Below are 48,570 nucleotides of genomic sequence, written 5' to 3'. Positions count from 1 at the left end.
GAGTCAATAAGAGAATGTCTCTGATCTGATCGTACGATTCTGATTTAGTTCACTCGATTTACGCAACAAAGCCGGATAAAGATACGGATCACTTAGTGAATTTCTTTGGTGAATACAGTCAACTAGAAAGTGGTTGGGTACCGTTTGCGGAAGTTGGATTTGTTACCCATGACAAAAATAATAATGGAGTTAAAGATGACCACTCTCTTCGCTATCGCGTTGGTGTTAAATACAACTTTTGATCAAACTCAATCATTGATAAATAGTTGAAGGGAATGATTCATTTATTAACAGGGTGCGACGCTATGCGCTCTGGTTTTGTTTTAGTCTTTGAAATTGATAATGAATCGGAGTTTCTTAAAAATATCGACCGAATAAGTGTGATCTACGTCAACGAACCTTAAGTTATTTACAATAATAAACCGACGTTTCGATTTTGGTCACGGATAATTGAGGTATATAAACCTATACTTCAATCAAATTAAAACACTGTTTCGGAAATGATACTATGGAATACGATTACCTTGTCATAGCTGGCTACTTTGCTCTTATGGTAGCAATCAGTTTATTGTTCAAAAAAATGGCAAATAACAGCGCGAGTGACTACTTTCGTGGAGGTGGTAAAATGCTTTGGTGGATGGTGGGTTCGACCGCTTTCATGACCCAGTTTTCTGCTTTTACTTTTACAGGTGCTGCGGGGAAGGCGTTCAATGATGGCTTTGCTGTTTTGGGTGTCTTTTTAGGTAATTTTATGGCGTATGTTTTTGCCTATTTTTATTTTGCTAAACGCTTTCGTCAAATGCGTGTTGATACTCCAACCGAAGGTGTGAGACGTCGCTTTGACTCAACAAATGAACAATTCTTCACTTGGATGATCATTCCTCTTAGTGTCATCGTGGCGGCGGTTTGGTTGAATGGTTTAGGTGTTTTTGCTTCTGCTGTATTTAATGCTGACATTTCTACCACAATTTGGGTTACAGGCATTATTGTACTTATAATTTCCTTGCTGAGTGGTGCATGGGGAGTTGTTGCATCTGATTTTATTCAAACATTGGTTATTGCAGTTATCTCTATTGCTTGTGCCATTGTTGCGATAATTAAAGTTGGCGGGCCAGGTGAGATTGTCACCAATTTCCCTTCAGGTTTTTGGATTGGCCCAGATATGAACTATCCGTTACTGATGGTCTGTTCGTTTTTGTTCTTTGTTGTTAAGCAATTACAAAGTTTAAATAACATGCAGGACTCTTACCGTTTTCTTAATGCGAAAGACTCCGATAATGCGTCGAAAGCAGCCTTGTTCGCAGGTATTATGATGCTAGCTGGCTGTGTCATTTGGTTCGTACCACCTTGGGCATCAGCAATCCTTTACCCAGACGCTGCGGCACAGTATTCAGAGCTAGGAGCAAAAGCGAGTGATGCGGTATACCTAGTCTTTGCACGTGAAGCCATGCCTGTTGGTACCGTGGGATTACTTATGGCAGGTTTGTTCGCAGCAACTATGTCATCGATGGACTCTGCTCTAAATCGAAATTCAGGAATTTTTGTTCGTAGCTTTTACGCAAACATTATGCGTAAAGGCAAAGCGACGGATAAAGAACTACTCCGCGCAGGCCAACTCGCCTGTATTGTGAATGGGGTTCTTGTTATTTTAATGGCTCAGTTCTTCTTGTCACTGAAAGAACTCAGTTTGTTTGATTTAATGATGCAAGTAACGACGCTGTTACAAGGTCCAATCTTAGTACCACTGTGCTTCGGTATGATTATTCGTAAAACGCCAAAATGGGCACCGTGGACAACGGTTGTGTTTGGCGGTTTAGTTTCTTGGTCTGTGATCAATATTTTCACTCCTCAGGTAGTTGGCGCTTGGTTTGGCATGGAAAACCTAACAGGTCGCGAAATTTCTGAAATGAGAACTGTCATCACCATCGTTGCTCATTTATTCCTAACGGCTGGATTCTTCTGGGCTACAACACTGTTTTATAGTGAAGATAAAGATCTGAACAAGCAGAGTACAGATGAGTTCTTTACTGACCTTCAAACAGAAGTAGTCGCTGCTGATGATCAAGACACCTTCGATAGAATGCAGCGTAATAAGCTGGGTACATTGGTGATGGTAATGGCTACTGGACTTGTACTGATGGTATTGATTCCAAACCCAATGTGGGGACGGATGGTATTTCTTTGCTGTGCCGCTGCCATCTTTGTAGTAGGTTATGCATTGAAAAGAAGTGCACGAGTTGAAGAAAGCATTGAAGCTAATCAACGAAGTTATTCTTAAGGGCCAAAAAGTAGGCTAACATTTACTTAAATGGATTATTTTAGGTTCATCGCGGATTAGCGGGAACTAAAAACAAAAACGGTAGTAAGTGATATGGTTTAGTCGCCAAACAAAAATCATACACAAACTACCGTTTTCATGCCGAATCATACTTTCCTATCTTCATTCTGGGAAGGCTTTCAAATAGTAAAGTCTCACCAGACAGTATCACTTATTACCCTGACTCTTAAACCTAATTCTGAGGCTAAATGCCTTTGTGGTCTTGAAGCCGAAGCCATCCATGAGTATCAATGGCGCCATGTGAAAGAGGCCATGTTACTCGGTGTTCCTGTTGAACTTTCCGTTCAAACACGAAGGATTAAGTGTCGTAACTGCGGTATAAAAACAGAGTCGCTATCTTGGTTAGAGCCTTATGCTCGTATAACGAAGCGCCTAAAAAGCTATATAGAACAACTTTTACCCCTTCTTCCCATTAAGCATATTTCTCAGCTAACTAGCGTTCATTGGCACACGATTAAAGAGATAGATAAACGCCGACTTAAACAAGTGGTACCGTCAGTGAAATGGGAAGAACTAAGGCAACTCGTCATGGACGAGTTTGCCATCTTTAAAGGGCATCGGTATGCCACTGTCATCGCTGACGCTAAGACTCACCAAGTCATTTGGATAGGGTTAGGCCGTAGCCGCAAGGACATACGACCATTCTTCGAGCTGTTAGGTAAGCATGGCAGCAATATCGAAGCGGTCGCGATGGACATGAATACGGCTTTTGACCTTGAAGTTCAAGCGCACTGCCCGAACGCAAAAATCGTTTACGACTTATTCCACGTTGTTGCTAAGTTCGGTCGTGAAGTGATGGATAGAGTCAGAGTCGACCAAGCCAACAAACTCAAGCAAGATAAAAAAGCGAGGCAATGGGTCAAGCGCTCACGCTGGGTGTTGTTGAAAAATAGAGGCAACTTAAATACTCGGCAAGACAGCTACCTTACCGAAATATTGAATATCAATAAGGATTTGATGACCACTTATATACTCGGAGCCCAACTCAAAGAGCTTTGGTATTGTGAGTCAGAAAGGCACGCTAAGGGGCTCTGGGGTGCGGGTATGAACAGGTACAAGAGAGTGGAATTAAGCCATTGAAAGAGTTTGCACGAAAACTGAGTCCTTTAAAATCCATTTCTTTGACCAAAGATTAAATCGTCTGTAAACGGTACTCCACTCTCCGAACTCAGAGGGTAGATCTCGCCAAGGAATACCTGTCCTCATTCGATAAAGTATTCCTTCAAATGTCATTCGATGTTCAGCTTTATCGTAAATACGACCTGTACTTTTCATAACTTGGAGTAGCAGTTCCCATCGAATATCAATTAGCATTGTTCTTGGCATGGTATTGGTTATGGTTTTACTTTTGGCGAAGCAAATTATAACCCTTTACCATGCTGTTCAAAAAGCACTCATGAAAGTTCAACACGCCTTAGTTAATAGCATCTGTAGTTTATCTCTGAGTGTCTCAATATGAGTTCTCTCTGGCGTTTGCTCTTGGCAGTGTTCCAGTATGAAGTCAATCGAGCTTAATACCGTGCGCCAGCGAGGCGTTTTAGGTAGGGTTTCTGCACGCAGATACTTGTCTAGCGTCCGAGTTTGTAGCGTACTTCTGTCTAGGTAGACGCGCCATAGTCCGCTCTTTTCAGCGAAAGCAAACTTGGTTTCTCCGGTCACCGACTCCCAGTAGGTGATGGCATTGGTCATCACCTCGACCAAGACTTCTCTCATTAACTCTTGCTTGTTTTTCCCCTCACCGGTTGCTTTATCCGCAAGGCGAGTAAACTCTCCGCCAAGTTCTTTTAGCTGTTGCAACTTATCTTTGTCGCCTTCAAAGGCATAGCTTGAAAGTGCCTCTACGGCTGTCTCAAGGTTGTTGATTCGGTTTGAGTTAACACCACCTCCGACATTAAAGATGTACATGGTGTCGAGCCCAGCCCCTTCCGGCAGCTTAAGGATATCACTTGGTATGCGCTGACGGGTATCATCAATATAGATATCAATATCACCACAGTAGTGAGCCTGTTCAACATTCAGGTATTTGGGTGCGATGATTTCATCGGCCATTGAGCGCTTGAGTTGCTCTTGACTGCGTCTAAAGAGCTTAGCAGCCGCTTCGTTGGCAAAGCGAATTCGTTGGTCATCACGAATACAGATGATAGCTTCTGGTGCTGACTCTAATTGTTCTAGGAGGCGTCCTTGTGTTTCTAGCAGGTTAGCCTCAACCATCGCTCGATGTTTGAGCTCAAGTTGCAGTTGGTCATTTTCAATGCGTCTTTGCTCTGCTTTACTGGCCGTTAAGTGCGCTGTGATTCGAGCCGCCAGCTCTTGCTTGTTAAACGGTTTTGATAAGTAGTCATTGGCCCCAGCTTCGAAACCTCGGACACGGTCTTGTGCTTGGTTAAGTGCGGTCAGCATGATGATTGGTAACTGAGCGTGGTCATAGTGTTTGCGCAAAGCTTCGCACACCTGATAACCACTCATGCCGGGCATCATGATGTCGAGCAGAAGCAGCTCTGGTTTTTCTTTTTCAATTAACTCAATGGTCTCTGGTCCGTCACATGCGGTGCGAACTCGATAGCCCTCTAATTTTAAGAAGCTGTCGAGTATGCGTAGGTTCACTGGTTCATCATCGGCAATAACCAGTAATGGGCCATCTGGGTTTTCAAGGATAGCACTGCTTTGCTGCTGGCTATTATCAATCCGCTCTGGTGTTTGGAAGTGTGAGTAATGGCTAGATTCATTGTAACTATTGAGCTCTTCTTGGCTCGCCAAAGGCAAGGTAAAGCTGAACGTGGTGCCGAGCATCGGTTGACTGCTGACGTACAATGAGCCTCCCATCAGCTCGATCAGTTGACGGCTAATGGATAATCCAAGCCCTGCACCTTGGCGATAGTTGCTGGCATCTGGACCCGCTTGAATCAGGGGCTCAAAGATGTGTTCAAGATACTCTGCAGGTATGCCTTGACCGGTATCGACCACTTGCACACGAATGTTGTCGTCGATCGCGCTGGCTGAGATAACAATTTTGCCTTCCGAGGTGTACTTGATGGCATTACCGACCAAGTTATACATCACTTGTTCCAGTCGTTGAGGATCGGATGAAACCAGTCCTAAATCACTCGGTACCTGGTTAATAATGCGGATCGGCTTGTTCCCCAACAGGTGATGGGAAAGTTCGAGCACCAAGCTGGTGGCTGCAGACAAATCCACCGCCGATTTCTTAATATCTAAGCTGCCATAGCGCATCTTGTGGTAGTCGAGTAGATCATCAACCAAGGTCGTCAATCTTTGGCCGCTATTGATGATGATATCGAGTTGGTACTTTTGGTTAGCCGGAATAGGACCATTGGCTCCAGAAATGAGCGCTTCGGCGATGCCAACCATGCCATGAAGTGGGGTTCTGAGTTCGTGTGAGGTGGTGGCTAAGAACTCATCTTTGAGTTTGTTCGCCAGTTGCAACTCTTGATTCTGTTTTTGAATGGTTTTTAGGTTGTCTTCAAGAGCATCATTTTGATTTTTTATCAGCTGCAGTTTGTCGCGAATCGAGCGTTGCATTCGCTCAAAGCTGACAGCTAAACGGCCTATCTCATCTTTGCGTTGGGTGTTGATCATGGTTTCATCCAGATCACCCGCCGAGACTTTCTCTGCGGCCCAAGTGAGCTTAAGTAGAGGCGACGTGATGAAATTAGATAGGTAGTGAGAGGCGACAACTACCAGAATTATCGCAGTAAACATCACAATCACGAAGATCTTTTCTAGCTGGTGAACCCGTGCGAATGCCTCTTTTTCTGGAAGCTCAACTACCAGCGCCCAAGTTATATGCTTAAGTGCAATTGGCGTATAGGCGGCGATAATTGCCTGATCTTGAGCATTATTGAAGGTACCAACCGCTGTTTCGCCCGCTAATGCTTTGTTAATCACGTTGAAGCTCAAGTCGATCGATGCTTGTGAGTGCGCAAGGCTGCGAGTGAGGTAATCACTGCCGACCAACAAGGTTTGGATGTTAGAGCTTTTGTTTAGATCAGCGATAAGCTTAGTGATGCCATTCATTGGCAGTCTGAACATGGCATAACTGTGTAGATAGCCCTGTTGTACGATAGGGGCGCCGAGCCATGCGGTCTGCTTGCCGTTCTCGTCTTTAAAGTCAGAAACGATAACCGGCGTGTAATCTTCGTTAGATTTGCGTCGGTCGGTTACGTCTTTCGCTAGTCGTTGAAAGGTAATACCTAGGTTGGAGTCCTTGTATTTTCCAGTCAGCAGGTTGGTGCCGTAATCATCATTTTTAAAGACGGAATAAGCGACGTTACCGTTGATATCAACCAATAAAATATCGTCAAAATCAGAGCGTTTAAGCAGCTCTAGGTAAGCATTATGGTAGCGCTTGTGAAGTAGTCGATAACGCTCGCTGCCAATAAAGCTACTGGACTCTGGAAGAATCGACGTTTTGATTTGATCGCCAGATCCCTGAATGTAGCGCTGCTGAGCATTGTTGCGAGCCTCGTCAATATCTAACCCCAATCGTTGGAAAGCATTGATCAAACCATAAAATCGCCCGCCACTGGCATTGGCTAACTCTGAGCGTACAAAGCCGATGACTTGAGACTCTTGAGCTTCTAGATAATCAACAATTTGCTGCTGTTTGGTATCACGCACAGAAACAAGGTGCGAGGTGCTTTGTTCCTGAAGATCTTGACTGTGCGATTGGAGGAAAAATATCGCGATAAGAGTCACTGGGGTAATACTGAGGGCTAGAAACGCCAACATTAGGGTACTTTGAAGGCGCTGAAACTTCTGCTTTCGATAGAATCTAAACATAAATTGGGTACTACTTTCCTTTGATGTACTGCTAACCGAATAAAACAAGGGCAGAGAATAGAGTGACAGGTTCCAATTTAACGAAATTAACGAGTTTTTTCACTTTGACAAGTTAGTGGTATTTAAAGCGTGTGCAAAAGCTCACTTTTATGATTTTTTGCTAATAATATGAACAGACAGCGCAGAAAGTAACCCTGCGCTGTGTAAGAAGGGCTATTTATTTGCGTGGTAGATCGCGAATTTGGTGGTCTTATTTAGAGTCGCGCATTTTCCAAACGCTTGTTCAATAATTGGAATGTATTTTAAGAAGCTGTTGGCTACGATGATCATCTCACCCGAGCGCTTTAAGTGTTGCGGTGCCTGTGCCAGTAAGGTTTCAGTAGCGCTGTAGCTGGTATCTAAACCGGAGTGAAATGGCGGGTTACTGATGATGAATTGGTAGTCTTGTGATGTATCAGAATAGACATCTGAGGCAAAGACTTTACCCGTCAGACCATTTGCAGCTAACGTTGCTTGGCTTGATGCCACGGCAAATGCGCTGATGTCGCACATTTCGAGCTCTATATCAGGGTGACGAGAGACCATTACCGCGCCTAGCACGCCAGCTCCACAACCAAAGTCCAACACTTTGCCTTTAAGCTTTGGTAGGGTATCCAGCAGAAGTTGGCTACCGGCATCGAATTCACCGTGACTGAAGACTCCAGGAAGACTTTTTACGATCAAAGGTTGCTCATCAATGTTAACCGTGTAGGTTTTAAACCAGTCTTGCAGGTTGAATGCTGGTGGCTGTTCGAAGCATTGACCCCAGTAGAAAGAACAACGACGTGCTGAATCGTATTTAACGACTTTTCCGTAAGGGGCAAACATTTTCTCGATGCTTTTCACGCCTGAACGGTTCTCACCAACCACAACGATCTCAGTCTCTTTGCCTAGATTGGCAAACAGCATCGCTAATAAAAACTCGGCCTCCGCTTTTGCCTTTGGCCAATACAGCATCACCAGATCGGCTTTGGTCTGTTGGGTAAACTCAGCGCCATAGAAACGCTGAATGCTATTGTGACCTTCAAGCTGGCGGTAGTAACTGTAGTTTGAGGTAAACACAGAAACTGATTCACAATGCTTGGCTAATTCAACTGGGAATAAGTCTTCTGCCTCACCAGCAACTAAAACATGTTTGCCTTCAAAGTAGGCGAGTTGACGTTGGGCAATTTGGCTTGGGGCAATATAGGCGGACATAGGACACTCTATTGAATCGTTAGCAAAAAATGAGGGCGGATTTTCGCATAATCCGCCCAAAGCTTGAAGTGTTTAATACTCGTTCAGTCACCAAGTCGTTGATGAGTTGATTAACTGTTGTCTTGTTGGTCTAAAAAGTCCTTAAACTCTTCATCGTAAATGTTGAACAGGACGATAGTGATCGCGAAAATCAGTGGTCCGTAGATAAGACCAATTAAGCCAAATAGCTGAATACCACCCAATAACGAGAAGAAGATCATCAGGGTGTTCATGCCAGCACTGCCTTGCATCAGTAGCGGGCGTAGCAAATTATCGATTGACCCGACAATGATCGCACAGTAAGCGGTGAGGAAGATGGCCCACGTGGTATCACCAGTCAGGAACAAGTAGGCGGCTGCTGGGATCCAAATGAGTGCGGTTCCCACCACAGGAATAAAGGACGCAAACCCCATCATGGTTCCCCAGAATAACCCCGGGAAGCCTGCTAGCCACATACCAAACCCGCCAGCAAAGCCTTGCGCAATGGCGGTTAAGAATGACCCCATGACTGCCGATTTAGAAACTTGTTCAATTTCTGCTAGAAGCTTGTCTTCTTGGCTACGAGACAGAGGCAGAATATGACGAGTGACAGTGATGATTTTGTCGTGATCTCTTAATAAGAAAAACAGAACAAACAGCATCAAGAAAAAATCCATTAAGAAGCTAGTCGCATCACCTAAAATCTTGGCACTGATCCCCACCAGTTTTGAACCAAAGCTAGTCGCGAACTCACCGACTTTCTGCGCAATGGTTTGAGGTTCAATGTTGTCAAAAGGCAGGTAGTTATTAATGAAAGACATGGCTTTAACGACGATAGGGTGCTCGAATAAGGTTTGAATGCCGCCGTGTGTCACCCATTGATAGGTGTTTTGAGAAAACAGAGAGCCTTGCTGCACAATCGCGGCAAAGACTGCCAATAAAGGGATCACGATAATAAAGGTTAAGATCACACAAGAAAGCAGAGAGACGGTATTTTTTCTATCCGGCATCTTCTTTTCAAGCCAGTCATGGACCGGGAACATCAATAGTGAAATGATAAAGGCCATTACGATTGAGTTCACATAGGGTTCAATGAGCAAGTAACAGGCGTAAGCAGCCGCGAGTAGGGCGATGATGATCACCCAGTGGCTGGAATTGATTTTTATTTTTTCTGGCACGGTAAATGGTCTCTATATTAGCGTTCTGACTTTATAATGGCTGCAAAACAGAGAGTTAGCAATGAGGAGTTATGATTATGGAATGTTGCGGTAAAGACAAGCAATGCTAAGAAAAAGTACTGAAAAAAGCCGCTATATTTGTGACGTAAGAAAACAATATATAAAAAGGGCTGCATCCAATGCAGCCCTAAATTCAATCGACTAGCAATTTTAAAGTGCTTTCGATTATTTGCTTTCAGCCGCAATGATCGCAAGAGATCGATCTGCTGCTTCTAGTGTCGCATCAAGTTCTTTTGAACCATGCGCAAGGGAAGTAAAGCTGGCTTCGAATGCTGAAGGTGCTAGGTAAACACCGTGATCCAACATTAGGTGGAAGAAGCGCTTAAAGCGTTCTACATCACACTTAGTTACATCTTCGTAGCACGTCACCGTTTCTTGATCGGTGAAGAAGAAACCAAACATACCGCCAACTTGGTGTACTAGCATTGGGATGCCGTGCTTGTCAGCAAGTTGCTTGAAGCCATTCGCCAGCTGCTTGGTTTTTGAAGCTAGGCGTTTTTCGTTGCCTTCTTCTCTTAGAAGCTGCAAACATGCGTAACCAGCAGCCATCGCAACTGGGTTGCCTGAAAGTGTACCTGCTTGGTAAACAGGGCCGGTTGGTGCGATGTATTGCATCACTTCTTTACGACCACCAAAAGCACCCACAGGCATGCCGCCGCCGATTACTTTACCTAGGCACGTTAGGTCTGGTTTGATGTTGTAGTAAGCCTGAGCGCAACCTTCAGCTACGCGAAAGCCCGTCATGACTTCATCAAAGATCAGTAATGCACCTTCTTGGTCACAGATTTCACGTAGACCTTCGTGGAAGCCTTCTACCGGTGGGATACAGTTCATGTTGCCCGCAACTGGCTCAACGATGATGCACGAGATCTCGCCTTTGTTCGCTGCGAATAGCTCACGTACTGAATCTAGGTTGTTGAAGGTTGCAGTCAGCGTGTGCTTAGCAAAATCAGCTGGAACGCCTGGGGAGCTTGGTTGACCTAAAGTCAGTGCACCAGAACCTGCTTTTACAAGTAGGCTGTCTGCGTGGCCGTGGTAGCAGCCTTCAAACTTAAGAATTTTGTCACGACCAGTGAAGCCACGAGCAAGACGAATCGCACTCATTGTTGCTTCTGTACCTGAGCTCACCATACGTAGCTGTTCCATTGATGGAACCATCTCAGATACAAGCTCAGCCATTTTGATTTCAGTTTCGGTTGGCGCACCGAAGCTAAGACCGCGTTGAGCTGCTTCAATAACGGCATCACGGATAACAACGTGGTTGTGACCAAGGATCATTGGACCCCAAGAGCCAACGTAATCGATATATGCTTTACCATCAGCATCAAAAATAAGTGGGCCATCAGCGCGTTCAACGAAGATTGGCGAACCACCTACGCCATTGAATGCACGAACTGGAGAGTTTACGCCACCAGGAATAGTTTGCTGTGCTTTTTCGTACAGCTCTGCTGATTTGGTCATTGATATATCCTCTTTTGACTGTCGGACCAATTGGCACGCATTGTACCTATCCCGAATCCAACTAGGAATGCTTTCGCCCAGATAATCGCCCGAATCTGGTTGTTTTGTGCCGTCGCACGCCTTCACTGACTGGTATTGCCCCATTTTCCGCGCTAAAAGTAAGGATCCTGTGGTGAATACTTGAACGTTTCAGTCAGGTATTGGATAATCATCGGAATATAAATAAATACTCAACAGCTATGGTCTCGAATTAGATTTGTATCATGTTGTTTTTGAGATAGGTAAGAGAGGTTGTCGTGAGCGAAGTAAATATCCCATTGTCTTTTTCTGATGCGGCTGCGATTCGTGTAAAAACGTTGATTGCAGAAGAAGAGAACCCAGAACTAAAACTGCGTGTATACATTACCGGTGGCGGTTGTAGTGGTTTCCAGTACGGCTTCACATTTGATGAAAAAGTAAATGATGGCGACACTACGATTGTTAACAGCGGGGTAACGCTGGTTGTCGATCCTATGAGCCTGCAATACCTAGTGGGTGGTATGGTGGATTACACCGAAGGCCTAGAAGGTGCGCGTTTCTTTGTTAATAATCCGAATGCAACCACGACATGCGGCTGTGGTGCCTCGTTTAGCGTTTAGTTTCCCGTAAATCGAGATAAAAAACCGTATCAATGCCGAACTTACTGTTCGGCATTTTTGTTTTTAGTGTTAGCTAAGTTATTGCTTTTAAATGTAAACCGCTTTTTGTGAAACGAAATTTTCAAACTGTCGCTAACGTCTAACATCGTTGGACGCTGGTCTGTTAAGGTTGTCTCTGTGCATAAGGAAATGGCACCTACTGTATTCAGCCCATTTGTGTGACTTCGTCACATCAGACAAAAGGATTTGTTATGCCCACTCTATTTTCTCGCTCACCACTGTTTAAGAAGTTGCAGCAGCCGTGGTTGGTTTCTTTGATTTTAGTGATGCTGCTGTCTATCTGGCTAGGTCTAGGGGCGGGGCAAGCGCAAGAGTCGCCTGAAAAAAAAGCGACTGAAACCCCGTTGGCTAAGGTTTCCTTCCAAACCTTCACCTCATCACCGACCTTTAAAACCATTGATCTCTATGGCCAAACCGCGCCCGATAGGCATGCTCGTTTAGGGGCGGAAGTCGCGGGTAAGATTGTCCGATTGAACGTTGCTAAAGGCGATACGGTAAAGGCAGGGCAGGCCATTGCCCAGATCGATAAGGGGGATCTAGAGATCCAGTTTGAGCGTGCTTCGGCTCTGTATCGTTTGAAACAGAAAGAGTTTAAGGCGGCACAGTCATTGAAGCAAAGAGGGCTGCAAGGGGAGATTGCTTATACCACCGCAGAGGCGTTGTTAACGGAAGCAAAAGCCATGCAGCGCAATGCCGAATTGGCTTTGAAGAACACACTGATCACCGCGCCGTTCTCAGGGGTGGTTCAAGACTTAATGGTGGAGCTTGGTGACTTCGTTGGCGTTGGCGATCCGGTCGCAGGCTTGATTGATCTCGATCCTCTGGTCATCGAGGCCGACGTGAGTGAGCGCCATATTCAGCATCTGTTCGTTGATCAGTCCGCTGTGGTTCGTTTGTTAGCAAGAGAAGAAGTTGAAGGTCGCCTGCGTTATGTTTCTCGAATATCTTCTGCCTCTACTAATACCTTTCCAATCGAGATTGAAATCGATAACTCCGACGGCTTACTGCCTGCCGGTGTCAGTGCCGAAGTTAAGCTCAACCTAGAGACAAGAGACGCGGTTAAGGTGACACCAGCCATGTTGGCATTGGATGAAGCCGGTAACCTTGGGGTTAAAATTTTAGTCTTTACTGATGGCTCACCAAGAGTGAAATTTGTCGCTATTCAACTGGTGAAAGCCGAGCGAGATGGCGTATGGCTGACAGGGCTAGGCCAACACGTTGATATTATCACGGTGGGTCAAGGGTTTGTGCGGGACGGGGATTCTGTGATCGCTGTTGAGCAAGGTGCAAAACCTTCCAATATCACAGCTGAGTAGGAGGTAGCCAATGTATTCAATGATTGATGCTGCCTTGTCTCGTGCTCGAACAATGCTCTCTTTGTTAGCGCTGATCCTTGTCGCTGGTGTCGTGACTTATCTGACCATCCCTAAGGAATCGAGTCCCGATATTACCATCCCGATCATCTATGTTTCTGTCGGACACCAAGGGATCTCGCCAGCCGATGCCGAACGCTTATTGGTTCGTCCGATAGAACAAGAGCTTAGGTCGATTGAAGGCGTAAAAGAGATGACAGCAACCGCAGCAGAAGGCCACGCCTCTGTTGTGTTGGAATTTAATGTAGGGGTCGATCTCGGCAAAGCGATGGCCGATGTTCGTGACGCGGTTGATCTTGCCAAGCCTAAGTTGCCGGAAGACAGTGATGAACCTACGGTCAATGAAGTGACTCTTGCCTCGGAGCAGCCGGTATTGTCGGTGGTTCTGTTTGGCACCGTCCCGGAACGCACTATCGTGCAAATTGCCCGAGAGTTGGGGGATAAACTGGAAAGTTACCGTCAAATTCTAGAGGTTGATATCGCCGGCGATCGTGATGAGATCGTTGAAATCATCGTTGATCCGTTATTGATGGAGAGCTACAGCCTAGATCAAGCCGATATTTACAACCTGATCGCGTTGAACAATAGGGTGGTCGCGGCCGGTTTTGTTGATACGGGTTATGGGCGCTTCTCGGTTAAAGTCCCTTCGGTTTTCAACTCGTTAAAAGATGTCCTTGAGCTGCCGATCAAAGTCGATGGCAAGCAGGTGGTGACCTTTGGCGATGTTGCTACGGTGCGTCGGGCGTTTCGAGACCCCGAGAGTTTTGCGCGTTTAGATGGCCAATCAGCGGTGGTGTTAGACATAAAAAAGCGCGCGGGTGAAAACATCATTGAAACCGTAGAGCTAGTCAAAGCCGTGATAGAGGGCGCTCAAAAGCAGGCACAATGGCCCAGTAACCTGCTGGTCAAATACACTAAGGATGACTCTAAAAACGTTAAGAGCATGCTCAACGATCTGCAAAACAACATCTTATCCGCCATCATTTTAGTGGTGATTGTTATTATCGCGGTTTTAGGTGTGCGTACTGCGTTGTTGGTCGGTATCTCGATCCCCGGCTCTTTCCTGACAGGTTTGCTGGTGCTGTCAGTGTTTGGGTTAACCGTCAACATCGTAGTGCTATTTTCACTGATCATGGCGGTGGGAATGTTGGTTGATGGCGCGATTGTGGTCACTGAGTTTGCCGATAGGCGAATGCAAGAAGGTGAGGGACGAAAAGAGGCCTATCGAGATGCCGCAAAGCGCATGGCATGGCCAATCACTGCGTCAACTGCGACCACGTTAGCGGCGTTTGCTCCGTTATTGTTTTGGCCGGATGTTACGGGCGAATTCATGAAATACCTGCCTCTGACCTTGATTGCGACCTTAACTGCTTCGTTGGTCATGGCGCTGCTTTTTGTCCCCGTGTTGGGTGGCTTGATCGGCAAACCTCAGTTGGTATCACCGCAAAGCCAAGCTCGAATGGTGGCACAGCATAATGGCGATTTCTCACAAGCAACAGGCTTAACCAAGGCGTATTACCATACGTTAGCGGTGGCAATTAAACACCCTTTTAAGATGCTTTTCAGTGCCATATTACTCTCTATCGCCGTGGGTTTGGCTTATTCTAAAGCAGGCCTCGGGGCGGAGTTTTTTCCAGAGGTCGATCCTGCATATTTTAATGTCAAAGTGCGTTCTCATGGTGATCTGTCAATTGAAGAAAAAGACGACATCATGCGTGATATAGAACTCATGATGCTCAATCATGATGAGTTTGACAATGTTTATACTCGTACTGGTGGTGATGATCAGATTGGTTTGATCTCAATTACTCCGGTCGATTGGCAATATCGCCGCAGTGTCAGAGAGATTATCGGTGAGTTAAAAGCGCAAACCGATCAATACGCCGGGGTTGAGATTGAATACAAGTTCCCAAGCGCTGGCCCCCCAGTTGAGAATGACTTAGTGATTGAGCTGTCAGCGACAACCCCAGAGCGGCTTAATCAGGCAGCAAAGATGGTTAGGAATTGGGCAGATGGTAATCAAGCATTCACCAATATTAGCGATACTGCGACTAAAGGTGGTATTGATTGGAAGGTGGATATTCGCCGAGATGATGCCGCGCGCTTCGCTGCTGATGCGACCTTGGTCGGCAATACCGTGCAATTCATTACCAATGGCCTCAAGATTGGTGATTACCTGCCTGATGATTCTTCAGAAGAGGTTGATATCTTGGTGCGTTATCCTAATGATAAAAGGGATATCGGGCGCTTTGATCAATTGCGAGTCAAAACATCCACGGGTTTAGTACCGATCACCAACTTTGCCCAGATAGTGCCAGATCATAAGCAGGACACCATTAAGCGTTTGGATGGTAAACGTGTCATCAACATTATGGCCGATATCAAAGAGGGCTATAACCTTGCGCTTGAACTGCCAAAGGTTGAGCAGTCACTGAGTGAGCTAGGCCTACCGAATGGCGTCGAGTTTCGTATCCGTGGCCAAAACGAAGAACAACAAAACTCGTCAGCTTTCTTACAAAGTGCTTTCTTGGTTGCGCTGGCAGTGATGGCTTTGATCCTAATCACTCAGTTTAATAGCTTCTATCAAGCGTTTCTGATTTTGAGTGCAGTGCTGTTTTCTACGGTGGGTGTGTTTGCAGGTTTACTTATCTTTCAGCGTCCATTTGGCATTGTGATGTCCGGTATTGGAGTGATTGCATTGGCGGGGATAGTGGTGAACAACAATATTGTATTGATTGATACCTATAACCAGTTGATCAAACGTGGCTTGGATAAGCGCGACGCCATTTTAAGAACCGGCGTTCAGCGTTTAAGACCCGTGATGCTGACAACGGTCACCACCATTTTAGGCTTGATGCCAATGGTGCTCGAAATGAATGTCGACTTGATCAATCAAAAGATAGAGTTTGGAGCTCCGAGTACTCAGTGGTGGTCACAGTTGGCGACAGCGATAGCGGGAGGCTTAGCGTTTGCGACGGTGTTGACCTTGGTACTGACGCCTTGTCTGTTAATATTAGGCCGAGACAAGAGGCCCAAGATTGAGCAAAGCAACGAGGGTGAGTAATAGATAACGGTTAACGTTAAATCATGATTGCTGGTAGAAAATGGTTAGCGGTAAGTCTAAATAATTTTATCAGTAAGCAATAACTAGTGGTAAACAAGAGTGAACAGAGAACATAGATTCGACAGCAATAAAAAGAGCGCCTTGGCAGGTGCTCTTTCATGGTTTTATATTGCTCTTTAGTCGTTTTATATTGTTCTTTTGTTGGTTTATGCGGCTCTTCAGTTCATGTCATCGATCTTTTAAGCTAATTGGTCGCGAGTAACTGACCGTATCGCTCTAGATTTTTAAGTCGAATCTCTGAATTAGCAATGAAGGTGGCTTTCGCTTTGCCCGTTAATGATTTGGATTGAGGTAACTTTACGGTGCGTGGATTTTTATGCACACCGTTTACCAAAAATTCATAGTGCAAGTGTGGCCCAGTCACGCGCCCCGTTCCTCCCAAAGTACCAATGGTTTGGCCCTGCTTTACGCGTTGTCCGGTTTTTACCATACGTTTCGTCATATGCAGGTACTTGGTGATGTAGATGCCGCTGTGTCGAATGAATACGTAGTTGCCGTTGAATTGGTTGTAGCCAGATTTTTGAACGATACCATCGCCTGCAGCCCAGATAGGAGTGCCAACTGGCGCTGCGTAGTCGGTTCCTCGGTGAGCGCGAACCTTGCCTGTTACTGGGTGTTTTCTATTTGGGTTGAAGTTCGATGTAACCCGACGGAAATCAATCGGTGAGCGCAAGAAGGCTTTCTTCATTGCACGGCCATTTTCGTCGTAGTAGTTACCGCTTTTATCATCTAATACTGCTGTAAAGGTATCGCCTTGGTTTTTAAACACGGCCGCCATAATCTTACCGCGACCAATCACCTCTCCCTCAACGACTTGTTCTTGGTACAAGATCTTAAAGCTGTCGTTGCTACGAATATCTAATGCAAAGTCTATATCCCAACCAAAAATTCCGGCTAGTTCCATAATTTGGTTGGCGGTCAGTCCTGCACCCACACCTGCGTTCCAGAAATTAGACGTGATGCTAGCTTCGGCATAATTGTATTGGTAGGCGACTTCTTTTTTGTCAAAACTGGAAGTGAAAGCATCGCCCGATTTCGTGATCTTAAAGCTTTCAAAGGCATTCAGTCGTCGCTTTAATTGAATCAGGTCATTGTTTTCATCAAAGCCGAACTGCAATACATCGCCAGGCCTTAGATTCGATAGCTGTTTCTCAATGTCGTCATTGGTATTGAGAAGTTTCAGCAGCAGGCGGTATGACAGGCCAATACGTTCGAATAAAACAGATGTACTCTCGCCAGAGCGAACGGTGTATTCCTCCCAATTGAGGACCGCAATCGGCAGTATGTCACCTGAATTAAGCAGTGCAGAGGCGTCGATAGATAGCGGGTAGTGCTTTCCGACCACCAGAGCGTCCGTATCGCTACGCAAGCTGTTAACGTCGGGCAGTAAGAAAATCGCAATGAAAATTACAGCACTAAAAAATGCAATAAAGGCCCGATGCAATATAGGAAGGCGTGCAAAAATAGACAACATGTTCCAGTTCGTATAGTAAATATTGAGAAAATAGACGACGGAATAGTGTAACTGGTTTCAAAATACATCGCTATTCAAGTAAGATGTGTAATTATTATATTTTTGCCAAATCTGTGGGAGTGAACAAGAATGGCGAGTATTGAAGCTGCACTAGCCGAGATCAAACGTGGCGTAGAAGAACTGATTCCAGAAGACGAACTGGTTGCGAAACTAAAAGAAGGTCGTCCTTTACGCATTAAGCTGGGTGCCGATCCAACCGCTCCAGATATCCACCTAGGCCATACGGTTATCTTCAACAAGCTTCGTGCTTTCCAAGAGCTTGGTCATGAAGTGACATTCCTTATCGGTGATTTCACCGCAATGGTTGGTGATCCGTCAGGTAAAAACTCAACACGTCCACCGCTAAGCCGTGAAGACGTATTGAAGAATGCGGAAACTTACAAAGAGCAAGTATTCAAAATTCTAGATCCTGCAAAAACGAAAATTCGTTTCAACTCTGAGTGGCTATCTGAGCTTGGCGCTGAAGGCATGATTCGTCTTGCTTCTAACCAAACTGTTGCTCGTATGCTGGAGCGTGATGATTTCAAAAAGCGTTATGCTGGTGGTCAACCGATCGCAATCCACGAATTCATGTACCCACTTCTACAAGGTCACGACTCTGTTGCACTAGAGAGTGACGTTGAGCTTGGCGGTACTGACCAGAAGTTTAACCTGCTAATGGGGCGTGAACTGCAAAAAGCAGCAGGTCAAAAACCACAAGCGGTACTAATGATGCCACTACTTGTTGGTCTAGACGGCGTTAAGAAAATGTCTAAGTCTGCGCACAACTACATCGGTATCAGCGAAGCACCAAGCGAGATGTTTGGTAAGATCATGTCTATCTCTGACGAGCTAATGTGGAGCTACTACGAGCTGCTGTCTTTCCGTCCTCTTGAAGAAGTTGCGGAACTGAAAGCTGGCGTTGATGCAGGTAAGAACCCACGTGACGTTAAAGTACTGCTTGCTAAAGAGATCATTGCTCGTTTCCATAGTGAAGCAGATGCTGAAGCAGCGGAGCAAGAGTTCGTTAATCGTTTTGCTAAGAACCAAGTGCCTGATGAAATGCCTGAATTCGAATTCGAAGCAGGTCTGCCAATTGCCAACGTTCTAAAAGAAGCGGGTCTAGTAAACTCAACTTCTGATGCAATGCGTATGATCAAGCAAGGCGCGGCTAAGCTTGAAGGCGAAAAAATTGCAGACAGTAAATTCGTACCAGAAGCAGGTACTGCGGTTTACCAAGTCGGTAAGCGTAAATTTGCTCGTATTACGATTAAATAATTTCTAACGATACATGAAAATTTGATCGCGACACGAAAAGGCATCCACGGATGCCTTTTTATTGCCTCCCCTAAAAAAGGACTATTGACAGAAAGTTGACGAAACTTTGATACGCCTATTGCTACACTATGCGCGCTGTCAAATTGACAGTAATTCTGGAGATTTTTATGAACAATACCGACCATCCTCCTAGTTTGAATGGAGAAGAATAACCTGTCTCGGTATTGATCTATTGTCCTGCCGCTCAGGTAGGGTATCTTTGCTTTCCCCCCATCCCTCATTCTTTTCCACACACTAGATTCTAACAAGTAGACACATCAGTCGTTTTTTCGCTCTTGATGCGCCTAGTTATCTGCTAATGGTATATCAGTTATTACTCTTGGTGTACGAGTTATATGCCCTTGGTTTACTAGCATAGGCTATTTGTTTTGATGGTCGTTACCTTTGCCAATCGGGAGATTCGCCATGACGGTAATGAACAACACTTTTTTATCTATTGAAGCTCTGTATTCAGAGCAAGAGATCCAAGCTGTATCGAATGCATTTCAGCAATATGGACGTGAGCAACAAATTAACCTTTTGAATCGTATGCCCGTTGAGGATGCGGTGTTAGTGCTAGGGCAATGTTCTCTTAGTACCATTCAGACTTTACTTAGTGGGCTAGAAGAGCAGGGATTTGAGAAGCGATCTCGGCATTTAGCGCACCAATTAGGGCTGATCTATTCGGAGGTTGAACCACAACAGGGCTACCTTTCAACAGGGGTGATCAGCCACGTTAGGCAACGTATCGGTTGGATTATTGCGTTAGCACTATTGGGCATCGTTTCTGGGCTTATCATTGCTCAATATGAAAATATTCTCGGCCAATTGGTTCTTTTGGCCATTTACATGCCGGTGATAGCAGCGGCTGGTGGTAACACCGGAACACAGGCGGCGACGTTGGTGATCAGAGCGTTAGCCACAGGTGAGCTGAAAAAACGCCAATGGGTAAGCGTTCTCTGGAAGGAGTTTAGAGTCGCTATCTGCTTGGCATTAGCGATTGCTGTGGTCATGATCGGTCGCATTCTATTATTTAGTAATAACCAATCGACCGGTGGTTATGATATCAATATGATCGCTTTCGCGATTGCGGTGGCGCTATTTATCCAGGTGACCATATCAACGGTACTTGGCGCAGGGCTACCGATAGTCGCAAGGCTATGCAAGCTTGACCCTGCTGTACTCGTTAGCCCAGTGTTGGCTTCAGTGGTTGATATCTCTGGGATGTGGATCTATTTTACGGTCGTTAATGGATTTTTGGGCATCGCTTAAATCTATAAAGTTTCGGAAAACCGCTTAGCAATAAACATGGCGCTGAAGATTGAAGACCTTTAGCGCCACTTTTGTTGTTTAAGTAGAAGCTTACACAGAGCTAAACATTACTTAGATTGGTTTTGTGTCTGACTGAATTCGACCACGTCTTGGTAGAAAGTACGTTCAAACTGGGTGATTGGCGCTTCTACTGGCTTGTCTGGATCTTGTTCTTCAGGGAAGTAATCACGGACAAACTGCACAAACAGTGAGTTTGGTTTTCCCGTCTCATCTAAGCCATATCCCGCCATATTGTAACTGCCGTATAGAGAACCGCTCTTTGCTATGATATTGCCTTGGATCGGTGCCTTTCGCATACTTTGGCGGTATTTAAGGGTTCCATCGGTCCCCGAGGTTGGCATGGTATCAATGAGCTTTAGCTGTTGGTCATTATCCGAGATGTAACGAAGCACCTGAACCATGGTTTGTGAGGTGATACGATTGTTTCTTGATAGGCCTGAGCCATCGACAAGTTGGGTTTGGCTAAGGTCGATATTGGCCTTAGTCAGTAGGATCTGTTTTATCGCTTCGATGCCGTTATTGAAACTGCCCGGTTGGATATAGAATGTCGCGCCCAGTGTTTTGGTAAGGTTGTCTGCGATCAGGTTGTCTGATTTTTTCAGCATAGTATCGAGCAAAACGGGGAGCTTATCAGAATGGTGGCGGGCGACTAATGTGGCTTTGTCTGCTTTCGCTTTTTTACCAATAATCACATCACCTTTTACTTCGATTTTCAGTTCTTTAAGAATCGATGTAACGACTTGATAGGTATAAAGCTCAGGGTTTTGAATCGCGAACTTGAGTGGCAGTGGCTTTTTGCGTTCAACCAAGCAACCAGATAGTTGATACGTATTGTCTGGGGTAGTAATGAGATCTAAGTCGCACTGTGTTGCCTTCTGCCCTGAACGCGTGACCGTAGCTGCCGTGGTTGTGACATCAATTGGGTAGTGAGCGGGAATGTAGACCCGTGTATTACCGTTCCGTTTGGTATAAATAGATGCTTGGGCGCAGTTGCCGTCTAAGGTCATCGCGCTCGAAGGGGCGCTGTAACAGACACCTAAAATATCCCAAGGCCAGCCCACCGCTCGCTGATATCCAGTAAAGGCTGTGTTATCGAGATACAGATTCCCCTTAATCGTTGTAGATTGCGATTTAGCGTATTGCGCTAATAGGTTATTTAGGTCTTCTCGTTGCAGAGTCGGGTCACCACTGAAAGTGATAACTGCATCATTAGCAGAATGGGCAATGCTGGTTGTGTAATGAAATTTATCACCTAGCTCTAATTTGGCAGCCAAGGCTGTGATCAGTTTTAGGGTGCTCGCGGGAGGGTAAAGATCATCACTGTTGATGTCTATGCTGTTGACGCTACCATTGAGTGATTGCAGCACCACACTGGTGCTATTGCCTTGAGGGAGCTTATCTAATGGGGAGTACGCAGCTACCGAGCAAGGCACGAGAGAGAGCACTATTGCATAAAATCTGAACATGTTTGTTCCAGTCTGTTTTTTTTCACAACTAGTATGAACTTATCTCAGTAGCGTTCAAAAATCACGCATGTTCTCGATTTTGATATCGGGTTTGTTCTAGAAAAGACTTAAAGGCGGAGTGCGGTGAGAGGAATATTGAGTATCAATTGCAATAAAGGCCCAGCTAACGCCAGACCTTTGCAATATTAGATAACAAACAGAGAGTCTGTTAACACATTAGAACGTGTACATTAGACCAAGACGTACAGTATCTTCATCGCCACGGAAGTCAGCAGCACCGTCTTGTGCTAGGTTACCTTTATCAATGTTGTTGAATAGGTAAGATACGTAAGCGTTGATGTTCTTGTTGAACGCGTAGTCACCAGTGATTTCGAAGAAGTCACTCTTGTCTTTAGTCTGACCATCTTGATCGATTTCTGCTTTTTGGTAAGCGCCCATTAGCGTAAAGCCGTTACCAAAGCCGTATTTAGCCGCGATTTCCACACCGTTGAAGTCAGAATCTTTTTTACTGTCGGTTTCACCCGCAGTGTAAGTACCCGCTAGGTATAGAGAATCGAGTGCGTAGTTAATACCTACGATGGTTGCTTTACCAGTACCTTCATCTTCACCATTATCACCAGCAGAGTAACCTAGACCGAAACCTAGCCCCATAGGAAGGGTGTAAATTGCAGATACGCCGTAAGAGTCCGTGTTTTTGTCTTCGCCAGCAACGTAGTTCGCTTTGAAGTTTAGACCATCTACAAATTCACCTGTGTATAGGATGGTGTTGTTGATTTGCTCATTGCCTGCGCTGATGAAGGTTTTTTGTGTACCCGTAAAGGTTGTAACGTCAGACATTTGTGAGATTTGTACTGCAGCCGTATCTTGACGACCAAAAGAAACCGCACCGAAGTCGCCTTTAAGACCTGCAAACATGTAACGCTGTTCGAAGTTATCCGTTTTATCGGCAGCATTAGTAGAGTTTGCTACTTTTTGCTCTGCTTCATAAAAACCAAAACCGCTTAGCGTGTCAGTGATTTCCGTAGTACCGCCAATGTTTAGACGGAAACGGCTCTTGTTGCTCATTGTACCGTCAATTTCTTCACCGCTGTCGGTACCGTTGAAATCGCCTCGGAATTCCGCACGGCCACCAACGTTCAGCTCAGTGCCATCTTCGCTGTATACGGTAGCTGCGTTCGCACCCATTGATAGTGTTGATGTCACTGCTAGAGCGATCAGAGTTTTGTTATTCATGTTATTGATTCCTAATTACTGTCCATAATTTATTAATCAAGGGGTTAGCCCCTTTTTTGTGTATTTGTGTCTTGCCTGCATTAACCAAGCTTCATCATCATGCATAGAGCAAAAAGAGTGTGGAAGTCGCTAGAACAATTCACGGGTTACTTTTTACCTCTAAAGTTCCGTATTCAGTTAGTAAAATGATATCAACAATATAATGAACACTGTTTTATTGTATTTTATGATGCTCAAGTCGCTGTTTTAAAATTGATTTTATAAAAATGTGATCTGTGTTTCTTTGGTTTGTTTTTGTTTTGTTTAGATATTCTGCGGCTGACTTATTGATGAGGGTGCTGGTATTGATTTGTATGATGTTTGTAAGTTAGACCTAGATAAAGCTTTTATAATACCAGGTGGAATAAAGATGATTTAGCTATCAAGTTTGTTTACACTAAGCTAAATCATTTTGTTTCTATTCCCCACTGATATAGGTTGGGGGATTTATGTAGGCCAAAGAAAGATTTGGCATAGAGGTAGAAAATGGAAAAGGTTCCAATGACAGTACGTGGCGCACAGCAGCTACGTGACGAATTAGATCGCTTACTTAAGCTACGCCCTGTTATCTCAGCTGCGATTGGTGAAGCTCGTGAACTCGGCGATTTGAAAGAGAATGCTGAGTATCACGCCGCTCGTGAAGAGCAAGGTATTTGTGAAGCTCAAATTAGAGATATCGAATACAAGCTATCACTGGCTCAGATCATTGATGTGACTCAGATGGATAATACGGGCAAGATTATCTTCGGTACGACCGTTACTTTAATCGATGTTGATACAGATGAAGAGGTTCGCTACCAAATCGTTTCAGAAGACGAAGCAGACATCAAAACGGGTCGCATTTCAGTGAAATCGCCAATTGCTCGTGGTCTTATCGGTAAAATGGAAGGCGACGAAGTCATGATCTCTACCCCAGGTGGCGACAAAGACTTCGAAATCGACAAAGTAGAATACATCTAATTGAATTTTCTTTGTTTCTGATAGCAAAAAGGTCGCTAAATGCGACCTTTTTCGTTTCTCACGCTACACTAAAAGATACGCGCTTTGGCTTTCTCTTGGTGGCGTTAGCTTTGATGACGCTAACTTATTTACGTGGAATCTCGATTTTACGTGCTTCTGACTGACGGAACAGTACTAGAACTTTACCAATAGTCTGTACTTTCTCAGCTTTAGTTTCACGTACAATTGCATCGATAATTAGCTGCTTAGTCTCACGATCTTCTGATGCAACTTTAATCTTGATCAGTTCGTGGTGGTCTAGAGCTAACTCGATTTCCGCTAGAACAGCTTCAGTAAGTCCATTTGCGCCCATTAGCACGACAGGTTTTAAACTGTGAGCTAGGCCCTTTAGATGCTGCTTTTGTTTGGTACTTAGGTTCATTACGCGGCCAGTTTTCTTTATGATTAGGGTTGAAAAAACCTATTTTAACGCCATCTAAAGCTGAAGACTATAATTTATTCAGCATTTAGTACTTTCCTCCAATTTAGGTATCCAATGAGCAAACAGAAACACTCGGCCAGTTCAGGCCGTTGGTTGAAGGAACACTTCGACGACAAGTATGCAAACGAAGCACGAAAAAAAGGCTATCGTTCACGTGCTTATTTCAAAATGGAAGAGATTCAAACGAGAGATAAATTACTGTCTCCTGGGATGACCATTGTAGATTTGGGCGCAGCGCCTGGCGGTTGGTCTCAATATGCTGCTAAGATTGTTGGAGACAACGGACAAATCATTGCGTGTGACTTACTACCAATGGATCCGGTTGCTGGAGTGAGCTTCTTACAGGGCGATTTCCGTGAAGATGCAGTACTCGAAGCGTTATTAGAACGTATTCAACCAAACATGGTTGATGTGGTGATGTCAGATATGGCACCTAATATCGCGGGCAACAATTCCGTGGATCAGCCGAGAGCTATGTATTTAGTTGAATTAGCATTGGATATGTGTCGACAAGTTCTAGCTACCAATGGTAGTTTTGTTGTTAAAGTATTCCAAGGCGAAGGGTTTGACCAATACGTTAAAGATGTCCGAGAGATATTTAGAACTGTAAAAGTCAGAAAACCCGATTCTTCTCGAGCTCGTTCGCGTGAAGTATTTATTGTAGCCACTGGTTACAAAGGTTAACGATTCTCTTTTAATAAGTGAGAGTTAACAATATGGCTACAGGTGACAAACTGTAGTACCCTACCTTTAATTACAATTAGTTATCGAGAGGCTGACACCTTGAGTGACATGGCAAAAAATTTAATTCTGTGGCTTGTTATCGCTGTAGTGTTGATGTCGGTATTCCAGAGCTTTGGCCCTGGTGACAATAATGGCAGAGCAGTTGATTACACCACGTTTGTACAGGAAGTTGGCCAAGGCCAGATTCAAGACGCGCAATTCAATAACAGTGAGATCACTTTCACACGTCGTGGTGGTGGCTCTAAGTATGTAACTTACATGCCTGTTTATGATCAAAAGCTACTTGATGACTTAATTAATCAAAACGTAAAAGTTCAGGGCACACCACCTGAAGAGCAGAGCCTACTAGGTACTATCTTCATCTCATGGTTCCCAATGATCTTACTGATTGGTGTATGGATTTTCTTCATGCGTCAAATGCAAGGCGGTGGCGGCGGCGGTAAAGGCGCGATGTCTTTCGGTAAGAGTAAAGCTCGAATGATGAGCGAAGAACAGATCAAAACGATGTTTGCGGATGTTGCTGGTTGTGACGAAGCAAAAGAAGACGTGAAAGAGCTTGTAGATTACCTTCGTGATCCAAGCCGCTTCCAAAAGCTAGGTGGTAAGATCCCGACGGGTATTCTGTTGGTTGGCCCTCCTGGTACGGGTAAAACATTGCTTGCAAAAGCGATTGCCGGTGAAGCGAAAGTACCGTTCTTTACTATCTCTGGTTCTGATTTCGTTGAAATGTTTGTGGGTGTTGGTGCATCTCGTGTGCGTGACATGTTCGAACAAGCGAAGAAAGCAGCCCCTTGTATCATCTTTATCGATGAAATCGATGCGGTAGGTCGCCAACGTGGTGCCGGTGTTGGTGGTGGTCACGATGAGCGTGAGCAAACACTGAACCAAATGCTGGTTGAGATGGATGGTTTCGAAGGTAACGAAGGTATTATCGTTATCGCGGCAACTAACCGTCCAGATGTACTCGACCCAGCACTGCTTCGTCCTGGTCGTTTTGACCGTCAAGTTGTGGTTGGTCTGCCGGATGTACGTGGTCGTGAACAGATCCTTAAAGTGCATATGCGTAAAGTGCCACTAGCTGGTGATGTTGAACCTTCTCTGATTGCTCGTGGTACACCAGGTTTCTCTGGTGCAGATCTTGCGAACCTTGTGAACGAAGCGGCACTGTTTGCAGCTCGTGGCAACAAGCGCAACGTATCAATGGTTGAGTTTGAACTTGCGAAAGACAAAATCATGATGGGTGCAGAGCGCCGTTCAATGGTGATGTCTGAAGAAGTGAAAGAGTCAACGGCTTACCACGAAGCAGGTCACGCCATTGTTGGTCGTTTGGTACCTGAACACGATCCTGTGTACAAAGTGTCAATCATTCCACGTGGTCGTGCGCTTGGTGTAACTATGTATCTACCAGAGCAAGACCGTGTAAGCATGTCTCGCCAACATCTAGAATCAATGATTTCTAGCTTGTATGGTGGTCGTCTTGCGGAAGAATTAATCTATGGTAAAGACAAGGTTTCGACGGGAGCGTCTAACGATATCGAACGTGCAACGGACATTGCTCGTAAGATGGTCACGCAGTGGGGTTTCTCTGAGAAGCTGGGTCCTCTTCTTTATGCTGAAGAAGAAGGCGAAGTTTTCCTAGGTCGTGGTATGAGCCAAGCGAAACATGTTTCTGACGATACCACTAAGCTTATCGATGAAGAGATTCGTATTCTAATTGACCGCAACTATGATCGTGCGAAGCAGATTCTTGAAGATAACATGGATATCATGCACTCGATGAAAGATGCGCTAATGAAGTTCGAAACGATCGATGCTGGTCAGATTGATGACTTGATGGAACGTAAAGACGACATTCGTGAGCCTGCTGGTTGGGGTGATCAGGCGAAAGCAGAACCTGCGAAGGAAGAAGCTAAACCTGAAGCGAAATCAGAAGAACAAGCCGAAGCTAAAGCTGCAGAGCCAAAAGTTGAAGAAGTTAAATCTGAATCAGATGATGCTCAAAACAAAGACTCTTAATCACTAAGTTATTAATTAAAACCCTGAGTGCGCTCAGGGTTTTTCTGTTTCTAGCCTACGGTGTTTTACTCTTTAAGAGCAGTTTTCCATGATATTAAAAGCAAATAGCAAAACTCTTATTCTAGACCGCCCACATGTGATGGGTATTCTCAATGTCACGCCGGACTCCTTCTCTGATGGAGGCAAGTTCAATTCATTGAACAGTGCCATCCAGCAAGCTGAGCGGATGATTCAAGCTGGTGTGAGTATTATTGATATTGGTGGTGAATCGACCCGTCCTGGTGCTCCCGATGTCTCTTTAGAAGAAGAGTTAGCGCGAGTTATCCCTGCAATAGAAGCGATTCGTACTAAGTTTGATGTTTGGATCTCTATCGATACAAGTAAAGCGGAAGTGATGCGTCAGGCTGTTGCAGCGGGTGCTGACCTGATTAATGATGTGCGCGCACTGCAAGAGCCCGGAGCCATAGAGGCTGCTGCTTCGGCCAATGTCCCAGTATGCCTGATGCACATGAAAGGCCAGCCAAGAACCATGCAAGCCAACCCCAATTACGCTGATGTCCTAACAGATGTTGAAGCGTTTTTAAAAGAAAGGGTGGAAGCTTGTGAGGCGGCCGGCATCTCAAAGGAGCAGCTGATTCTGGACCCCGGTTTTGGTTTTGGTAAAACTATGGAACATAACTATCACCTTTTAGCGCATCTTGAAAAGTTTCATGCGCTTGGCTTGCCAGTTTTAGCGGGGATGTCGAGAAAATCGATGATCTTTAAGCTGTTAGACAAACGCCCTGCTGATTGCATGGTCGCTAGTGTGACGTGCGCGACGATCGCGGCAATGAAAGGTGCACAAATTATTCGCGTTCACGATGTTGAAGATACATTGGAAGCGATGAAGATAATCGAAGTGATGAACAACAATCACTAATCATAATTAAGGAAATCAATATGTCTGATAAAAGGCGTTATTTCGGCACAGATGGTGTACGTGGCAAAGTGGGTCAGTACCCAATTACTCCTGATTTTGTTCTTAAATTAGGCTGGGCAGCAGGTCGAGTGCTTGCAAAACAGGGCACAAAGAAAGTCATTATTGGTAAAGATACTCGTATCTCTGGTTACATGCTTGAGTCAGCATTAGAAGCAGGCCTTGCAGCTGCGGGTCTTCAAGCAACATTTACCGGCCCTATGCCAACACCTGCAGTGGCGTATCTAACACAAACTTTCCGCGCTGAAGCAGGAATTGTTATCTCTGCATCGCATAACCCATACTACGATAACGGTATCAAATTCTTCTCTTCAGAGGGAACGAAACTGCCAGACGATATTGAACTGGCGATCGAAGCGGAACTGGATAAAGATATCGAATGTGTCGATTCATCGGAACTAGGGAAAGCGGCACGTTTAACCGATGCGGCTGGGCGTTACATCGAGTTTTGTAAGAGTACGTTCCCAAATCAGATGACCCTTGCAGGGATGAAGATTGTGGTTGATTGCGCGCATGGCGCAACTTACCACATTGCGCCTGCGGTATTTAAAGAATTGGGTGCTGAAGTTGTTGCGATTGGTGTTGAGCCTAACGGTACTAATATCAACCACGAAGTAGGCGCGACAGACGTACGCGCTCTGCAGGCAAAGGTTGTTGAAGAAAAAGCGGCATTAGGCCTTGGCTTTGATGGTGACGGTGATCGTATCATCATGGTCGATGAACTTGGCAATAAGGTTGACGGCGACCAAATCGCTTACATTATTGCTCGCGACGCACTGCGTCGTGGTGAGTTGAAAGGCGGCGTTGTTGGTACACTTATGACCAACCTTGGTATGGAAAACGGCCTTAAGCAGTTAGGTATTCCATTTGTGCGTGCTGCTGTCGGTGACCGCTATGTCATGGAGCAACTTCTGGCGAAAGGCTGGAAAATCGGCGCTGAAAACTCGGGTCACGTTATCCTATTAGATAAAGTGACGACAGGTGATGCTATCGTCGCTGCGCTACAAGTATTGGCTTCGGTTGTCGATAGCCAAATGACACTGAACGAACTTTCTCAAGGCATGACGCTATACCCTCAAGTTCTAGAAAACGTCCGTTTCAGCGGAGATTCAAACCCGTTGGAAGCAGATGCAGTAAAAACAGCGGTTGTCGAAGTAGAAGCAGAGCTTGGTGAAAAGGGGCGTGTACTGTTGCGTAAGTCTGGTACTGAGCCACTGCTGCGTGTGATGGTTGAAGGCGAAGATGCGGAACTTGTTCAAGCGTCAGCGCTTAAAATTGCAGATGCAGTGAAAGCAAGTTGCTAATTGAGTTTTTTATCTCAGGTGCAGTGAAGGATGCTTGCTGTGAAAAATCGTTGAGTGGCATAAAAATCGCTGACTGACATAGTGAATAAAGCGACATAAATAAGTTTTATGTCGCTTTTGGCCTTTTTTTGACCGTTCGCTTGGTAAAGGCTTATTTTTTAGTAAATTCCCCTTGTCAGCCATCGCTGCATTCGCTAGTATTGCTCGGCCTTCAGTTAGGAGGTCGCTAGCCTTGTTCTAAAAAGTGTTTTTTGAACGGCGCTGGCTCAACAATTAGGAACATAGGTGGAAAAATGTTTACAGTTCTACTTGTGATTTACCTGTTGGCAGCGCTTGGTGTAATTGGCCTAGTGTTGATTCAACAAGGTAAAGGCGCAGATATGGGAGCCTCTTTCGGTGCTGGCGCTTCAAACACTGTGTTTGGTGCTGGTGGCTCAGGAAATTTCCTTACCCGAATGACTGCAGTTTTTGCAACTACATTTTTTATCCTTAGCTTAGTGCTTGGTAATATGTCTACACATAAGACTGAGTCACAATGGATTGACCCGACCCAAGGTCAGGTAATTCAGCAAGCTGATGGTGCAGTGAGTGAAGTTCCGGCGCAAGGCGACGAAATTCCACAATAATCTGTAAAAAGACTTAATGCCGAGATGGTGAAATTGGTAGACACGCTAGCATGAGGTGCTAGTGCCTTAGGGTGTGAGGGTTCGAGTCCCTCTCTCGGCACCATGTTTACAAACTTGTAAAACATCTTGTTGAGCGTATAATGCTCGCAAGTCGGACGCGGGATGGAGCAGTTTGGTAGCTCGTCGGGCTCATAACCCGAAGGTCGTCGGTTCAAATCCGGCTCCCGCAACCAATTTCAATGCTATTATATAGCTTGTATTGGCAGCAAGTTTGCACAGTGTGAACCTCACTGTGAGTTAAGTGTAATATCGAATGTGATGACACTTAACATATAAGGGTCCAGCAACAAAAACCCCGGCTTATACGGGGTTTTTTGTTATCTAAACATTTGTAAATGCGTTTAGATAATGTTTGCTTGGAATTTAAATTGGGCTTTGAGCCCTTTTTTTGTTTCTGGAGTGGTTAAATGACTGGTTTAGAAAGACAACTTACTGAAATGCTTGACGCTCCAGTAGCAGCATCAGGTTATGAGTTAGTTGGATTAGAATTTATTCGTGCTGGTGAGCACTCAACGCTACGTATTTACATCGATTCACCCAACGGTATCAATGTAGATGACTGCGCTGAAGTTAGTCACCAAGTAAGTGCCGTAATGGATGTTGAAGATCCAATTTCAGTGGCTTATAACCTTGAAGTGTCTTCACCAGGTTTAGAGAGACCACTGTTCAAAGCAGAGCATTACCAACAATTTATTGGTCACGAGGTAAGCATCGTTTTGAAAATGGCTGTCGGCAACCGTCGCAAATGGAAAGGTGATATCCAATCTATCGAAGGCGAGACAGTAAAAGTATTGGTTGAAGGGCAAGAAGAAGAATTTGTCCTAAGCAATATTGCAAAAGCGAACCTGATCCCTAAATTTTAGTTCTCCTAGAGAGAAGAGCTTAAGAGGCTAGATTAATGAACAAAGAAATTTTAGCGGTAGTAGAAGCTGTTTCTAACGAGAAAGCAGTTCCTCGTGAGCGTATTTTTGAAGCGCTTGAAATCGCGCTTGCAACAGCTACAAAAAAGAAAAGCGAACTGGAAATCGAAGTTCGTGTTGAAATTGACCGTAAAACGGGTGATTTCGAAACTTTCCGTCGCTGGGAAGCCGTTGAAGAAGTTGAATTTCCAACTAAAGAGATCTCTCTTGAAGCTGCAAAGTACGATGACCCAGAGATCGAACTTGGCGGTTTCATCGAAGATGACATCGAATCGGTAACATTTGACCGCATTACGACTCAAACGGCTAAGCAAGTTATCGTACAGAAAGTACGTGAAGCTGAACGCGCTCAAATCGTTGAACAGTTTATTGATAATGAAGGTGAGCTAATCACTGGCGCAGTTAAGAAAGTTAACCGTGACACTGTTATTCTAGACCTAGGCAATAACGCTGAAGCGGTAATTCTTCGTGATGACCAGCTTCCTCGTGAAAACTTCCGTCCAGGCGACCGTGTTCGCGGTCTTTTGTACGCAGTTAAGCCTGAAGCTCGTGGTTTCCAACTGTTCGTTACTCGTTCTAAGCCTGAAATGCTTGCTGAACTATTCCGTGTTGAAGTGCCTGAGATTGGTGAAGAGCTAATTGAGCTTAAAGGTGCTGCACGTGACGCGGGTTCTCGTGCTAAAATCGCAGTGAAAACAAACGACAAACGCATTGACCCAGTGGGTGCGTGTGTTGGTATGCGTGGCGCACGTGTACAAGCGGTTTCTAACGACCTTGGCGGTGAGCGTATCGATATCGTACTTTGGGACGATAACCCTGCTCAATTCGTTATCAACGCAATGGCGCCTGCTGATGTAGCTTCTATCATCGTTGATGAAGATGCACACTCTATGGATATCGCTGTTGAAGCGGATAACCTAGCACAAGCGATTGGTCGTAGCGGTCAAAACGTACGCCTAGCGTCTCAACTTACTGGTTGGGAACTGAACGTGATGACCGTTGCTGATCTAGAGAAGAAGCACCAAGAAGAAGCGGTTGCTTCTATTGAAAACTTCATGAAGCACCTAGATATTGAAGAAGACTTCGCTCAAATGCTTGTTGAAGAAGGCTTCTCTACACTAGAAGAAGTGGCTTACGTACCAGTAAACGAGCTTCTTGAAGTAGACGGTCTAGATGAAGGCATCGTTGAAGAATTGCGTAACCGTGCAAAAGATGCTCTAACGACTCTAGCACTTGCGAAAGAAGAAACTTTCGACGGTGTTGAACCTGCTGAAGACTTGATAGCACTTGAAGGACTTGAGCGTGAAATGGCTTACAAGCTAGCAGCAAAAGGTGTAGCTACATTGGAAGACCTAGCTGACCAAGGCGTTGATGAACTAGAAGGCATTGAAGACCTAACTGCAGAGCGTGCGGGCGAGCTAATTATGGCTGCGCGTAACATCTGTTGGTTCGGCGACGAAGAATAACTCAGCAAGGAGAGAGAGCGGTATGACACAATTAACAGTTAAAGCACTGAGTGAAGAGATTGGTACGCCAGTTGACCGCTTAATTGAACAACTTGCTGATGCTGGCATGAAGAAGTCAGGGTCGGATCAAGTCACTGACTCAGAGAAGCAAACATTGCTAACGCACCTTAAAAAGGAGCATGGCGATACTTCTGGTGAGACAGAGCCGACTCGTTTAACTCTTCAACGCAAGACCCGCAGCACGTTAAGTGTTGCCGCTGGAGGCGGTAAGAGTAAGGATGTTCAAGTAGAGGTACGCAAAAAGCGTACTTACGTGAAGCGCAGCGCTATTGAAGATGAAGCGAAACGTGAAGCTGAGGAAGCAGCATCACGTGAAGCGGAAGAGAAAGCACGTCAAGAAGCTGAAGAGCTTGCGAAACGTGAAGCTGCAGAGAAAGCACAGCGCGAAGCTGAAGAAAAAGCAACACGTGAAGCGGATGCAAAACGTGAGGCTGAAGAAAAAGCTCAACGCGCCCAAGCTGAAAAGGCTAAAAAAGACATGAATTCAAAAAATGCAGACGCTAACGCACAAGCGAAAAAAGAAGCGGATGAACTAAAAGCTCGTCAAGAGCTAGAAGCAACTCGTAAAGCGGAAGCTGAAGCCGCTAAACTTGTTGAAGAAGCTCGTAAGCTAGCTGAAGAAAACCAAGCTCGCTGGACTGAAGAAGAGAAGAAGAAGAAAGAACAAGAGAAGTCAGCGGACTACCATGTGACAACTTCTACTTACGCTCGTGAAGCTGAAGATGCAGCGGATCAGAAAGAAGAGAAAGCGCCTCGTCGTCGTAAGAAAAAAGCAGCGCCAGCTAACCAGCCTGGTAACAACCGTGGCGGTCGTAACCAACGTGGTCGCGGCGCTAAAGGTAAGCTCGCTAAACCAACTTCAATGCAGCAAGGTTTCGATAAGTCAGCGACTGTTGCGAAATCTGACGTTGCTATCGGCGAAACTATCGTTGTTTCTGAACTGGCAAGCAAAATGTCAGTGAAAGCAACAGAAGTTATCAAAGTAATGATGAAGATGGGCGCTATGGCGACTATCAACCAAGTGATCGACCAAGAAACAGCACAACTTGTTGCTGAAGAAATGGGACACAAGGTTATTCTACGTAAAGAAAACGAACTTGAAGAAGCAGTACTAGCTGACCGTGATAACGATGCTATCGCTGAAGGTCGTGCTCCTGTTGTTACTATCATGGGTCACGTTGACCACGGTAAAACTTCAACACTTGATTACATCCGTAAAGCACACGTTGCTTCTGGCGAAGCTGGCGGTATCACGCAGCACATTGGTGCTTACCACGTAGATACAGACAACGGTATGATCACTTTCCTTGATACTCCTGGACACGCGGCGTTTACAGCTATGCGTGCTCGTGGTGCTCAAGCGACAGATATCGTTGTACTAGTAGTAGCAGCAGACGATGGCGTAATGCCACAAACAATCGAAGCAATCCAGCACGCGAAAGCGGCAGGCGTTCCTCTGATTGTTGCTGTGAACAAGATCGATAAAGAAGGTGCAAACCCAGATAACGTTAAGAATGAGCTAGCTCAATACGACGTTATCCCTGAAGAATGGGGCGGCGAGAACATCTTCGTTCACATCTCTGCAAAACAGGGTACAAACATCGATGCTCTTCTAGAAGCAATCCTTCTTCAGTCTGAAGTTCTTGAACTTACAGCGGTTAAAGAAGGCATGGCGTCTGGTGTTGTTGTTGAATCTCGTCTTGATAAAGGTCGTGGTCCAGTTGCAACAGTACTAGTACAGTCTGGTACTCTAAACAAAGGCGACATCGTTCTTTGTGGTCAAGAGTATGGCCGTGTTCGTGCAATGCGTGATGAGAACGGCAGAGACATCGAAACTGCAGGGCCATCTATCCCTGTAGAAATTCTAGGTCTTTCTGGCGTACCTGCATCAGGTGACGAAGCGACTGTTGTACGTGATGAGCGTAAAGCACGTGAAGTTGCGAACTACCGTCAAGGTAAATTCCGTGATGTTAAACTAGCTCGCCAACAAAAAGCGAAACTAGAGAACATGTTCGCGAACATGACAGCTGGCGAAGTAGCTGAGCTGAACGTTGTACTTAAAGCTGACGTTCAAGGTTCTGTAGAAGCGATTGCTGACTCTCTACTGAAACTGTCAACTGACGAAGTGAAAGTGAACATCGTAGGTTCTGGTGTTGGTGGTATTACTGAAACTGATGCAACTCTTGCTGCAGCTTCTAACGCTATCATCCTTGGTTTCAACGTTCGTGCTGACGCAACTGCGCGTAACACGGTTCAGAACGAAAACCTAGATCTACGTTACTACTCAATCATTTACCAACTGATTGACGAAGTTAAACAGGCGATGGGCGGTATGCTTGCTCCTGAATTCCGTCAAGAGATCATTGGTCTTGCACAAGTTCGTGACGTATTTAAGTCGCCTAAACTTGGTGCAATCGCTGGTTGTATTGTTACTGAAGGTACGATTAAGCGTAGCAACCCAATCCGTGTACTTCGTGAAAACGTTGTTATCTACGAAGGTGAACTAGAGTCACTTCGTCGCTTTAAAGATGATGTTCAAGAAGTTAAGAACGGTTACGAGTGTGGTGTCGGCGTTAAGAACTACAACGACGTTCGCGTTGGTGACCAGATCGAAGTATTCGAAATCGTTGAGGTTAAACGTACTCTAGACTAATCAGTCTGTACGACTCGACATATTGACTAAGGTTACTAACATTACTAGTAAAGGTAATAAGTAATCGGTTGTTGAATACACCATGGGGGGCTGGTAATTACCAAGCCCCCCATCTTTCTAAGTGAGAAAAGAAAATGTCAAAAGAATTTAGCCGCACACAACGTGTGTCTCAGCAGCTTCAAAAAGAGCTAGCACTTATCCTACAACGTGAAGTTCGTGACTCGCGCATCGGTATGGTAACCATCTCAGACGTAGAAGTGTCTCGTGACCTTGCTTACGCAAAAGTATTCGTTACTTTCCTATGTATTGGTGAGCAAACACCTGAATCATGTCTTGCTGCGCTTAAAGAGCACGAAGTGCCAATCCGTATGGCACTAGGCAAGCGTATTCGTCACCGTTTAACGCCTGAAGTTCGCTTTACTTACGACAACACACTAGTAGAAGGCATGCGTATGTCTAACCTAGTCAGTGAAGTTCTAAACGATGATAAGCGTAAGCAACAAGAAGCTGGCCGTACTGACGAAACTCAGTCTAAGGGCGAAGACTAATGGCTCGCCGTCGTAAAGGTCGCCCTATTAACGGGGTAATTTTGTTAGATAAGCCAACAGGCATTTCGTCTAATGATGCACTGCAAAAAGTAAAGCGTATTTACTTTGCAGAGAAGGCAGGGCACACCGGTGCTCTGGATCCTCTTGCGACTGGCATGCTGCCAATTTGTCTTGGTGAAGCAACGAAGTTCTCTCAGTTTCTTCTAGATTCTGATAAGCGCTACGTAGTGATCGCTAAGCTTGGTGAGCGTACCAATACCTCCGATTCAGATGGTGAAGTGGTAGAAACTCGTGATGTAAACGTGACTCAAGAACAACTTGAGCGTTGTATCGAAACCTTCAAAGGTGAAACTGACCAGATCCCTTCAATGTTCTCTGCATTGAAATATCAAGGTAAGCCTTTGTATGAATACGCACGTGCAGGTATCGAGGTTCCTCGTGAGTCTCGTAAGATCACTGTGTACTCTATTGAACTGCTTCGCTTTGAAGGCGATGAAGTTGAGATGGAAGTGCATTGCTCAAAAGGTACTTACATCCGCACAATCACCGACGATCTTGGTGAGATGCTAGGTTGTGGTGCTCACGTGACCATGCTTCGCCGTACTGGTGTAGCAAAGTACCCTTACGAGCGAATGGTAACGTTGGAACAACTGAACGAGATCTTAGAGCAAGCGCAGGCGCAAGAAATTGCACCGAAAGAGCTACTTGATCCACTGTTGATGCCAATGGACACTGCTGTTGAAGACTTACCAGAAGTTAATTTGAATGCGGAACTGACTGACCTAGTTCAGCACGGTATGCCTGTTCAAGTTGCTGGTGCCCCAACGGAAGGTACGGTTCGCATGACAAGCGGTGAAGAGAAGCTGTTTGTCGGCGTTGCTCAAATTGCTGAAGATGGCCGAGTAGCACCGAAACGTTTGGTTGTTTTCAGAGATGAAGAACCACAAGCGAGTGCTTAAATCGAGTTAGATATTCGCGCTGAGTCGTTAAAGACGAGCAAATAAGGCAGAAAGCGGACGCCGAATTTAGGTAGTTCGCTTTTTTCGTTTCTAAGGCGTTCGATTGTTATTGCACCAACTGACAAACTTCCCTATAATCCTCGGCTCGCGTAGCGGCTGAATCAGAGATTGGCTGCTACAAATATTAAACTACTCTTATCAGGAGAGAATTATGTCTCTGAATGCAGAAACTAAAGCAGCAATCGTTGCAGAATACGCACGCGCTGAAGGCGATACTGGTTCACCAGAAGTACAAGTAGCACTACTAACTGCTTCTATCAACCACCTTCAAGGTCACTTCAAAGCACACAAAGGCGATCACCACAGCCGTCGTGGTCTTCTACGTATGGTTTCTAGCCGTCGTAAGCTTCTTGACTACCTGAAAGGTAAAGACCTTTCTCGTTACCAAGATCTAATCAAGCGCCTAGGCCTACGTCGCTAATAGCGATGTCTGCAAAGACTGTTTGAAGAAAAGGAGCATTTATTGCTCCTTTTTTTGTGCCTGAAAGACAGAGTTTGAAGTAATTCACGGAGCTTTTTCAGCGCGAAAATATCCCTGTATATAAAAATAGTTTATACTATGCCTCGCCTGTACAGCTATCTGTATAGGTATTATACGACCCAGAAGTTACAGTCACAGATGTCGGCCAATAGGTCGCGACTATTCAAAGTGGATGCTCGTTGTATTTTCGATATAACGAATCAATTCCGTCTGCTTTGACTAGTCGCGATTGGTGATTTTTGGGTTCCAACTTACTGACTCTAAAGAGCACTCTTTAGATAAAGGAAATACAATGTTTGAGAAACCAGTTGTAAAAACGTTTCAGTACGGTAACCACACAGTTACTCTAGAAACTGGCGTTATTGCTCGTCAAGCTACTGCAGCAGTTATGGTAACAATGGACGATACTTCAGTATTCGTATCTGTTGTTGGTAAAAAAGAAGCGGTAGAAGGTCAAGACTTCTTCCCTCTAACAGTTAACTACCAAGAGCGTACATACGCTGCTGGTAAAATCCCAGGTGGCTTCTTCAAGCGTGAAGGTCGTCCATCTGAAGGCGAAACACTAACGGCTCGTCTAATCGACCGTCCAATTCGTCCTCTTTTCCCAGATTCATTCAAGAACGAAGTTCAAGTTATCGCTACAGTAATGTCTGTAAACCCAGACGTTCAACCTGATATGGTAACAATGATCGGTACTTCAGCAGCTCTTGCTATCTCTGGTATCCCGTTCAACGGTCCAATCGGTGCTGCACGCGTAGGTCACATCGACGGTCAACTTGTTCTTAACCCAAGCACAACTGAACTTGAAACTTCTAAACTAGACCTAGTGGTTTCTGGTACTGAAGGTGCGGTTCTTATGGTTGAATCTGAAGCTGATAACCTAACTGAAGAAGAAATGCTTTCTGCAGTTGTTTTCGGTCACGATCAACAACAAGTTGTTATCAACGCTATCAACGAGTTCGCAGCAGAAGTTGCTACTCCAGCGTGGAACTGGGAAGCACCAGTAGTAAACACTGAGCTTAAAGCTCGTGTTGCTGAGCTTGCAGAAGCTCGTCTATCTGACGCTTACCAAATCACTGAAAAAATGGCTCGTTACGAGCAAGTTGGCGCAATCAAGAACGATGTTGTTGAAGCACTACTAGCTCAAGACGAAGAACTAAACGAGCGCGAAATCCGCGGCATGCTTGGTTCTCTAGAGAAAAACGTTGTACGTAGCCGCATCATCGCTGGCAACCCACGTATCGACGGTCGTGAAAAAGACATGGTTCGTGCGCTAGACGTACGCACTGGTGTTCTTCCACGTACACACGGTTCTTCTCTATTCACTCGTGGTGAAACTCAAGCTATCGTTACTGCTACTCTTGGCACACAACGTGATGCTCAAATCATCGATGAGCTAACAGGCGAGCGTAAAGACAACTTCCTACTACACTACAACTTCCCTCCATACTGTGTTGGCGAAACTGGTTTTGTAGGTTCTCCTAAGCGTCGTGAAATCGGCCACGGTAAGCTAGCTAAGCGTGGTATCGCTGCAGTAATGCCTTCTGTTGATGAGTTCCCATACACAGTTCGTGTTGTATCGGAAATCACTGAATCTAACGGTTCTTCTTCAATGGCTTCTGTATGTGGTACATCTCTAGCGCTTATGGATGCTGGTGTTCCAATCAAGTCTTCTGTTGCGGGTATCGCAATGGGTCTTGTTAAAGAAGGCGACGACTTCGTTGTTCTTTCTGACATCCTTGGCGACGAAGATCACCTAGGTGACATGGACTTTAAAGTAGCAGGTACTAACGAAGGTATCACAGCTCTTCAAATGGACATCAAGATCGAAGGTATCACTAAAGAGATCATGCAAATTGCTCTTAACCAAGCGCAAGGTGCACGTAAGCACATCCTTTCTGTAATGGATGAAGCTATCTCTGGTGCTCGTGAAGATATCTCTGAATTCGCTCCACGTATCCACACAATGAAAATCAGCTCTGATAAGATCAAAGATGTTATCGGTAAAGGCGGCGCAGTTATCCGTGCTCTTTGTGAAGAAACGGGTACGACAATCGAAATCGAAGACGATGGTACAATCAAGATTGCTGCTACTGAAGGCGCAGCTGCTAAAGAAGCTATCCGTCGTATCGAAGAGATCACAGCTGAAGTTGAAGTTGGCCGCATTTACCAAGGTAAAGTTGCTCGTCTAGCTGACTTCGGTGCATTCGTTACGATCCTTCCTGGTAAAGATGGTCTAGTACACATCTCGCAAATCGCTGATAAGCGCGTTGAGAAAGTGTCTGACTACCTAACTGAAGGTCAAGAAGTACCAGTTAAGGTTCTTGAAATTGACCGTCAAGGCCGTGTACGTCTAAGCATGAAAGAAGCAGTTGAAACGCCAGTTGAAGGCGAAGCTCCTGCTGCTGAGTAATTCTCAGTGTGTCGATGGTGATATCGCTTTTTAGTGATTTCTAACCTTTCGGCAACAAAGCATGTTATAAAGGGGAGCATATCGCTCCCCTTTTTTATTGCGGTCATAACAGGAGTAATTATTTGTGAAATGGTTTCAAACCGCGAGTATGTGTTTACTGCTTGTACTAACAGGTTGTGCGACAACATCAGATGACACCTCACGTTGGGTTTATCCACCGATGGCTGTGCCACTGCAACCAAGCGTTCAGCAAGAAGTTCAAATTGCTCGCCTTAGTCAGTTGTTGCAGCGCCCAGACTTGAACGATGAAGTTCGAGCTAAGATGCTGTTTGAACGCGGTAACTACTACGACAGTGTTGGCCTACGTGACCTAGCGCGTCTTGACTTCAACCAATCTCTTTCATTGAACCCTGCTCAACCTGATATCTTTAATCTTTTGGGGGTTTACTTTACGCAGGTAGGGGAGTTTGATGCGGCTTATGAATCTTTTGATTCTACGTTAGAGCTTGATCCTGCAAACTCTTACGCAGAAAGAAACCGCGCTATCGCGCTTTACTATGGCGAGCGTTACGACTTAGCTAACGAAGAGATGATCAAGCACTATGCCGATGATCCTAACGATCCGTTCCGTGCGCTTTGGTTGTACATCATTCAGCATGAACTCACGCCAGAGCAAGCCAAACTTGATTTGCAAGAGCGTTACCAGAGCCGTGATGAGCAGTGGGGTTGGGTATTAGTCGCGATTATGCTTGATGACATCACTGAAGAGCAGGCTTTCAAGGCGATCTTAACCGGTACTCGTGACAATACACTCCTTGCTCAGCGTTTGACTGAAACATACTTCTATCTTGCTAAGCGCTACCACATGAATGGTGACTACGCAGACGCTATCTCTTTGTATAAGCTCGCAGTATCCTTCAATGTGTATGAATATGTAGAGCATCGCTACTCTTTCTTAGAGCTAAGCCGCATCTTCAGCACGCTTAAAGCCGAGCACTTAGCACAAGCTAAGTTGGCAGAGGCTGAAGAAGAAGCCAACGTTAACTAAGCGATACATTTTGATTCCGAGAAGCCGCTGCCTGTCAGCGGTTTTTTTTGCTTATTTTTCATCCTCCTTTCTTATAAACTGGGTCCCGTTTTTAATTGCCTTTTTATTTAAATAACACTAAAATAGTTAGTCTTGCTAACTAAATTCCATTCTTTGATTAGGTGAGTATGCTGAACCAGAATTTAGAAAAGATTGAGCGCTTCGCCTCTAAGATATGGCGAACTCAGATCAATGAAGATCCTATTTGCCAATTGAGCTTCAACGAGTATGACTACTTGAAGGTCATTCAGACATCACCAGAGCCGATCCGATTGACGGATCTTGCGACTGAGATGCAAGTGACTAAGCCTTCAGCAACCACTATGGTTCAGAGGCTAGAGAGAAAGGGGCTTGTCGAGCGTAAACCCTTTCTCGAAGACGCGAGATCTAAACTCGTGGTACTGACTCATAAAGCAGAAGTAGGTTTAGAAGAAGAGAGCAAGATCTATCAGGTGATGGCACAAATACTGGAAAGCCGTTTGTCTGAGCAAGAGTCTAAGCAACTGAACCAGTTATTAGATAAAGCGTTGAAGTAATTAATTTAGATATTTAGTTAGCCTTATTAACTAATTTATCGAGTCATATCCCACTGATATGTGACTCACAATGAAAGTAGAGTAAGAAATGAGTAACTCAATTAGTCGTCAATTTTGGCGATACACAATCCCAACGGTAGCGGCGATGCTGGTTAATGGCCTCTACCAAGTAGTGGATGGCATCTTTATTGGTCGTTATGTCGGTGCTGATGGGCTGGCGGGCATCAATGTTGCGTGGCCTGTGATCGGTTCGATTCTTGGCCTAGGTATGCTAGTGGGTGTGGGTACTGGAGCGCTGGTATCGATTCGCCAAGGTAAAAAAGACACTCAAGGTGCTAAGCAGATCTTAGCTACTGGTTTAACTTTGTTGTTAGCCATAACACCAATCGTTTCTGTATTGCTGTACCTGTTTGCTGATAACTTTTTGCTTTGGCAGGGCGCAGAAGGGCGTGTGTATGAGCTTGGTTTGCAGTACTTACACATCTTGATTGGCGCTAGCGTGTTTACGCTGGGTTCTATCGCAATGCCGTTTCTACTGCGTAACGACGATAGCCCAAACTTAGCGACTATCCTTATGATTATTGGTGCGGTCATTAATATCGTTCTCGATTACTTGCTTATCGCTCTATTTGGATGGGAATTGATGGGCGCGGCATTGGCTACAGCGATTGCTCAGTTTGTGGTAACGGCTTTGGGTCTAGTTTACTTCTTCTCACGCCGTGCAAACCTGCGTTTACGTTGGAGTGAATTGAGATTGAAGCTTGTGGTAATCCCACAGATCTTCGCAATTGGTACATCAAGCTTCTTTATGTACGCTTATGGCTCAATGATGGTGGCATTGCACAACGCTTTGTTCTCTCAATATGGTGACCAGTTGATGATTGGTGCCTACGCTATTTTGGGCTACATCGTGACTGTTTATTACCTGACTGCGGAAGGTATCGCTAACGGTATGCAACCATTGGTGAGCTACAACCATGGCGCGCGTAACCAAGCGAATATTCGCAAGTTGCTTAAGATTGCGATGTCGAGTTCTGTCTTGATTGGTGTCGCGTTTGTGTTGCTATTGAACGTATTCCCACGTGAGTTTGTTTCAGTGTTTAATTCGGACGAACCTCAGCTAGTTGATTACACTGTATTGGGTATTCGACTGCACATGTTCGCATTGGCGCTTGATGGCTTCTTAGTGGTCGCGGGTGCTTACTACCAGGCGGTGAACAAGGGCAGTAAGGCTATGTTTGTGACGGTAGGCAATATGTTGATTCAATTGCCGTTCTTGTACATTCTGCCTAAGTTGTATGGTGTGCCGGGGATCTGGATTGCGTATCCACTGTCTAATATCGCGTTGAGCGTAGTGGTGATGATGATGCTCTACAAAGACGTAAAGAAGCTAGATGCTTCACCGCTGGAAACAGCGACGGCATAGATCGTTTTTCTTAAGTCGAACTAAAAAGGTCTAGTGAATGCTAGACCTTTTTTTGTATCTGTTGCTGATAGGTTCAGTTATCGAACTAGATGTTTTTTACGTCTAAACCTGCAAGTTGATGCCAGTAACCATTACATTGGCGGCTTTCAATCTTCATCGGTTTTTGACCTTGTTCGTTGGCTCTGAAGTTATTAATTTCAGAGAAGGTATCGATGCCGAGTGGGCTTAAACGAACCACATCAACCAAGTCGTGCATGTTGGGTAAATCATTCACTAGGTTGTAGCAGTAGCCCGATTGGGTCTGGATGCCATTAAGGTTGAATACCGATTGGCCTTCTTGGCTCTCGACCTGCAGTCCGGTCGGGTACTTGATACAGCAGGTTTCACAGTCGTCTTTGGCTTTGTTTTCTGCGCGAGCCGTAAAGCAGCGTGCTGAGTAAGCAAGAGGCAAGTAGCCGTGGCTGAACACTTCGACTTCAAACTTGTTACGAATATTGAGCTCTTCACACTGTGTCATTACGTTGCTAAGCCATTCGCGAGAAAGTTCAACCGGCATACACCAGCGCGTCATACCTTGTTTTAAAAACAGGTTCAGCGTTTGCGCATTGTAGGTGTTCACCGCAGGGCCAACCACAAACGGTACCTTGCTTTCGCTTGCCAGCTGGATTGCAGACACATCGTTGGCTTCAATTGCAAAGTCGCCGTTATCAATGTACTTCTTCATGATGTTGACTTCGCTTGGTGCTTCGAGCAATGCCATGGTCGACAAGACTACTTGTTTACCTGAAGCCGACAGCTCTTTAGCGATGTCCATCCAGTGTTTCGCTTTCATCTCACGACGCTTTGAACACACGGCTTCACCTAGGTAGATGATATCAGCAGAGCTCGATTTTGCTTGTTCATAGAAGCTTTCAACGTCTTGTTTTGGCCAGAAATAAAGTAGAGGGCCTAATGCGTATTTCATTGAGTTCTCCATTTGGCTCTATTGCCATTTACGGTGATAAGCGCCAAGCGTGGTTTGTGTACCTTCAGATACATTCGCCAGCGTCGCATTCCAAGCTTGTTCCACTTGGTATTGCTCAGGGTTCGCTAAGTAGCGATCGATGGCTGCGCGCCATGTGCGAGTCACTTGCTCGACATAAGCCGGGCTGCGCTGACGACCTTCAATTTTCACAGAGGCCACGTTCGCGGCGAAAAGCTCAGGTACCATGGATAGCGTATTGAGGCTGGTTGGCTCTTCAAGTGCGTGGTAGCGCTTACGCTCACCATCGATATCGGCTTCAAAGCGACCTTTACACAGCGTTGGGTAGCCTGCATTTTCCCCCGCTTCATACTTGTCGATAAGGATCTCATTCAAGCGAGACTCTAGGCCAGTTTCAGTCTCTTGCCAGCGAACGTATTTCGCAGGAGAGCATGCACCCACTGTATTTGGTGATTCACCTGTCATGTATGAAGAGAGATAACAGCGCCCTTCAGCCATAATGCATAAACTACCGAAAGCGAAGACCTCAAGGTCGACATCAGACGTGATATTACGAGAAAGCTGTTTCACTTGGTGAATCGACAATACGCGCGGTAGCACCACACGTTTGACGTTGAAATTTTTATGGTAGAAATCGATAGCCGCCGCATTGGTCGCCGATGCCTGTACCGATAGGTGCAGCTCCAATTCTGGGTATTTGTTGGCGGCGTACTCCAGCACCGCAATGTCGGCGATGATCAGCGCATCGACACCCAGCGCAGCCGCGTTGTCTACCGCATTAGTCCAGCGTTCGAATCCATTTGGGTGAGCAAATGTGTTTAGCGCAACATGAATTTTTTTGTTGTGGTCATGCACATACTGCACAGCACGATCAAGCTTTTTTCCAGCAAAGTTTAAGCCAGCAAAGTGTCGAGCATTGGTATCGTCTTTGAATCCGATATAGACAGCATCCGCACCGCAATCAATCGCGGTTTTCAACGCAGGTAAGTTACCCGCTGGGCATAAGAGTTCCATTTGCTTACTACCAGTAGAATTAAGTTGAAGTGAGCATTTTATGAAGAATTATGAATGACGGAATTGATGTAAGGCAGGTTTAGATGGATAAACCTGCTTTTACCCCATTTGGGGTATGGATTAGTGATGTTTTGGTCTTTGAAAGGGGATGTTGTTACAGCGCTATCTAGTTCTTGTGGCGACGGTTTTGAGCGAATAGCTCTTCGACATCTTGTTTCGGTTGAGGACGGTAGAAGTGGAAGCCTTGAATAGAACTACAATTGAGATTCGACAGTAGAGTCGCTTGCTCACTGGTTTCGACACCTTCTGCAACCACGGTTAGATCAAGAGATTTGCCAAGATTGATGATGTTCTCAATCACGGTAATTTGCTTGGGTAGGGTATCGATATCCGAGATGAAAGCACGGTCAATCTTAAGCTCATCAATCGGGAAACGAGCAAGGTAAGACAGTGAAGAGTAACCGGTACCAAAATCATCAATGGAGAGAGCAAAACCGAGTTTCTTGATGGCGTTCAGCATTTGCAGTGTGTGTTCACTATCACTCATGACTGCGCTTTCCGTCAGCTCAAACGTAATCGCACTTGGATCGAGCTCGGTCGAACGCAGCAGCTTTTCCATATAATCAATCAGTTTCGGATTGCCAAACTGCTCTGGTGATAGGTTGATCGCGACGCGGCCAGGTAGAATACCCTGTATCTTCCAGCGCTTAACCGTAGCAAATACTTCACGCATCACCACTCGGCCAAGTTGTTCAATAAGCCCAGCACGTTCTGCAACTGGGATGAAAGCGGCAGGGCTGATGTAGCCTTCTACTGGGTGCTTCCAACGAACTAGAGCTTCTGCACCGTTAATGGTGAAGTCACGTGCGTTTACTTTTGGTTGGTACCAAACCTCGAGTCCGTTTTGTTGCAGCGCTTTTTGCAGCTCTATCTCAAGCCACAATCGCATGCGGGCTTCTTTGTTCATCTGTTCGTTGAACTTGATCAGGCGATTTCGGCCACGATCTTTCGCCTCATACATCGCAGTGTCGGCGTTTTGCAGCAAGATACGAGCATCGGTGCCATCTTGAGGATACTTCACACTACCAATCGAGCAGGACAGGCGTTTAGTAAAGTGGTGAAGATCGAAGGGCTGATTGACCAAGGCAATGATTTTCTCGGAGAGCTTTTCAGGTGTTTGTGATCCCTCTGGCTCTGGCATTATGATACCAAATTCATCACCGCCTAGATGGCCAACGACTGCTTTACGAGGCAGTAGACGCTTTAAGCGTGCCGCGACTTCCTTAATTACCCGATCGCCAATGTGATGCCCAAGTGAGTCATTGATATTTTTGAAGTTATCAATGTCTAAATAGAGCATAACCGCAGCTGTGTCATTATGAATGAACTGCTCAAGGCGCTTGGTAAACCCTGCTCGGTTACAGAGCTTGGTCAGTGCATCGATATAGATATCTTCCCCGTTAGCCACAGGAAATGGTGTGATGCTTTCTTGTGCATCTTGGATTAGCACCAGCTGCGTGCGACTGCCAAGAACGGATGTCGAGTCGATATTCAATTGAACCTTGCGCTCAAAACCACATCGAGCACTGGTTAAGCAAGCCAAACCAGACTCACTAATAATTTCACTGAGGCGATGATTGAAGACTGTTTTGGTTTGTTGATCGATAAATAGGCACCCTAACTCTTCACCGATTAAGTCAGTGGTAGAGTTAAAACCCAATAGACGCGATGCGGCAGAGTTTGCTGACAAAATATAGTCGTTTTCGACCAGCAATAGCCCAACCGGGAGTAATTGAGATAGCTTATAAAATTTCGCTTCGGATTCTTCTAACGAACGAACAAGAACTTGGTTTTCTGATGTGTCGAAGGCATGAAAAACGATGTGATCGGTTTTGTTGCCATTGGTAAGTGGAGATAGACTGAAGTGAAGGCTGGTATCGAGGGCGGTTTCGTTAAGAGTGACTTCGGCCTCAATCGTTTCCCCGTTGAATGCTCGGTCATAATAAGGCTTAAGGTGTTGGTAGAATTGCTCGCCTAATGTTTGGCGGTCATTCATGCCAGCAAGCTCAGTCTGATTTAACCCCGCGATATCGCAGTAACGCTCACTCACCATGACATAATTATGTTGGGCATCGAGCACGGCAAAAAAGAACGGGCTGTTTGCTGTTAGCTGAGTAAACCAATGTTGTAGTTGCTGGGGAGGCATCAAAGTACTACCAATTCTCCGAGAGCTTAAATATTCACTATCGATAAATGCTTATTACGGTTTGTATCGCTATCGATATCTGCCTGTGAGTATGCCTATCTGCAGTGACTCTCACTTCCTGAATTACTATAACGATGATTTTCAGGATGTTAAAGCTTAAGTACCAAATAGAAATTAATTGATACATAACAGTAACTGAGAACTCAACATCATCTATGATGCACTCAATATTATTGACAAACTTACGGATAAGTCGCGTGATAAACAAGATTCGTACTCAACTAGTTCAAAATGCCGCATCAATTTTGCGATCTCCAGTCCATTTATTGCCAAAAACAGTACAAAAAAGAGTCTTACTAGAGGCACTGAAAAATGTATTCAAAGAAGCCCTAGAAGATGGTGACTTTGAGTTCTTAGAAGATAAGTGGCTGAAAGTTTCAATAAAAGATATGGGGTTAAGTTGGTGTATTAGTTACGAAAATGAGCAACTGATTGTAGCTGATAAAGAAGTCGCTGAAGATGTCAGTTTTAGCGGGAACCTCAACGATCTTGTGTTGATTGCGGGACGTAAAGAAGACCCAGATACGCTTTTCTTCCAACGTCGACTGTCTATTGAAGGTGATACCGAGCTCGGTTTAGAGGTCAAAAACTTGATGGATAGCGTAGATTTGGACTTATTGCCGACTCCGATGAAAACTTTGTTAAATCAATTGGCTGATTTTGTGCAGAAGGGAGTACAATCCCCAGATACACAAAGTGAGGTAATGAATGCTTATTCGAACTGAAGCACCGGCAGATATACTTGTCATTGATCGTCTATTAAAATCTGTTTTTGAAACGGATGCAGAAGCTAATTTGGTTATGAGCTTGCGTGAGAATAGTCATTTAACGCTATCGCTGGTGGCTTGTTCTGACGAAGGCGAGGTAGTTGGTCACCTGATGTTTAGCCCAATAACCCTTAAAGGTGAAGATCACAACTGGCAGGGGCTTGCGCCACTTGCTGTGAAAGAAGAGTTCCGCAACCAAGGCATTGCTAAATCACTGGTTGAAGATGCTTTCTCTACTTTGGTTGATTTCGGTTACCCAGCCTGTGTCGTGCTTGGTGACCCTGCCTATTATGGTCGCTTTGGTTTCAAGGCTGCGAGTGAGTTTGGTTTGAGCTGCGCTTGGGATGTGCCTGAGGGAGCTTTCCAAGCTATCGAGTTAGTTGATGGCGCACTGGCGGGACATTCTGGTGAGATTGCTTACAGTCCTGAGTTCAACGACTTATAAGTCCATTTCCCACGCAATATGATGCAAACTGATTTAGTCTAAATAAAGGAGCTTGATGCTCTAATGCCGATCAGTTAAGACAATAATCGGCAGATCAGTTGAATGATCCTACCAACATGTAAGAATCCGATAGA

The 48,570-nt window shown here is 45.2% G+C and carries 37 protein-coding genes, 2 tRNA genes and 1 pseudogene; 28 read left to right on the top strand and 12 right to left on the bottom strand.

Features of this window, described 5'->3' with window-relative positions:
- Positions 1-56: 56 nt before the first annotated feature.
- From Q1A70_RS08235 to Q1A70_RS08225, 3 genes are all read left to right on the top strand, one after another.
- Entirely contained in the window at positions 57-242 is a 186-nt protein-coding gene (locus Q1A70_RS08235) for an oligogalacturonate-specific porin KdgM family protein (protein ID WP_299688914.1), read from the top strand.
- 266 nt (positions 243-508) lie between these two features.
- On the top strand, positions 509-2,278 hold the full coding sequence (locus Q1A70_RS08230; RefSeq protein WP_299688814.1) for a sodium:solute symporter family protein: 1,770 nt from the start codon (positions 509-511) through the stop codon (positions 2,276-2,278).
- A 138-nt stretch (positions 2,279-2,416) separates the two neighbouring features.
- On the top strand, positions 2,417-3,418 hold the full coding sequence (locus Q1A70_RS08225) for an ISL3 family transposase (RefSeq protein ID WP_299696890.1): 1,002 nt from the start codon (positions 2,417-2,419) through the stop codon (positions 3,416-3,418).
- A 27-nt stretch (positions 3,419-3,445) separates the two neighbouring features.
- On the opposite strand, the pseudogene Q1A70_RS08220 reads toward Q1A70_RS08225, so the two are convergent.
- The 5 genes and pseudogenes from Q1A70_RS08220 to hemL all read right to left on the bottom strand — a co-directional run.
- Positions 3,446-3,664, bottom strand: a pseudogene (locus Q1A70_RS08220) (transposase); the annotation flags it as partial.
- A gap of 78 nt (positions 3,665-3,742) precedes the next feature.
- The gene (locus tag Q1A70_RS08215; RefSeq protein WP_299688820.1) at positions 3,743-7,138 is read right to left on the bottom strand and encodes a response regulator; all 3,396 of its coding nucleotides are present in this window, start codon (positions 7,136-7,138) and stop codon (positions 3,743-3,745) included.
- A gap of 213 nt (positions 7,139-7,351) precedes the next feature.
- Positions 7,352-8,374, bottom strand: coding sequence for a 16S rRNA (guanine(1207)-N(2))-methyltransferase RsmC (gene rsmC / locus Q1A70_RS08210; RefSeq protein ID WP_299688823.1), 1,023 nt, complete (start codon positions 8,372-8,374; stop codon positions 7,352-7,354).
- Positions 8,375-8,484: 110 nt separating this feature from the next.
- Positions 8,485-9,570, bottom strand: coding sequence for an AI-2E family transporter (locus tag Q1A70_RS08205; protein WP_299688826.1), 1,086 nt, complete (start codon positions 9,568-9,570; stop codon positions 8,485-8,487).
- 225 nt (positions 9,571-9,795) lie between these two features.
- Positions 9,796-11,091 carry a glutamate-1-semialdehyde 2,1-aminomutase gene (gene hemL, locus Q1A70_RS08200; protein ID WP_299688829.1) on the bottom strand — a complete coding sequence of 432 codons (1,296 nt, stop codon included), beginning with the start codon at positions 11,089-11,091 and terminating at the stop codon, positions 9,796-9,798.
- 296 nt (positions 11,092-11,387) lie between these two features.
- On the opposite strand from hemL, the gene erpA reads away from it, so the two are divergent.
- The 3 genes from erpA to Q1A70_RS08185 all read left to right on the top strand — a co-directional run bounded on the left by erpA (position 11,388) and on the right by Q1A70_RS08185 (position 16,226).
- Complete coding sequence (erpA, locus tag Q1A70_RS08195; protein ID WP_299688832.1) at positions 11,388-11,729, top strand: iron-sulfur cluster insertion protein ErpA; 342 nt, start codon at positions 11,388-11,390, stop codon at positions 11,727-11,729.
- Positions 11,730-11,980: 251 nt separating this feature from the next.
- Entirely contained in the window at positions 11,981-13,105 is a 1,125-nt protein-coding gene (locus tag Q1A70_RS08190; RefSeq protein ID WP_299688836.1) for an efflux RND transporter periplasmic adaptor subunit, read from the top strand.
- 10 nt (positions 13,106-13,115) lie between these two features.
- Positions 13,116-16,226, top strand: a complete 3,111-nt coding sequence (locus tag Q1A70_RS08185) for an efflux RND transporter permease subunit (RefSeq protein WP_299688839.1) — start codon at positions 13,116-13,118, stop codon at positions 16,224-16,226.
- Between the two features lie 244 nt (positions 16,227-16,470).
- Here the strand turns inward: Q1A70_RS08185 and Q1A70_RS08180 are convergent, their stop codons facing one another.
- On the bottom strand, positions 16,471-17,760 hold the full coding sequence (locus tag Q1A70_RS08180; RefSeq protein WP_299688842.1) for a peptidoglycan DD-metalloendopeptidase family protein: 1,290 nt from the start codon (positions 17,758-17,760) through the stop codon (positions 16,471-16,473).
- Between the two features lie 129 nt (positions 17,761-17,889).
- Between Q1A70_RS08180 and tyrS the strand changes: the two genes are divergently transcribed.
- Together tyrS and Q1A70_RS08170 are read left to right on the top strand one after the other, a co-directional pair.
- Positions 17,890-19,077 (top strand): tyrosine--tRNA ligase, encoded by a 1,188-nt coding sequence (tyrS, locus tag Q1A70_RS08175; protein WP_299688845.1) that lies wholly within the window; start codon positions 17,890-17,892, stop codon positions 19,075-19,077.
- A gap of 465 nt (positions 19,078-19,542) precedes the next feature.
- The gene (locus Q1A70_RS08170; RefSeq protein WP_299688848.1) at positions 19,543-20,388 is read left to right on the top strand and encodes a magnesium transporter; all 846 of its coding nucleotides are present in this window, start codon (positions 19,543-19,545) and stop codon (positions 20,386-20,388) included.
- A gap of 107 nt (positions 20,389-20,495) precedes the next feature.
- Here Q1A70_RS08170 and dacB read toward each other — a convergent pair whose 3' ends face one another.
- Both dacB and Q1A70_RS08160 read right to left on the bottom strand, forming a co-directional pair.
- Positions 20,496-21,914, bottom strand: coding sequence for a serine-type D-Ala-D-Ala carboxypeptidase (gene dacB, locus Q1A70_RS08165; RefSeq protein WP_299688852.1), 1,419 nt, complete (start codon positions 21,912-21,914; stop codon positions 20,496-20,498).
- Positions 21,915-22,130: 216 nt separating this feature from the next.
- A complete protein-coding gene (locus Q1A70_RS08160) occupies positions 22,131-23,147 on the bottom strand; it encodes a porin (protein WP_299688855.1) in 1,017 nt (338 codons plus the stop codon).
- Positions 23,148-23,672: 525 nt separating this feature from the next.
- Between Q1A70_RS08160 and greA the strand changes: the two genes are divergently transcribed.
- Complete coding sequence (greA, locus tag Q1A70_RS08155) at positions 23,673-24,146, top strand: transcription elongation factor GreA (protein WP_299688858.1); 474 nt, start codon at positions 23,673-23,675, stop codon at positions 24,144-24,146.
- Positions 24,147-24,270: 124 nt separating this feature from the next.
- Here greA and yhbY read toward each other — a convergent pair whose 3' ends face one another.
- Positions 24,271-24,567 carry a ribosome assembly RNA-binding protein YhbY gene (gene yhbY, locus Q1A70_RS08150; protein WP_004738252.1) on the bottom strand — a complete coding sequence of 99 codons (297 nt, stop codon included), beginning with the start codon at positions 24,565-24,567 and terminating at the stop codon, positions 24,271-24,273.
- A 114-nt stretch (positions 24,568-24,681) separates the two neighbouring features.
- Here yhbY and rlmE point away from each other — a divergent pair, with 114 nt between their 5' ends.
- The 17 genes from rlmE (at position 24,682) to Q1A70_RS08065 (ending at position 42,962) form a co-directional block, all read left to right on the top strand.
- Positions 24,682-25,311, top strand: coding sequence for a 23S rRNA (uridine(2552)-2'-O)-methyltransferase RlmE (gene rlmE / locus Q1A70_RS08145; protein ID WP_299688862.1), 630 nt, complete (start codon positions 24,682-24,684; stop codon positions 25,309-25,311).
- Positions 25,312-25,419: 108 nt separating this feature from the next.
- Entirely contained in the window at positions 25,420-27,387 is a 1,968-nt protein-coding gene (gene ftsH, locus Q1A70_RS08140) for an ATP-dependent zinc metalloprotease FtsH (RefSeq protein ID WP_299688865.1), read from the top strand.
- An 88-nt stretch (positions 27,388-27,475) separates the two neighbouring features.
- A complete protein-coding gene (folP, locus tag Q1A70_RS08135; RefSeq protein ID WP_299688868.1) occupies positions 27,476-28,306 on the top strand; it encodes a dihydropteroate synthase in 831 nt (276 codons plus the stop codon).
- Between the two features lie 20 nt (positions 28,307-28,326).
- Positions 28,327-29,667, top strand: coding sequence for a phosphoglucosamine mutase (gene glmM, locus Q1A70_RS08130; RefSeq protein WP_299688871.1), 1,341 nt, complete (start codon positions 28,327-28,329; stop codon positions 29,665-29,667).
- A gap of 293 nt (positions 29,668-29,960) precedes the next feature.
- Positions 29,961-30,293 carry a preprotein translocase subunit SecG gene (secG, locus tag Q1A70_RS08125; protein WP_299688874.1) on the top strand — a complete coding sequence of 111 codons (333 nt, stop codon included), beginning with the start codon at positions 29,961-29,963 and terminating at the stop codon, positions 30,291-30,293.
- A gap of 18 nt (positions 30,294-30,311) precedes the next feature.
- Positions 30,312-30,396: transfer RNA gene (locus Q1A70_RS08120), tRNA-Leu, on the top strand.
- Between the two features lie 53 nt (positions 30,397-30,449).
- Positions 30,450-30,526 (top strand) — tRNA-Met (locus Q1A70_RS08115).
- A gap of 234 nt (positions 30,527-30,760) precedes the next feature.
- The gene (rimP, locus tag Q1A70_RS08110) at positions 30,761-31,216 is read left to right on the top strand and encodes a ribosome maturation factor RimP (protein WP_004738265.1); all 456 of its coding nucleotides are present in this window, start codon (positions 30,761-30,763) and stop codon (positions 31,214-31,216) included.
- A gap of 35 nt (positions 31,217-31,251) precedes the next feature.
- Positions 31,252-32,739, top strand: a complete 1,488-nt coding sequence (nusA, locus tag Q1A70_RS08105; RefSeq protein WP_299688877.1) for a transcription termination factor NusA — start codon at positions 31,252-31,254, stop codon at positions 32,737-32,739.
- 22 nt (positions 32,740-32,761) lie between these two features.
- The gene (infB, locus tag Q1A70_RS08100; protein ID WP_299688880.1) at positions 32,762-35,452 is read left to right on the top strand and encodes a translation initiation factor IF-2; all 2,691 of its coding nucleotides are present in this window, start codon (positions 32,762-32,764) and stop codon (positions 35,450-35,452) included.
- Positions 35,453-35,586: 134 nt separating this feature from the next.
- Positions 35,587-36,000 carry a 30S ribosome-binding factor RbfA gene (rbfA, locus tag Q1A70_RS08095; RefSeq protein ID WP_299688883.1) on the top strand — a complete coding sequence of 138 codons (414 nt, stop codon included), beginning with the start codon at positions 35,587-35,589 and terminating at the stop codon, positions 35,998-36,000.
- On the top strand, positions 36,000-36,959 hold the full coding sequence (gene truB / locus Q1A70_RS08090; protein ID WP_176680392.1) for a tRNA pseudouridine(55) synthase TruB: 960 nt from the start codon (positions 36,000-36,002) through the stop codon (positions 36,957-36,959). Before rbfA ends, truB begins: the two co-directional genes overlap by 1 nt.
- A 211-nt stretch (positions 36,960-37,170) precedes the next feature.
- Positions 37,171-37,440 carry a 30S ribosomal protein S15 gene (rpsO, locus tag Q1A70_RS08085; RefSeq protein WP_004728948.1) on the top strand — a complete coding sequence of 90 codons (270 nt, stop codon included), beginning with the start codon at positions 37,171-37,173 and terminating at the stop codon, positions 37,438-37,440.
- 352 nt (positions 37,441-37,792) lie between these two features.
- Positions 37,793-39,913, top strand: coding sequence for a polyribonucleotide nucleotidyltransferase (gene pnp / locus Q1A70_RS08080; RefSeq protein ID WP_299688887.1), 2,121 nt, complete (start codon positions 37,793-37,795; stop codon positions 39,911-39,913).
- Positions 39,914-40,037: 124 nt separating this feature from the next.
- A complete protein-coding gene (nlpI, locus tag Q1A70_RS08075) occupies positions 40,038-40,961 on the top strand; it encodes a lipoprotein NlpI (protein WP_299688890.1) in 924 nt (307 codons plus the stop codon).
- A 167-nt stretch (positions 40,962-41,128) separates the two neighbouring features.
- On the top strand, positions 41,129-41,536 hold the full coding sequence (locus Q1A70_RS08070) for a MarR family transcriptional regulator (RefSeq protein WP_299688893.1): 408 nt from the start codon (positions 41,129-41,131) through the stop codon (positions 41,534-41,536).
- 88 nt (positions 41,537-41,624) lie between these two features.
- Entirely contained in the window at positions 41,625-42,962 is a 1,338-nt protein-coding gene (locus Q1A70_RS08065) for an MATE family efflux transporter (RefSeq protein WP_299688896.1), read from the top strand.
- A gap of 85 nt (positions 42,963-43,047) precedes the next feature.
- Here the strand turns inward: Q1A70_RS08065 and Q1A70_RS08060 are convergent, their stop codons facing one another.
- The 3 genes from Q1A70_RS08060 to Q1A70_RS08050 form a co-directional block, all read right to left on the bottom strand.
- On the bottom strand, positions 43,048-43,926 hold the full coding sequence (locus tag Q1A70_RS08060) for a U32 family peptidase (protein ID WP_299688899.1): 879 nt from the start codon (positions 43,924-43,926) through the stop codon (positions 43,048-43,050).
- An 18-nt stretch (positions 43,927-43,944) separates the two neighbouring features.
- Positions 43,945-44,958, bottom strand: a complete 1,014-nt coding sequence (locus tag Q1A70_RS08055) for a peptidase U32 family protein (RefSeq protein WP_299688902.1) — start codon at positions 44,956-44,958, stop codon at positions 43,945-43,947.
- A 166-nt stretch (positions 44,959-45,124) separates the two neighbouring features.
- A complete protein-coding gene (locus Q1A70_RS08050) occupies positions 45,125-47,164 on the bottom strand; it encodes a bifunctional diguanylate cyclase/phosphodiesterase (RefSeq protein WP_299688905.1) in 2,040 nt (679 codons plus the stop codon).
- Positions 47,165-47,421: 257 nt separating this feature from the next.
- Here Q1A70_RS08050 and Q1A70_RS08045 point away from each other — a divergent pair, with 257 nt between their 5' ends.
- Complete coding sequence (locus tag Q1A70_RS08045; protein WP_299688908.1) at positions 47,422-47,949, top strand: SCP2 domain-containing protein; 528 nt, start codon at positions 47,422-47,424, stop codon at positions 47,947-47,949.
- Positions 47,933-48,436 carry an N-acetyltransferase gene (locus tag Q1A70_RS08040; protein WP_299688911.1) on the top strand — a complete coding sequence of 168 codons (504 nt, stop codon included), beginning with the start codon at positions 47,933-47,935 and terminating at the stop codon, positions 48,434-48,436. Before Q1A70_RS08045 ends, Q1A70_RS08040 begins: the two co-directional genes overlap by 17 nt.
- Positions 48,437-48,570: the final 134 nt, after the last annotated feature.

Origin of the sequence: uncultured Vibrio sp. (genome assembly GCF_947488985.1) — a bacterium.
In the GTDB taxonomy this organism is placed as follows: Bacteria; Pseudomonadota; Gammaproteobacteria; order Enterobacterales; family Vibrionaceae; genus Vibrio.
Note: the sequence above shows the minus strand (reverse complement) of the source record. Positions and strands in the feature narration are given on the sequence as shown.

Bases quoted from the DNA above. Each gene is read 5' to 3' on its own strand.
- Q1A70_RS08160 (WP_299688855.1), bottom strand. From the start codon at position 23,147: ATGAATAACAAAACTCTGATCGCTCTAGCAGTGACATCAACACTATCA.
- infB (WP_299688880.1), top strand. From the start codon at position 32,762: ATGACACAATTAACAGTTAAAGCACTGAGTGAAGAGATTGGTACGCCA.
- Q1A70_RS08185 (WP_299688839.1), top strand. From the start codon at position 13,116: ATGTATTCAATGATTGATGCTGCCTTGTCTCGTGCTCGAACAATGCTC.
- secG (WP_299688874.1), top strand. From the start codon at position 29,961: ATGTTTACAGTTCTACTTGTGATTTACCTGTTGGCAGCGCTTGGTGTA.
- greA (WP_299688858.1), top strand. From the start codon at position 23,673: ATGGAAAAGGTTCCAATGACAGTACGTGGCGCACAGCAGCTACGTGAC.
- Q1A70_RS08190 (WP_299688836.1), top strand. From the start codon at position 11,981: ATGCCCACTCTATTTTCTCGCTCACCACTGTTTAAGAAGTTGCAGCAG.
- Q1A70_RS08180 (WP_299688842.1), bottom strand. From the start codon at position 17,760: ATGTTGTCTATTTTTGCACGCCTTCCTATATTGCATCGGGCCTTTATT.
- Q1A70_RS08070 (WP_299688893.1), top strand. From the start codon at position 41,129: ATGCTGAACCAGAATTTAGAAAAGATTGAGCGCTTCGCCTCTAAGATA.
- rpsO (WP_004728948.1), top strand. From the start codon at position 37,171: ATGTCTCTGAATGCAGAAACTAAAGCAGCAATCGTTGCAGAATACGCA.
- Q1A70_RS08215 (WP_299688820.1), bottom strand. From the start codon at position 7,138: ATGTTTAGATTCTATCGAAAGCAGAAGTTTCAGCGCCTTCAAAGTACC.
- Q1A70_RS08065 (WP_299688896.1), top strand. From the start codon at position 41,625: ATGAGTAACTCAATTAGTCGTCAATTTTGGCGATACACAATCCCAACG.
- tyrS (WP_299688845.1), top strand. From the start codon at position 17,890: ATGGCGAGTATTGAAGCTGCACTAGCCGAGATCAAACGTGGCGTAGAA.
- folP (WP_299688868.1), top strand. From the start codon at position 27,476: ATGATATTAAAAGCAAATAGCAAAACTCTTATTCTAGACCGCCCACAT.
- ftsH (WP_299688865.1), top strand. From the start codon at position 25,420: ATGGCAAAAAATTTAATTCTGTGGCTTGTTATCGCTGTAGTGTTGATG.
- rlmE (WP_299688862.1), top strand. From the start codon at position 24,682: ATGAGCAAACAGAAACACTCGGCCAGTTCAGGCCGTTGGTTGAAGGAA.
- glmM (WP_299688871.1), top strand. From the start codon at position 28,327: ATGTCTGATAAAAGGCGTTATTTCGGCACAGATGGTGTACGTGGCAAA.
- nusA (WP_299688877.1), top strand. From the start codon at position 31,252: ATGAACAAAGAAATTTTAGCGGTAGTAGAAGCTGTTTCTAACGAGAAA.
- rsmC (WP_299688823.1), bottom strand. From the start codon at position 8,374: ATGTCCGCCTATATTGCCCCAAGCCAAATTGCCCAACGTCAACTCGCC.
- Q1A70_RS08225 (WP_299696890.1), top strand. From the start codon at position 2,417: ATGCCGAATCATACTTTCCTATCTTCATTCTGGGAAGGCTTTCAAATA.
- yhbY (WP_004738252.1), bottom strand. From the start codon at position 24,567: ATGAACCTAAGTACCAAACAAAAGCAGCATCTAAAGGGCCTAGCTCAC.
- rbfA (WP_299688883.1), top strand. From the start codon at position 35,587: ATGTCAAAAGAATTTAGCCGCACACAACGTGTGTCTCAGCAGCTTCAA.
- Q1A70_RS08055 (WP_299688902.1), bottom strand. From the start codon at position 44,958: ATGGAACTCTTATGCCCAGCGGGTAACTTACCTGCGTTGAAAACCGCG.
- Q1A70_RS08040 (WP_299688911.1), top strand. From the start codon at position 47,933: ATGCTTATTCGAACTGAAGCACCGGCAGATATACTTGTCATTGATCGT.
- Q1A70_RS08230 (WP_299688814.1), top strand. From the start codon at position 509: ATGGAATACGATTACCTTGTCATAGCTGGCTACTTTGCTCTTATGGTA.
- Q1A70_RS08060 (WP_299688899.1), bottom strand. From the start codon at position 43,926: ATGAAATACGCATTAGGCCCTCTACTTTATTTCTGGCCAAAACAAGAC.
- dacB (WP_299688852.1), bottom strand. From the start codon at position 21,914: ATGTTCAGATTTTATGCAATAGTGCTCTCTCTCGTGCCTTGCTCGGTA.
- Q1A70_RS08050 (WP_299688905.1), bottom strand. From the start codon at position 47,164: ATGCCTCCCCAGCAACTACAACATTGGTTTACTCAGCTAACAGCAAAC.
- rimP (WP_004738265.1), top strand. From the start codon at position 30,761: ATGACTGGTTTAGAAAGACAACTTACTGAAATGCTTGACGCTCCAGTA.
- truB (WP_176680392.1), top strand. From the start codon at position 36,000: ATGGCTCGCCGTCGTAAAGGTCGCCCTATTAACGGGGTAATTTTGTTA.
- hemL (WP_299688829.1), bottom strand. From the start codon at position 11,091: ATGACCAAATCAGCAGAGCTGTACGAAAAAGCACAGCAAACTATTCCT.
- pnp (WP_299688887.1), top strand. From the start codon at position 37,793: ATGTTTGAGAAACCAGTTGTAAAAACGTTTCAGTACGGTAACCACACA.
- Q1A70_RS08170 (WP_299688848.1), top strand. From the start codon at position 19,543: ATGACGGTAATGAACAACACTTTTTTATCTATTGAAGCTCTGTATTCA.